We start from the raw sequence: 57671 nt of genomic DNA on the forward strand, positions 1-57671 counted from the left end.
GTGGGACCCCGTACCGCCAGCGCGGCCTTGTGGACAGGCGACGGATACCCGGCGTTGGCCGCGAAACCGAAGTCTGCATGGCCGATACCCAGTTCGGCCATCATTTTGTCGCGCTGAACCTTGGCGATCACCGAGGCAGCCGCGACGGCGATGCAGGACCGGTCGCCCTTGATCACCGTACGCACCCGCCAGGGCGAGCCGAGGTAGTCGTGCTTGCCGTCGAGAATGACCGCGTCGGGTCGCACCGGAAGCGCCTCCAAGGCCCGGACGGCGGCCAGCCGCAGCGCGGCCGTCATGCCCAGGTCGTCGATCTCCTCCGGAGAGGCGTGACCCAGGGCGTACGACGTCACCCACTTCAGCAGTTCCTCGGCGAGCGTCTCGCGTCGCTTGATCGTCAAGAGCTTGGAGTCGGTGAGCCCCTCGGGCGGTCGGCGCAATCCGGTGACCGCCGCACAGACGGTGACGGGCCCGGCCCACGCTCCGCGCCCCACCTCGTCGACACCGGCAATGATCTTCGCTCCGGTCGTGGCGCGCAGGGAGCGCTCGACGGTGTGAGTAGGTGGTTCGTACGGCATGGCGCCCTTAGCCTACGCCGCCCCCGCCCCCGCGCGACACCCAGGCTTCCCGAGGAAGCCTCAGCCCGGCCGCGGACCCCGATCAGCCCCCTCGCCGACACAGCAGCGGCATCATCAACTGGTCGACCATCTCCTCAAGGTCACGCTCGCTCCATTCGCTCCCGCACATCTTCGAGCGGTACATCATCATGGCCGGAATCGCGTCGAAGACATAGCCGTTGGCCGCGTCGGGCCGCACCTCACCCCGGCGAATTCCCCGCTCCACAACCTCCTGCAGCAGCTTGACCGTGGGCTCCACGACGCCTTCGACGATCACACCATGGAAGCGTTCGGCCTGAGTGGTGTCGCATTCGTGAATCACTGAGCGCAATGCGGACCCAGGGCGCGAGAACATCGCCTCACGCGTCCGGCGGCACAGCCCCAGCAGATCCTCACGCACGCCGCCCAGGTCGGGCGCCTCCTCGAAGCGCGGCAGTCCGGCCTGGAGGGCGTCCGCGACCAGGTCCTCCTTGGAGGGCCAGCGGCGGTAGACGGCCGCCTTGCCGGTCTGGGCGCCCGCGGCGACACCCTCCATGGTGAGGCCGCTCCAGCCGACCGTACTGAGCTGTTCCAGCGCGGCATCAAGGATCGCACGCTCCAGCACGGCACCACGCCGACGCGGGGTGGCCGTCCGGGCAGGAGCGGCCGTCCAGCGCGAAGTGACCATCTGTGTTTCTCCGTTGAGCCTGAGGGGTGAGGGTTCGAGAAGCGGAAGCGGACGGGCGGAGCGCACTACGGCAGCGCCATCGGTGAACGCTTGCGTTCACTAAGGGGGACTCACTACCGTGGACGCGACAGTGAACGCGAGCGTCCACTAAGGCACTTGTGGGGGACCCATAGTGACAACCTCTCCGTTGATCCAGGATCAGAAGCCGGGAGCCGCCCGCCGGGAGGGGAGCCCCGGCATCGCGCTCACCGTCATCGCGGCCTGCCAACTCATGGTGGTACTCGACGCGACGATTGTGAACATCGCGCTCCCGCACATTCAAGACGCCCTCAAGTTCAGCACCACGGACCTGACATGGGTGGTCAGCGCCTACACGCTGACCTTCGGCGGCCTGCTGCTCCTGGGCGGCCGGGCCGGCGACATCCTCGGCCGCCGCCGTGTGTTCATGACCGGGATTCTCGTCTTCACGCTCGCCTCGCTGCTCGGCGGACTCGCCCAGGAGCCCTGGCAACTGCTGGCGGCCCGCGCTCTCCAGGGCGCCGGTGGCGCGATCGCGTCGCCCACCTCGCTGGCGCTCATCACCACGACGTTCCCCGAAGGACCCGCACGCAACCGGGCGTTCGGCGTCTTCGCCGCGGTCTCCGCCGGTGGCGGCGCCATCGGTCTTCTCGCGGGCGGCATGCTCACCGAGTGGCTGGACTGGCGGTGGGTGCTCTTCGTCAACGTGCCCATCGGTGTGCTGATCGCCTTCCTCACGCCGATGTACATCAGTGAGTCCGAGCGTCACCCGGGGCGGTTCGACATCGCGGGCGCGCTCACCTCCACGGCCGGCATGGCCTCGCTGGTCTACGGCTTCATCCGCGCGGCGGAGGAGGGCTGGCGCGACGGCCTGACCATCGGCTCCTTCGCGGCGGCGGTGGTCCTGTTGCTGGCGTTCGGCTTCGTCGAGAGGCGGGCCGGGGACCCCATCACTCCGCTGAGGATGTTCACCGACCGCAACCGCTCGGGCACCTACGTGATCATGCTGAGTCTCGCCGCGGCGATGTTCGGGATGTTCTTCTTCATCGTGCTGTTCGTGCAGAACGTGCTGCGGTACACACCGATCGAGGCCGGCCTGGCCTTCCTTCCGGTGACCGCCGCGATCATCACGGGCGCCGGCCTGTCCCAGCGGTTCCTGCCGGTGCTCGGGCCCAAGCCGTTCATGGTGGTCGGCTCGACGATCGTCACGCTCGGCCTGGCCTGGCAGACCCTCATCACCCCCGACAGCTCCTACGTCGGCGGGGTCCTCGGCCCGATGCTGCTGTTCGGCTTCGGCATGGGCCTGAACTTCGTGACGCTCACTCTGACCGCCGTCTCCGGGGTCGCCCCGCACGAGGCGGGCGCGGCATCCGGCCTGCTCAACACCACACAGCAGGTGGGCGGCGCCCTCGGCCTGTCGATCCTCACCACGGTCTTCGGCACGGCCAGCCGTGCCGAGGCGGAGAAACAGGTGCAGCTCTTCATGGCGCAGGCCACGGCCGAGCAGAAGGCCGAATTCGCCAGGACCCAGGAGCTGCCCGCCCCCTGGAGCCACGAAGTGCTGGCCCACGGCATCTCGACGGCGTTCGTCCCGGCCATCGCCATGGCCGTACTCGCCCTGGTCACCGCCACCTTGGTGATCAGGGTCCGCAAGAGCGACCTGGACGCCCTCTCCGGCACGGCCGGCACGGCCGCCGGGGGCTGACGGCCGCGCGTCTCCCAGAGGGCCGAGGGGGCGTCCGTCCACGGGAACGCGGCGTTCACCGTCGTCTCGTCGGGTACCACTGTGGGTCGGCAGGCCGCGACACGTGCACCGTCGGCCTGGCGGCCCCGGCTGCTCGCAGGCCCGACCGCTCGATGACTCCTCAGCGGTACAGCGTCTCCGACCCCAGCGCACCGCATGCCGGCCCGCTCGCCCCCTGCGACACCGGTCGCTCGTCCAGGATGCGCCGGGCCTCGGCCTCTCCCCAGCTCGTGGCATACCAAGGCGTGTGGTCGCGGTCTTCCAGGTCGGCGTCGATGTCCCACAGCGCACACGAGCGCATGGGCTCCTTCAACCGGTCCAGTGCGGGCGCGGCGTCGGCGGAGAGCCCCTTCGCGTATTCGAGGTCGAAACGGCCCGTGGTCTCGTACCGCTCGACATTGCGCTCCGCGATCACTCGGTCCGGCGACACGAGACCGAACGCGAGCACTCCGGCGACCGCGCTGACCGCGACGGCACGCGGGAGCCAGCGGGCGCCCCACACCCCGGCAGCCATGATGAGCACGATGACCAGGCCGAGCCAGAGCTCGACGGACAGCACCGAGATCCTCAGCCGCGTCAGCCCATAGGCCTCCACATACATGTCCATACGTCGCACAGCGGATGCCACAACAACGAGCGCCAGCGCGCCCAGGCTTCCCAGCACTCCCCGGACCAGCGTCCGGTCACTCGATCGAGCGCGCGGGGCCCAGCGCAGGGCGACGACGATGACCAGCAGGGTGAGCAGCGTGACCATGAGCAGTTGCCCGAAGCCCTGGCGCGCGTACTGGGCGTATGTCTGGCCGGTCTCCTTCAGGACGGCGTCATAGCCGCCGAAGAGTACGGCGAGCTGGACGGCGTTGAAGACGGCGAAGAGCGCGACGAGCCCGATCAGCGGGAGCGCCCACTCGACGCGTCCGCGGGCGCGCCCCGCAGGCACCCGGACCCGGTCCCACAGGACGGGCGCGGCGGCCGTGCGGGCCGCCGCGAGGGTCCCGAACAGGCCCACCGCGAAGAGCAGGAGCCGCCAGGGCCCGTCGGAGACGGAGATGTCGGGGACCAGCGCGCCGAGCAGGTCCCCGAAGGCCGCGTCGGCTCCGGCGAACAGCGCCCCGAAGACCAGGAGCAGTACCGCGGCAACGACCGACGCCCGCAGCAGCGGTCCCAGGCGGCCCCGGTCGCCGCCCATCCGCTCGCGCACACCCTGCCAGGCCCAGACCGGACCGGTGACCAGTGAGGTGAACACACCGATCGGGCCGAGCAGGACGGCGGGCCAGGTACGGCCACCGTGCAGTGCGAGCGAGCCCGCCGCGAGCGCGGTGACGACGGCGAGGAATGTGGGCCACTCGGCGGCGCGCAACGCCGGCACGGTCAGCAGGGCGAGCCCGCCGACGCCCCAGACGAGCGCCCACGGGCGGGGGCGCCGACCGGCTCGCCGTCCGGCGAAGTACACGGCGAGTGTGGCGGGCACGGCGACGACGAGGATGTTGACGGCCAGTGCCTCGCCCAGCAACAGCATGCCGAGGAGGCCAGTGGCAAGGGCGGCACACAGGGTCGCGGTACGGATCGGCGCGGGTTCGTCAGGGACGAAGTCGGCCGACCGGGGTGGTGCGAGAGGCAGCCCGCCCGATATCGGTCCGGGCCCGCCGACCTTGCGTTCCGGTACGACGTCCGCGGGAGCCGGCGCCCCGGAACGGCCATCGCCGGTCGAAGCGTGCGACCTGGGCGCTTGGCCGTCGGGCTCTGACGCGGCTGGTGTTGACGGTGTGTCGGACATGGGACCCCCTCCCCGGCCGGCCCGCACCGCCCGCCGTACGCAGCGCGCGCAGCTGCGCCAGAGGGCTCGTGGCCGGTATCTCGTCGCCGCGTCTCGTCATGATCGACAGCGGCGTGGCGGACAGGCTATGCCGCGGGAGAGCGCCCACGACGGCCGAGGAGCGCGACTGTGGCACTCCCGTGACAGTCGAGGTGGTTGTGACAGGTGGAGCCCGGGAAGCGTGTTTGCCTTCCGGCGGGCTACTCCACGTGCATCCAGTCCGGCAGCGCCTCGGTCTGCTCCACCCATGCCTCCGGAGGCGCCCCGGCCTTCCCGGCGGCGACCACTCCCCCGACGATGGCGCAGGTCGTGTCGACGTCGCCGCCCACCTGGGCCGTCGTCCAGAAGCCCTGTTCGTAGTCGCCGAGGGCGCGTGCCGCCGACCAGAGAGCGAACGGCACGGTGTCGTGCGCCGTGGTACGCCGTCCGCAGCCCAGTACGGCGGCGACGGTGTCCGCGTCGGCGTAGTCGAGCATGTCCCGGGCGCGCCGCAGTCCCGCACCGACGGCGCTCTTCGGGACGAGCGCGATGACGCCGTCGAGCAGTGCCCCGGCGCTCGGCGGTCCGGCCGGGTCGGCCACGAGAGCGGCGGCCCCGGCGACGGCCATGGCGCCGACGACGGCCTCACGGTGCTGGTGCGTGGGGTAGGCCGAGATTTCCGCCTGGTGGGAGGCCTGCTCGGGATCGTCCGCGTACCATGCGCCCAGTGGGGCGATTCGCATGGCGGCGCCGTTGCCCCAGGAGCCCTGGCCGTTGAAGAGCGCGGAGGCCAGCTCGCGCCAGTCGCCGCCTTCGCGGACCAGGCGCAGCAGGCGGTTGACGGCGGGGCCGTAGCCCCGGTCGAAGTCGTGGTGCAGGGCGAAGGAGCGGGCGAGTTCGTCCTGGTCGATCCGTTGGTGGGCCGCCAGGACGGCCACGACGGAACAGGCCATCTCGGTGTCGTCGGTCCACTGCCAGGGGCCGGGCGGGGTCTCATGGCGCTTGAGCAGCGGGTGGTTCACGGGCACGAAGTACTGCGAGCCCAGCGCGTCCCCCACCGCGAGTCCGCGCAGGCTGGCCAGGGCACGCTCCAGGCGGCCGTCGGGAGAGAAGTCAGCGGTCATCGCCCGGCCACTCTATCCGGTGGCCCCGTACGATTCCGGCTCGCGCCAGCGGTCGAACGGCCGGTCGATCGTGTACTTGCCGTCTTTCCCGAGAACGAGCATCCGCATCTCCGCGTTCCCCGGGTTCGACAGCGACTCGAACTCCGCGACCGTCCAGTGGAACCAGCGCATGCAGAACAGCCTCATCGCGAGCCCATGGGTGACGAGCAGGACGTTCGGCGGATGGTCGGGGTCCTCGAAACTGCGGAAGAGGCTCTCCAGGAAGCCGCCGACCCGGTCGTACACGTCGGCACCGGACTCGCCCTGCACGAAGCGGTAGAAAAAGTGCCCGTACGCGTCCCGATAGGCCTTCTGGAGTCGTACCTCCTCGGGATCCTGCCAGTTACCCCAGTCCTGCTCACGCAGTCGGGGTTCCTCGCGTACGCGCACCAGTCCGGGGTCCAGATGGAACGCCTGGAACGTCTCGTGGGTGCGGCGGTACGGGGAGACGTAGACGCTGACACGCTCGCGGCCGAGGACGTCACGGATCCGTTTGCCGGTCTCCTCAGCCTGCCGCCAGCCGCGGTCGGTGAGCGCGAGTGCGTGGTCGGGCTCGCGCTCGTACACGGTGTCATCAACATTGCCCGTTGACTCACCGTGCCGGACAAGGATGATGCGCCGTGGTCGTGCCATGCCAAGACCCTAAAGGCGACGGCGACGGATCGAGCACTCGTCCGGCTGGCATACGGCGTAGATCACATGCGTCCACCACGCCGACCGGCAGAGTTGGGAATCCAAACTAGCCAAAGTTCGGATCTCAAACTGTCCAGCTCGGTTCCAGCTCCACGATGTCGCCCGCGAGGGCGGCGACGTCGGCCTCGATCTGGGCCCGCAGGGCGAGGCGCTCGACGCGCTCGACGCGGTACTTGCCGTGCTCGGCGGCCGACTGCCACATGGAAAGGATCACGAACTCATGGCCCGGCGCCTCGCCGAACAGCCCTCGCAGCATGCCCGGGGACCCGGCCATCGCGGGGTTCCAGACCTTCTCCTGCATCAGCGCGAAATGCTCGGCCCGCTCTTCGTGGACACGACAGTGCGCCACCCGCACCAGATCGGCGTCCGCGAAGCGCGGCTCGAAACCGGTCTTCACGTCGAACCGATGATCGAAGAGCTTGACCTGCTTGTTCTTGTGAGTGCCCGACTGTGAGGCGGCGAGCCTGTCGTGGGAGCGCGCCATGAAGGAGTCGTAGAAAGCCCGGCTCTCCCAGAAGGAGAAGATGTGCGCCACTCCGGGCCGTGCCCTGCTCCAGCCCCCACCCTGTCCACGGAATCCCGGCTCCCCCAGAAGCCCCGCCCACTTTCGCTGCCCCCGTTCGAAACCGCGGCGGTCCACCACGGTGCAGCGAATCCACTTGACCAGCACCGCGCCATGGTAAGGCCACGGAGCGTGGCGCCGGTCACCCTGCGGCCGGTTGCACCCGGGCGAACGCGCCCGCGCACATGCAAGGATGGGCAACTGGCCTGGACCACCAGGCAGTTCGACCCGCAAGCACAGGAGAACGGGGAGGAGAGTTCTGTTGAACGGCCTCAACAAGGGCATCCGCAAGGTCGAGGTGTCGGTGAAGTGGGACCCGAGCCCCGCCGGCCAACCGCCCGCGGATCTCGACATCGTCGCGGCGACCTACCCTGCGGCCGATCCGAGCGGCGCTCCCGCCTATGTCGTGCACTTCGACAGCCGCTCGCCCGACGGCACCATCACCCTCAACCGCGACAGCAAGACCGGGCAGGGCTTCGGCTGGGACGAGGTCATGACGGTCGAACTGAACCGCCTCGACAGCCGGTACGGGCGGGTCGTGATCGGTGTCGCCATACAGCAGGGCACCGGTCCGAAGACCTTCGGCGACGTCCAGAAGCCCGCCCTGCGCATCCGAGAGGGCTACACCGTCCTGGCGGAGGACGACTTCGGTGGCGTTCCCGGCTCCACGGCCGCCGCCGTCGCCGAGTTCGTCCGCGACGACACCGGCGAGTGGACCTTCCACCCGGGCCTCCGCGGCTACGACGAGGACCCGGCGACCTTCGCACGCGCCATGGGCCGCCCCGCACAGTCCTGACGGCCCAAACACATATGCCGAGGGCGGTGGAGCGAGACTTCGCTCCACCGCCCTCACCTGCTGATTCGCGCCCAGGAGGCGCTCAGATCAGCTGCATCCGCTCGTCGAGCCGCAGCCCTCGCAGATGTAGCAGGAGCCGGCCCGCTGCATCTTCGTACCGCAGGAGAAGCACAGCGGGGCGTCGGCGTGGATGCCCAGCTGCATCTCCACCAGTTCGGCGCTGGTGTGGGCCTGCTTCGGGGCGGGCACGGCCACCTCGGCTCCGGCCTTCGGGGTTGCGACGGCCTTCAGGTCCGTGTGCCTCGGGGCCGACTGCGCCAGACCCTCCACGTCGACGTCCTCCTCGGTGGGCTCGTACGAGCCGGTCTCCAGGTGGCGCTGACGCTCCTCGGCGGAGTGGATGCCGAGCGCGGACCGTGTCTCGAAGGGCAGGAAGTCGAGCGCTAGACGGCGGAAGATGTAGTCGACAATCGACTGCGCCATCCGCACGTCCGGATCGTCCGTCATGCCGGCCGGCTCGAAGCGCATATTGGTGAACTTCGAGACGTACGTCTCCAGCGGAACGCCGTACTGGAGGCCGACGGAGACCGCGATGGAGAAGGCGTCCATCATGCCCGCGAGGGTCGAACCCTGCTTCGACATCTTCAGGAAGACCTCGCCGAGACCGTCGTCCGGGTAGGAGTTGGCCGTCATGTAGCCCTCGGCGCCACCGACCGTGAAGGAGGTCGTGATGCCGGGACGGCCCTTGGGCAGGCGCTTACGGACCGGGCGGTACTCGACGACCTTCTCGACCGCGGTCCGGATCGTCTCCTCGGCCTTCTCGGTGATCTCCGCCTGCTGCGAATCCTTGGTCTTCGCGGAGAGCGGCTGGCCGACCTTGCAGTTGTCGCGGTAGATCGCGAGCGCCTTGACACCGAGCTTCCAGGCCTCGAAGTAGATCTCCTCGACCTCCTCGACGGTCGCCGTCTCCGGCATGTTGACCGTCTTGGAGATGGCGCCGGAGATCCAGGGCTGGATAGCGGCCATCATGCGGACGTGGCCCATCGGGGAGATGGCGCGCTCGCCCATGGCACAGTCGAAGACCTCGTAGTGCTCCGGCTTGAGGCTCGGGGCGTCGATCACATTGCCGTTCTCGGCGATGTGGGCGACGATCGCCTCGATCTGCTCCTCCTGGTAGCCCAGGCGGCGCAGGGCCTGCGGGACCGTGCCGTTGACGATCTGCATCGAACCGCCGCCGACCAGCTTCTTGAACTTGACCAGCGCGAGGTCGGGCTCGACACCGGTGGTGTCGCAGGACATGGCGAGACCGATGGTGCCGGTCGGGGCGAGCACGGACGCCTGCGAGTTGCGGAAGCCGTTCTTCTCGCCGACGCGGAGCACGTCCTGCCAGGCCTCGGTGGCGGCGGCCCAGACCGGGGTGTCCAGGTCGTCCACGCGCACGGCCGTGCCGTTGGCGTCGGAGTGCTGCTTCATCACGCGGTTGTGGGCGTCGGCGTTGCGGGCGTAGCCGTCGTACGGGCCGACGACCGCGGCCAGCTCGGCGGAGCGCTTGTACGCCGTGCCGGTCATCAGGGAGGTGATGGCGCCGGCGAGGGAGCGACCACCGTCGGAGTCGTAGGCGTGGCCGGTCGCCATCAGCAGGGCGCCGAGGTTGGCGTAGCCGATGCCGAGCTGGCGGAAGGCACGGGTGTTCTCGCCGATCTTCCGGGTCGGGAAGTCGGCGAAGCAGATGGAGATGTCCATCGCGGTGATGACGAGCTCGACGACCTTGGCGAAGCGCTCGACCTCGAAGGACTGGTTGCCCAAGCCGTCGTCCTTGAGGAACTTCATCAGGTTCAGCGAGGCGAGGTTGCAGGACGTGTTGTCCAGGTGCATGTACTCGCTGCACGGGTTGGACGCGGTGATGCGGCCGGACTCGGGGCAGGTGTGCCAGTTGTTGATCACACCGTCGTACTGGATGCCCGGGTCGGCGCAGGCCCACGCGGCCTCGGCGAGCTTGCGGAACAGCGCCTTGGCGTCGACCTTCTCGATGATCTCGCCGCTCATGCGGGCGCGCAGGCCGAACTCGGTGCCGTTCTCGACGGCCGTCATGAACTCGTCGTTCACGCGGACGCTGTTGTTGGCGTTCTGGTACTGGACGGACGTGATGTCGTCGCCGCCCAGGTCCATGTCGAAGCCCGCGTCACGCAGGGCGCGGATCTTCTCCTCTTCCTTCACCTTGGTGGCGATGAAGTCCTCGACGTCCGGGTGGTCCACGTCGAGGACGACCATCTTGGCGGCGCGGCGGGTGGCACCGCCCGACTTGATCGTTCCCGCGGAGGCGTCGGCGCCGCGCATGAAGGAGACCGGACCGGAGGCGTTGCCGCCGGAGGAGAGCAGTTCCTTGGACGAACGGATGCGGGAGAGATTCAAGCCGGCGCCGGAGCCGCCCTTGAAGATCATGCCCTCTTCCTTGTACCAGTCGAGGATCGACTCCATGGAGTCGTCGACGGCCAGGATGAAGCAGGCGGAGACCTGCTGGGGCTGCGGTGTGCCCACGTTGAACCAGACGGGGCTGTTGAAGCTGAAGATCTGATGCAGGAGGGCGTACGCCAGTTCGTGCTCGAAGATCTCGGCGTCGGCGGGCGAGGCGAAGTACCTGTGGTCTTCACCGGCCTTCCGGTACGTCTTCACGATGCGGTCGATGAGCTGCTTCAGGCTCACCTCACGCTGCGGGGTGCCGACGGCACCACGGAAGTACTTGCTGGTGACGATGTTGACCGCGTTCACCGACCAGAAGTCGGGGAACTCGACGCCGCGCTGCTCGAAGTTGACCGAGCCGTCGCGCCAGTTCGTCATGACGACGTCACGGCTCTCCCAGGCCACCTCGTCGTACGGGTGCACGCCGGGGGTGGTGTGGATGCGCTCGATACGCAGACCCTTGCTCGCCTTGGTGCCCTTGGCGCGGGAACTCCGTGCCGGACCGCTCGCCGTCTCTGTCATGCCGCCTCCCTGTACGGGCGAAAACGCCCTGAAGTGCCACGCTTGTTCCCGTGACACGGTCTTCTGTCTTGTGCCGCAACCGGCTGACACAGCCGCTCGCGGCAGGCCTGAAATCGCCGCTGCCCGTCCGGGCCTGCTCGTCCGGCGGCGCGGCCCGCCGGTCAGTCGGCGGCGCTGGCGGGCACGGGGGCCTGGACAGCCCCTCCGGACCCGCGGTCGTTCCCCATGCGCTCCTCGACCGCGCTCTCGACGTCCTCGTCGTTCGCGTCGGGGCGCTTCCCCTGCTCTTCCCTGAGTTCCGCGATGGCGGCCTCGAAGTCCTCCAGCGAGTCGAACGCCTGGTAGACCGAGGCGAACCGCAAGTAGGCGACGAGGTCGAGTTCCCGTAGCGGGCCGAGTATGGCCAGGCCCACGTCATGGGTGGTCAGTTCGGCACTTCCGGTCGCGCGCACCGCCTCCTCGACCCGTTGGCCGAGCTGGGCGAGCGCGTCCTCGGTGACAGGCCGTCCCTGGCATGCCTTGCGGACACCGTTGATGACCTTCGTACGACTGAAGGGTTCGGTCACGCCGGACCTCTTGACCACCATCAGCGAGCACGTCTCCACCGTCGTGAAACGACGGGAGCAGTCCGGACACTGACGGCGCCTGCGGATCGACGTGCCGTCGTCCGTCGTACGACTGTCGACGACGCGGCTGTCGGGGTGCCGGCAGAAGGGACAGTGCATAACTCCAACCCTCCTCACAGCACGATTCAGTAGCCCCACGGACCACTCGGGCCCCGCGGAAGCAGCCCCAAGCATAGGGGATGACCATGAGCCCGAGGACCCGGGGGACCACAACTTCTGGGCTGTTGTCGCAATCCAAGCACTAGATGTAGGGCCTGGCAGGTAAATCCACCCACGACGCGCGTGTCGCGCACGTATCGGCGCGCCGGTCGGCAACACCGTCGCGGAGCGCAGCCGCGCCGTCGCGGAACGGACGGGAACAGGGCCCGGCGCGTCACAGGGAAAGGGGGCGGTACCGGGATACCGGGGCGCCGGGTGGCAGACTGGGCCATGCGGCGACAGCGGCCCACAAGACCCTCGCCCCGGCGGTGAAGAGTACAGCAATCAGCACCTTTGTCCGCCGGGCCCACGAGCCCCTACACCCAGACACATGGTCACGTCAGACAATCCACGGTTTTTCACTCGAACGTGTGTTTGGCGCAACCTTTCGAAAGCAACTACCGTTGTGCTGCACGGGAGACCATCGAGAGGGGCCGACGTGACCACCACCGCTGACAGTGCCACCATCACTGCCCAGGACCGCTCCCAGAGCCGACTCGAGCCGGTGCATGCGATGAACGAAGCCACAAACCATGACGGGCCCAAGCGAGCCCTGCCCGGCCGACCTCCAGGCATCAGGGCGGACAGCTCCGGGCTCACCGACCGGCAGCGCCGGGTCATCGAGGTCATCAGGGACTCGGTACAGCGGCGTGGATACCCGCCGTCGATGCGGGAGATCGGCCAGGCGGTCGGCCTGTCCAGCACCTCATCCGTGGCACACCAGCTGATGGCACTGGAGCGCAAGGGCTTCCTGCGCCGTGACCCGCACCGCCCGCGTGCGTACGAGGTCCGCGGCTCCGACCAGTCCTCGGCACAGCCGACGGACACCGCGGGCAAGCCGGCCGCGTCGTACGTGCCACTCGTCGGTCGGATCGCGGCCGGTGGCCCGATCCTCGCCGAGGAGTCCGTCGAGGACGTGTTCCCGCTTCCCCGCCAGCTGGTCGGCGATGGTGAGCTCTTCGTCCTGAAGGTCGTCGGTGATTCCATGATCGAAGCCGCGATCTGCGACGGCGACTGGGTGACGGTCCGCCGCCAGCCCGTCGCCGAGAACGGCGACATCGTGGCCGCCATGCTGGACGGCGAGGCCACGGTCAAGCGTTTCAAGCGCGAGGACGGCCACGTCTGGCTGCTGCCGCACAACGCCGCCTATGAGCCCATCCCGGGTGACGACGCGACCATCCTCGGCAAGGTGGTGGCGGTCCTGCGCCGCGTCTGACACCCAGCGGTGGCGGTCACCCGTGTTCGCCCCGCCCCTGATCCGGGCCCCGGAATCCACTGCGCCGGTTCCGGGGCCCTGGGCTGTCCCGGGGTCCGATGAGCGATTCGGGCCCTGCTCGACGAAGGGCTGTTGGCCTGTCCCGATCCAGACAGGCCAACAGCCCTTCGTCATGCCTCTGCCTTCTCCGCCTCTTCGGTGTCCTTCGCCGCCTTGTCGATCGCGGCGAGCGACCTGCGGACCTGGTTACGGTCCGTCGTGTACCAGAAGTCCGGCAGTGACGCCTTGATATAGCTCCCGTACCGCGCGGTCGTCAGCCGCTGGTCCAGTACGGCGACCACGCCGCGGTCCCCCTGCGCGCGTACGAGACGGCCGGCGCCCTGGGCCATCAGCAGGGCCGCGTGGGTGGCGGCGACGGCCATGAAGCCGTTACCGCCCGCCTCCTCGACAGCCTTCTGGCGGGCGCTCATCAAGGGGTCGTCGGGGCGCGGGAACGGGATCTTGTCCATGACGACAAGCTGACAGCTGGGGCCGGGCACATCGACGCCCTGCCAGAGCGAGAGCGTGCCGAAGAGACAGGTCCTGGGATCGGCCGCGAATCCCTTGATCAGCTCGCCGAGCGTCTCCTCGCCCTGGAGCAGGATCGGGTACTCGGGGACACGGACGCGCAGCTCCTCCGCTGCCAGCTGGGCGGCCCGCATCGACGAGAACAGGCCGAGCGTCCGGCCACCCGCCGCCTGGATCAGCTCCATGAGCTCGTCCAGCATGTCGGCCCGGTCGCCGTCCCGCGCGGGTCGCGACAGGTGTTTGGCGACATAGAGGATGCCCTGTCTCGGGTAGTCGAACGGCGAGCCGACATCCACGCCCTTCCACTGCGGGTGGTCCTCCCCCTCGGCGCCCTCGGGCGCCAGTCCCAGGGACGCCCCTACGCCGTTGAAGTCGCCGCCCAGCTTCAGCGTGGCCGAGGTCAGGGTGACGGAACGGTCCGCGAAGAGCTTCTCCCTGAGGAGGCCCGAGACGGACATGGGGGCGACGCGCAGGGACGCGCCGAAACGGTCGTGCCGTTCGTACCAGACGACGTCCCACTCGGAGCCGTTCGTGATCCGCTCGGCCACGTCGTGCACCGTCTCCACGGCGGCGAGCGCCTGCTTCCGGACGGCGTCCTCGTCCTGGACGGACTTGTCGCGAGTGCTGCCGAGCGCGGAGATCACCGTACGGGCGGCATCGCGCAGCGCCATGAGGACGTACGCCAGATCCTCCGGAATCTCCTCCAGGCGACCCGGCAGGGCCAGCTCCATGAGCCGCTCGAAGCCCTCGGAGGCGGTCTGAAGCTGGTCGGCGGCCTTCTCGTTCACCAGCTTCGCCGCTCGCTTCACGGCGCGGTTGACCTGGCCCGGAGTGAGCTCGCCGGTCGCCACGCCGGTCACCCGGGAGACGAGTTCGTGGGCCTCGTCCACGATCAGCACCTCGTGCTGCGGGAGCACCGGTGCGCCCTCGATGGCGTCGATCGCGAGCAGCGCGTGATTGGTGACGACGACCTCGGAGAGCTTGGCCCGCTCCCGGGCCATCTCAGCGAAGCACTCGGCGCCGTACGCGCACTTGGAGGCGCCCAGGCACTCGCGGGACGAAACGGAGACCTGCGCCCAGGCACGGTCGGAGACGCCCGGAGTGAGGTCGTCCCGGTCGCCGGTCTCGGTCTCCTGCGACCAGTCCCGCAGCCGCAGCAGGTCCAGACCCAGCTTACTGGTGGGCGCGGCAGCCTCGAACTGGTCGAAGAGGCCCTCCTCGTCGTCCTGTGGTACGCCTTCGTTCAGGCGGTGCAGGCACACGTAGTTCGATCGGCCCTTGAGCATCGCGAACTCGGGGCGGCGGCGCAGCAGCGGTTGCAGCGCGTCGACCGTTCTCGGCAGGTCCCGCTGCACGAGCTGGCGCTGCAGCGCCAGGGTCGCCGTGGCCACGACGACCCGCTCCCCCTGGGCGAGCGCGGGCACCAGGTAACCGAGCGACTTTCCGGTGCCGGTGCCTGCCTGGACCAACAGATGGGAGCCGTCGTCGATCGCCTCCGCGACGGCTTCGGCCATGGTCACCTGGCCGGGGCGCTCAGTGCCGCCGACAGCGGTGACGGCGGCATGCAGGAGTTCGTGGAGTGAGGGCTTCGTCATAGCGCGACCACCCTACGGGTCACCACTGACAAACGGGTGGTCAAGGCGGAAGCGTGGGGCGTGCGGTGCGGGATCAAGACCAGGTTCTCTTCGACGTTCTCTTCTACGGGGCAGCCGGGGGCCAGGGAGGCGGGACAGGTGGACGGGTCGCGCTGCTGGTAGACCGGCCCTGCTGTCTCTCGACGGCCCGATCTGTTCTGCGGGGGCCGGGATTCCTGGGTCGGAAATCTGGCCGGCTCGACCGGGAACCGGATCGACGCGAGCGGTGTACCACAAATGACGGCGTCACAGCGGATCCACATCGCATCTACAACAGATCGCGCAGGAGGCGGTCTCTGACCATGAGGGCGGCCCGCTTGTCGGGCAGGTCGACCTCGGCGGAGAACCGGAAGCCGGCGCTCAGGAAAGCGGAGACGGAGGAGAAGTTGCGAAGGTCGGGTTCCGCGACAACACGGGCACATGAGGGACGTCTGTCGAGGATGAGATCGGCTGCGGCGCGGAGCAAGGTGGAGCCGAGACCGCGTCCCCGTTCGGCCACGGGACCGATGAGGATGTGGATACCCGTGTCGTGCGGGCGGGCGGGATAGTGGCGGGCGAGGGGATCGAGGTCCGCACGGTAGATCTCCCAGTAGCTCATCGGAGTGCCGTCCAGCAGCCCGAGACAGGGCACGCTGCGGCCGTCGCCGTCGAGCTGGGTCCGAAGGTGGTCCGCGGTCACGTCCTCGGGTCCGGCGAGCTTCCAGTAGGAGGCCACCGCGGCGTCGTTCATCCAGCGTGAGATCAGCCGGAGCTGCCGATCGAGGAGCACGGGGACGAGGTGCAGGGTGCCTGCCGGGGTGACGACCGGCCCCCAGCCGGCGAGGTGGTCGAGCAGTTCGCCACGGACCGGGGGCGCCTCCTGTCCCGTCTCGGTCCTGTCGCTGCACGGGTCTCCGTCCTCGGCCAAGAGCGCGAGGAAGTCGTCGGGCAGGCGCAGTTCGAGCGTGTCCTCGTTGCCCGGGGCCGAGGCAGTGCCGGTGTCGGTGCTCGCGTCGGTGGGAGGCATGGCGACGCTCCTCTCAGGAGAGCGGATGGGGCATGTTCCTCGGAGCTGGTGGAAGTCGGCGAAGGAAGACGGTTGGGCCGAACACGGATGTGGAGGCTTGATCAGCGTTGGAGGGGGTTGGCGACGGTGACGTAGACGGACTGGGTGTCCACGGGGCCGACGAGTTCGTCCAGGCCGTGCAGACGGGTCAGCAGGTTGGCCTTACAGCGCAGGGAGGGTGAGTCGAGCAGCCGGGCCGGCAGGGTCGAGTTCAGTCGGGCGGGGCCGGTGGCCACATCGGTGAGGAAGCGACGGAACGCGGCGAGCAGAAGTTCCTCGTCGGCGAGGCGCTGGGAGCCGAACGCGCCGATGAGGCCGAGCACGTTGTTGATGCCGAGGTAATAGGTGAACCGTTCGTCGGCGACCTCGTCGGACACGAACGTATCGCTGCGCTCGCCGATGCCGGGCAGCACGGCATCGAGGTCCGTGCGACGGGACTCGCGGAAGTAGTAGCCCTGGTTGTCGCGATACCGGCCGCCTGTGGGCCAACCGTCGGGGTCCAGCAGGACGAGGGTGTTCTGCTGGTGTGCTTCGAGGGCGATCCCGGCTTCGCCGTCCAGCCACAGCACAGGCCGTACGACCTGCTCCAGATAGCGCAGGAACCACTCGGCGGCTACGACGCCCCGGGGACGTCCGGTGCGCCCGGCGAGGTCGGTGACGACGTGGGAGAGCCGGGATCTCATGATGGGGCGTTCGTGCGGCTGACTGAGGTGGTCTGCCTGTCCCTGGACATGGGGGACGGCCTCGGCGACACGAGTCCCGCGACGCAGGACACGTCGTCCGTCGGGCCGAACGGGTTGTGCCGGATCAGCACGTCCAGGCCGGGCACGGGGGCGCCGTCCGGTGCGGTGACAGCCAGCCAGGCCGGGTCACGGACGATGTCGAAGCCGGGGTGGGCCGCCTGCCACTGCTGGGCCAGGCCGGTGCGCAGCAGACGGTGGACCTCGACACCGCGGTGCAGTTCCTTGCGGAGGTTCTCGCGACGGGAGTTGGTGATGCGCAAGCCCAGCGAGAGCTTCAGCATCGCGGGGGCGCCGGTGCGGTGGACGGTGCGGACGGAGGAGGTCGGGCGCCACGGGAAGCCGTGCGTACCGAGGTCCCGGAGCAGCCCGGCGTCGAGCAGAGCGGCGACGGCCGGCCGGTGTCGGACTTCCCGGACCTGCCAGGGGTGCAGGGGCAGGGCGGCATGGCCGTCGGGCAGCGGCAGGGCTGTGCCGGCCAGCCGTGCGGTGAGCCGTCTGGCGGGGATGACACGACCGCGCTCGGTCCATGCCGAGTCGGTCGAGAGGACGGAGGGTGCGATCGCCATCCAGTGCAGAGGGAAGGAGCCACGCAACTCGGGTGAGTAGAGCCGACCTTCGGTTTCGGAGAGTCCTTCCCGGCTCTTCGGGGTGGGGTGCAGCGGGTGGCCGAGAACAAGACCCTGCTCGGCTGCGAGGAAGCGGTCCGGATCGTCGGCGGGCTCGGCCCGGCGTTCAGCGATGAAGACGGCGACGCGTCGGGTCGAGTCGGCGACCCTGCCGACCAGGTCGAGTTGGTCGACTCGGTCGGCTCGGTCGGCTCGACCGCGCGGGTCGAGCCGGTCCGGCTGGGGCGTGGGGTCGGTCGCGAGGGTGGGCGCTGTCATGGGTCGGGAGTCGTGGGCGTGTGCCTTTTGTGGGGCTCGCGCGGTCGACTCCCTGGAGAGCAACGCCGCGAGTGTCATCGCGTCGACAGGGGGTGCGGCCGCGGGGATGCCGGAGAGGTACGGGAGGCCGAAGCGGTGCCAGCCGGTCGGGGACCAGTAGTGCACCGGGGTGAGGAGTGTGGTGCCGGTGGCGGGGAGGGGGATGTGGAGGGTGTCGTCGTGAGGGGAGGAGAGGTTGTGTTCGCGTACCCAGCAGCGGAGAAGGTTCTCGACGGCCGCCGCCTGGGCCACGGTGTGCGGGTCGGTGGCGTCCAGGAGGTCGGGGGCGAAGCCGGGCAAGTGCTCGGCGGCAGGGCCGGGTGGAGGCTCGGCGGTTGGGGTTCCGTCAGCTTGGCGGGGGAACGACTGGGCGCGCTCGCGCAGTGCGTCGGTCGGCTCGTGAGCGAGCGTGGCTCGGCCCGGGGCCGACGTGGCGGGGGGAGGAAGCTGCTCGGGCTGACCGGCCCACCGCTCGGTCCGGCCAGCACCCGGGGCCGCCGGGTCGGCCCTCGGAGCGGTCTGACAGGACGCTGGCTCGGGGCACAGGGCCTGTGGGGCGCGAGCCTCCGGCTCGTGATCGTGAGTGAGTGCCACGGGGGCGGGCGGCGGCTTCAAGGCGGTTCCTGGGGGTTGCTCGTGCGGGAGGGCAGTCGCGGGTTGGTGCGGCGTGGGGGCCGGCGCCGAAGGGATACGAGGCGGTGGCGGGGCGGGTCGGCGCTGGAGGCAGGCGGCTGGCCGGGGGGTGGGCGATGCTCGTTCCGGTGGGCTTCTCGGGTCGTCTGGGCGGTCAGTCGCCCTGCATGCGTCCAGGGTCTCCAGCCCTCATGGGCGCCGGGTGCGCCGAGCCCTGCGCTGTGGCGGTGGCCGCTACCGAGGCGATCGCGTCCGTCAGCCGGTCGAGTACGGCGTTCGCTTGTTCGTCGGTGATCGTGAGGGGCGGGAGGAGGCGTACGACGCCGGCGTGGCGGCCACCGAGTTCGACGATCAGGCCTCGGCGGAGACATTCGCGTTGGACCGCGGCGGCGAGGGAAGGGGCGGGTGGGCGTGGGCGGGTGCCGTCGGCGGGAGGGGGCGCGTCCGGGGCGGCCACTTCGATGCCGATCATGAGTCCTCGTCCCCGCACGTCGCCGACGCAGTCGAACTCCGTGGTGAGGCGGCTGAGTTGGGTGAGTATGCGGGCACCCAGGGTCTCGGCGCGGTCGGCGAGGCCGTTCTCGCGGACGTGGGCGAGGGTGGCGGTGCCGGCGGCCATGGCGAGCTGGTTGCCGCGGAAGGTGCCCGCGTGGGCGCCGGGCCGCCAGACGTCGAGGTCGTCGCGGTAGACGACGACGGCCAGCGGAAGGCTGCCGCCGATGGCCTTGGACAGGACCATCACATCGGGGACGACGCCACTGTGCTCGACCGCCCAGAAGCGGCCCGTACGGCCCACGCCCGTCTGGACCTCGTCGGCGATCAGCGGGATCGAGCGCGCGGCGGTGATCTCGCGCATGCGGCGCAGCCAGCCGTCCGGGGCGGGGATGACGCCGCCCTCGCCCTGGACGGGTTCGAGAATCATGCCGGCGGGCAGTGGTACGCCGGGCTTGGCGTCGTCGAGTACGGACTCCGTCCAGCGGGCGGCGAGTTCGGCGCCGCGGTCGCCGCCAACGCCGAAGGGGCAGCGGTAGTCCTGGGGATACGGCAGCCGGACCACCCGCACGTCACCGGCGCCCCCGAAGGCTTCGAGCGCCCCGGCGGTCATGCCGTGGTAGGCGCCGGTGAAAGCGAGCAAGCCGGTGCGTCCGGTCGCGGCCCGGACCAGTTTGAAGGCGGCCTCGACCGCGTCCGTCCCGGCGGGTCCGCAGAACTGGACGCGCGCGCGGTCCGCGAGTCCGGGCGGAAGGGTGCGGAACAGTTCGGTGGTGAAGGCGTCCCTGACGGGGGTGGCCAGGTCGAGGACGTGCAGCGGGGCGCCCGAGTCGAGCACCTTGCGGATCGCTTCGAGGACGACCGGGTGGTTGTGGCCGAGGGCGAGGGTGCCCGCGCCGGACAGACAGTCGAGGTAGCGGCGGCCGTCGGCGCCCTCGATGGTCAGCCCGCGGGCGCGTACGGGCACGATCGGCAGGGCGCGCGGGTAGGTGCGCGCCCCAGACTCGCGCGCGGCCTGCCGCCGTAGGATCCCCTCGTGCGCTGAGCGCGCCCCGTCGCGGTCCCGCCGTGTGCGCGGCTGTTCGTCCTCGTGTCCCGAAGGCGCTCGCTCGGGCTCGCGCCCCATTGACGCCACCGCAGACTCGGTCACCGCCACGACTGCACTTCCTCCCGCTGTCCGAAGGCGAGTTGGCAGGGGTCACCGAGCACCGGCGGGTCCCCGCACCTACCAACGACGCGATCCGCACGGGGAAGCGGGTGCGGCGAAGATCATTGCCGTGACGGAACCGTTGCCGATCCATCGGATGTCCCCCACAACGACCGCATAGTGTGTGGTGCCGTTCCGAAGGACGCGGCTCGGCGAATCCGTACCGAGCGGCACGTACGACCACTACGTACGTACAAGGAGGCGGTGGGCGCGCGGCGGAGCCGTGCGTGATCCGCTTCGGCAGCACAGAGTTCTCTTACGCCCCAGGGGGAGTTCAGACCATGCGACCACCCATACGACCGCTCTTCGCCGCTCGTCGTGGCAGGAGCGCGCGCCGTAGAACCTCCCCCGTTCTGGCTGCGGTCGGCCTCGCGACGGTTCTGTCGTTGACCGCCACCGCGTGCGGCTCGGGTGACACGACGGCGGACGCCGACGCGTCGGCGTCCGCGCAGGGCGGCGACAGCGCGGGCGACGGCAAGATCCGGATCCCGGACGACATCAAGGACAAGCTCAAGGAACACGGGATCGACCTCGACAAGTGGCGGGGCGGGGCCTGGAAGGAATGGGACAAGGACGACTGGCTGCGCGAAGCCGAGGACTACGTCAATCCGATCATCGAGGACCTGTGGGACCCGGACCGGATGCGGGACGCCGAGGAGCCGGAGAAGGAGGTCGACGAGAGCGACCTCACCGGTGACCGGGGGGTGACCGACCCGACGCCGCAGCCCGTCGACGCGGAGGTGGTGTCGGCGAAGTACCACGAGAACGTGCCCGAGGCGGGCAAGGTGTTCTTCGACGCGCCCGAGGGCACGATGGTCTGCTCGGCCACGGTGGTCCAGGACCCGGCCAACCCCGGCAAGTCCAACCTCGTGTGGACCGCCGGCCACTGTGTGCACGCAGGCAAGTCGGGCGGCTGGTACCGCAACATCGCCTTCGTGCCCTCGTACAACGACAGCGGTCTGTCGGCGTCGGAGCTGCAGACGGCCACGAAGGCGCAGGTCGCCCCGTACGGCGTCTGGTGGGGTGACTGGGCGCAGACCTCGGACCAGTGGATCGAGCAGGGCGGCCAGACGGGTGGTGACGGAGCGCCGTACGACTTCGCGGTGATCCATGTGACGCCGGAGGAGGGCAGCGGAGGCAGGTCGCTGGAAGAGATGGTCGGTTCGGCATTGCCGGTGGACTTCGACGCGCCCACCGTGCCACAGGTGGAGAGCATCACCGCGACCGGTTACCCGGCGGGGGCTCCGTATGACGGCGAGACGATGTACCAGTGCACGGACAAGCCGGGGCGGCTCTCGCTCGTCGAGGCCGACCCGACGATGTACCGCATCGGCTGCACCATGACCGGTGGTTCGTCCGGCGGCGGCTGGGTGGCGACCGGTTCGAACGGCGAGCCCGCGCTGGTGTCCAACACCTCCATCGGTCCGGTGAGCGCCGGCTGGCTGGCAGGTCCGCGGCTGGGCAAGGAGGCCGAGGGCGTGTACGGGGCGGTGAGCGACAAGTTCGCCCGGTGAGACCGGGCGGACGGTGACGACAGCGGACAGCGACGGTTCGGCGGCGACCGGTCAGGAGCCGCCGAGCCGGTCCGGGCGGGTGGCGCGTGGACATGCTTGCCGCGCGCTCTCCGCCAGGCCCCCAGCGCCCCTGCCGACGATGTACCGCATCGGGTGCACCATGACCGGTGGTCCGTCCGGCGGCGGTTGGTTCCGCATGGTCGGCACCGAGGCGCAGCTCGTCTCGAACACGTCGATCGGCCCGGCCGACAGCATCTGGCTCGCGGGACCGCAGTCGGGCGACGGGGCCAGGGAGCTGGCGATGAGTGTGTCGTACGGCGGTCAGTGAGCCGTTCACCCGGCCGACCTCCTCCGTCCGGCGCTCCAGCCGCGCAGATGGAGGCGAGAGCAGGCCTTGGGCGAGAGCGAGGTGGAGACCTCCCCGGTGACGAGATCGAGTAGCCGAGGGGGATCTCACCCCTCGGCTCTCACAGAACCGTGCGTAAAAGTCTCCCGTTACACGGCTCTTGTCGTTCTGATCTTCAGATCGTGCAGGCGTCGGTGGAGAGGCACCAGTGAGCGAACATCCGTGGGTACCGCTTGGCGATCTCCACCAGCTTCGCGTGGGCCCTCTTCGTGCCGTCGAGCCGCTTGTACTTCCGGCGGATCCAGCGCACCAGGTAGGCGTTGATGCGCATCAAGAAGGGCAACAACTCCCACGGCCGGAAACGGCCGTAGTAGTTGATCCAGCCCCGAACCGCAGGGTTGATCCTGCGGGCGAGGTCTACGAAGGAGATGTCGGTGCGGTAGTGCAGTTGCCAGGAACGCACCTCGCGACCGATCCGGGTCAGGGCCTGCCTGCTGACGGCCGGCTCGAACGACAGGAACCGTCTGCCGTGCCGAGTCCGGTTCTTCCTGGGCCGGAACGTGTACCCGAGGAACGTGAACGACGTGTGCTCGTAGGAGCCGCGTCGCTTGTCGTCCTTGCAGTAGACGATCCGGGTCTTGTCCGGGTGTAGCTGCAACCCGACTTCGACCAGCCTGTCCCTGAGCGCGGCCAGCACTTGGCGGGCCTGGCGCTCAGTGACGCAGTGCAGCACCGCGTCGTCCGCGTAGCGTTCGAACCAGATGGTCGGGAACTCCCGTGCCATCCAGGTGTCGAACGCGTAGTGCAGGAACAGGTTCGCCAGGACGGGAGACACCGGGGCCCCTTGCGGGGTCCCACGCTCCCGTTCCAGCAGGGAGCCGTCGGGCATGACGAGCGGGGCGGCAAGCCACCGTCGCACGTACAAGTTCACCCAACCGGCATCGGTGTGAGCCTCCACCGCCTTGAGCAGGTCCCAGGGCACACTGTCGAAGAACTTGGCGATGTCGAACTCCACCACCCAGTCCCGCTTCCAGTATCGCTCTCGGCACCTTTCCACCGAGTCCAAGGCAGACCGTCCGGGCCGGTATCCGTAGCTGTCCGGATGGAACGCAGGGTCCACCCGCCGCATCAGGTGCCGGGCCACAACGGTCTGGGCCACGCGGTCGGCGACAGCGGGAATGCCGAGCACTCTCGTGCCGCCTCCGTGTGGCTTGGGAATCTCCACCGCACGCACCGGAGGCGGGAAGTACGAGCCCGAGGACATCCGATTCCAGACCCTATAGAGGTTGTTCCTCAGGTCCTTCTCGAAGTCGTCGATGCTCTGCCCGTCCAAGCCGGGTGCGCCCTTATTGGCCTTGACTTCCTCCCAAGCCTCCTTGACTTCCCACTTCGAAATATCAAACGGCTTGATCTGAGACTTCAACTGGCCCATCGCACTCCTCCCGGGCTGCCGCCCGGTTGATGTGGTCAACTCAGTCACGAACGACCCGGCCCCTTCGCTCCACCCCCATTACAGAGGCTTCATCACTACTACGGGCCGGTCTGCCAGCAGGCACCGCGTCGGCACTCGACCCCTTGCGGTGTCCGCCGCTTGGGGCACTCCCTCTCCCCCGACGAACGTCGGGGCGTATCAGTGCCTGCCTTTCCCTGTTCCATGCGAGAGCCGCAGACCGGACTCACGTCGCCTCCATGCCGGACACCACCTGGCCAATAGACGGGCACCCGCCAGGCTCATCCCGGAGCTCTTGACACACCCCGGTTTCGGTGTCGTCTGGTTTCTTTACGACACGTCAGCAGCGATTCACTTGCGTTCGTCTTTCCGGTCCCCACCTGACGCCTCTTACGACGCCTTTTCCTCATCGCTCACCACGACAGTCTGCCGAGTAGCCGGGGGGCTTCTCACCCCCCGGCTCCCACAGATCCGTGCTTGATGGTCTCCCATCACACGGCTCTTGCCACCCTGATCACCAGGCCACGGATGCCACTGTGGTCCATCTCCAGTGCGCAAACATGCGGGGGTATCGGTCAGCGATCTCCCACATCTTCCGGAGAGCTTTCCGCAGCGCCGCGAGCTTCTTGTACTTCTGGCGGATCCACCGCACCAAGTAGGCATTGATGCGCATGAGGAGGGGCGTCAACGCCGACCGGTAGAACCGGCCGTAGTAGTTCATCCAGCCGCGCACGACCGGGTTGATCCGCCGTGCGAGTTCTACGAAGGAGAGGTCGGACCGGATATGAAGCCGCCAGCTGCGGACCTCAGCGCTGATCCTCTTCAGAGCTTCCTTGCTGATCGCCGGCTCGAATGACGTGGAACGCCGTCCGTGCTTGTTCCGGCTTTCGCGTGCGCGAAACGTGTACCCGAGGTAGGTGAACTCCGTCTGCCCAAAGGGCCGTCGGCGCTTACCGTCCCAGCAGTACACGATCTTGGTCTTGTCAGGATGCAGTCGCAGCCCGACCTCCTCCATCCTGTCCATCAGCGAGGCCAGCACATCGCGGGCCTGACGCTCCGACACGCAGTGCACAACCGCGTCGTCGGCATAGCGCTCGAACGTGATGCCCGGCCACGTACGGGCCAGCCACGTATCGAACGCGTAGTGCATGAACAGGTTCGCCAGCACGGGTGACACCGCTGAGCCCTGTGGGGTTCCTCGGTCTCGTACCTGCAAGGTGCCGTCGGGCAGTTGAAGCGGGGCTTGAAGCCATCGCTCCACATACAGAATCACCCAACGGGCATCGGTGTGCGCTTCCACGGCTTTGACGTGAGGTCCCACCGGACGCTGTCGAAGAACTTCTGGACATCGAGATCGATCACCCAGCCCCTCTTCCAACAGCGCTGACGGCAGCGTTCCACCGCATCGAGTGCCGACCGCCCAGGCCGGTAGCCGTAGGAATCTTCATGGAATACGGGATCGACCCGTTCCATGAGATGCCTCGCCACCACGGTCTGGGCGATTCTGTCGGCCACCGTGGGCACGCCCAAGATCCTCACGCCGCCCTCCGGCGACGACTTGGGGATCTCCACCGCACGCACCGGCGGAGGAAAGTACGTCCCTGAGGACATGCTGTTCCAGATCTTATAAAGGTTGCCCTTCAGATCCTTCTCGAAGTCCTCGATGGACCTACTGTCCACACCGGGTGCACCTCTATTCGCCTTAACTCCTTCGTACGCCTCCCAGACTTCCCGCTTCGAAATATCAAACGACTTCCCCGATGACTTCAACGCGTCCATGTAGTTCCTCCCGGGGAAAACCCCGGTTGTCTAGACAAACAACGTCACGAATGACCCGGCCCCTTCGCTCCGCTCCCATTACAGGAGCTTCATCACTACTACGAGCCGGTCCGCCAGCGTGCCCCGCATCGGTACTCGATCCCTTGCGGTGTCTGCCGCTTGGGAAACCTTCTCTCGCCCGCCATACGACGGGGCGGTATCGAGGCGCGCCTTCTCCTGTTCCATGCGAGAGCGGCAGACCGGGCTCACGTCGTCTACACGCCGGACACCACCTGGCCAGTAAGCGGATAGCCGCCAGGCTCATCCCGGAGTTAGCTAAAGACCCCGGTTTCGATGTCATCTGTCTGCTTAACGACGCTTCAGCAACGATTCGCTTGCGCTCGTCTTCCCGATCCCCACCTGACGTCTCTTACGACGCCTTTTCCTCAATCGCTCACCACGGCAGTCATTAGCCAGCGCAGCATGAGGCGGTTTGAAGTCTCTCTCCGCAGAGCGGCTCGAAGGGCCATACCTTCATCTCTCGCACAGCATCGATCCCGGAAACCGTCCTACAACCAGCTCCCTTTCACGTTCAGGACACAATCAGCTAACGCAGCATGAGGCGGTTTGAAGCCTCCCCCGCAGAGCGGCTTCGAAGGGCCATACCTTCATCTCTCGCACAGCATCACTTCCAGAAACTGCTCCTACAAACAACTTCCTTCCATGTTCAGGACACACGTCAAGGAGAAGGCCGCGTAGCGCGGGGGCGGGCGGGGGCTGTGCGGGCACAGCGGCCGGTGTCCCGCACCGACCGAAGGCCCGCCCCTCGGGCATCGGCGGAGGGGCGGGCCTTCGGGAGGTACGAGACACCACTCGGTGCCTGTGCGGTCAGGACGTCGCCGCAGGGACGTACGGTGCCAGGTCCGCCGCCAGCTCCTCGTGCACCCGGGCCTTGAGCACCGTGCCCTCCGGGGTGTGTTCCTCGGAGATCACCTCACCCTCGGTGTGGGCGCGGGCGACGAGCTTGCCGTGGGTGTACGGCACGAGCGCCTCGATCTCGACCGAGGGGCGCGGCAGCTCGCTGTCGATCAGGGCGAGCAGTTCCTCGATGCCCTGGCCGGAGCGGGCCGAGACCGCGATGGAGCGCTTCTCGATCCGCAGCAGCCGCTGGAGCGTCAGCGGGTCGGCCGCGTCCGCCTTGTTGATCACCACGATCTCGGGCACGTTGGTCGCGCCCACGTCACGGATGACCTCGCGCACGGCGGCCAGTTGCTCCTCCGGCGCGGGGTGCGAACCGTCGACCACGTGCAGGATCAGGTCGGAGTCGCCCACCTCCTCCATCGTGGAGCGGAACGCCTCGACGAGGTGGTGCGGCAGGTGGCGTACGAAGCCGACGGTGTCCGCCAGCGTGTACAACCGCCCGCTCGGGGTCTCGGCCCGGCGCACGGTCGGGTCGAGGGTCGCGAACAGCGCGTTCTCAACGAGGACCCCCGCGCCCGTGAGACGGTTGAGCAGCGAGGACTTGCCGGCGTTGGTGTAACCGGCGATGGCGACCGAAGGCACCTTGTTCCTGCGGCGCTCCTGGCGCTTGATCTCGCGGCCGGTCTTCATCTCCGCGATCTCCCGGCGCATCTTCGCCATCTTCTCGCGGATCCGACGCCGGTCCGTCTCGATCTTGGTCTCACCGGGGCCGCGGGTGGCGAGGCCGCCGCCCTTGCCGCCGCCCATCTGCCGGGACAGTGACTGACCCCAGCCGCGCAGCCGCGGCAGCATGTACTGCATCTGCGCGAGCGCGACCTGTGCCTTGCCCTCTCGGGACTTGGCGTGCTGGGCGAAGATGTCGAGGATCAGCGCCGTACGGTCGATGACCTTGACCTTGACGACGTCTTCGAGGTGGATGAGCTGGCCCGGGCTCAGCTCACCGTCGCAGATGACGGTGTCCGCGCCCGATTCGAGGACCATGTCCCGCAGCTCGACGGCCTTGCCGGAGCCGATGTAGGTGGCCGCGTCCGGCTTGTCGCGGCGCTGGATCACACCGTCGAGCACGAGCGCCCCCGCGGTCTCCGCGAGGGCGGCCAGCTCGGCGAGCGAGTTCTCCGCGTCGCCCACGGTTCCCGAGGTCCAGACACCGACGAGTACGACGCGTTCCAGGCGGAGCTGGCGGTACTCGACCTCGGTGACGTCCTCGAGTTCGGTGGAGAGGCCCGCGACGCGGCGCAGGGCCGCCCGGTCGGAGCGGTCGAACTGGTCGCCGTCACGCTCTCCGTCGATCTCGAAGCTCCAGGCGACGTCCTCTTCCATCAGGGCATCGGCCCGAAAACCTTCGGGGTTGTTCTGCGCGAAGGCGCGCTGCGCGGCCTGGGAAGGGGAAGAAGAGGAGGTCATTGGGTCCTTACGTTGATAGGGATACCGAAGGGGTGACGGATCGCGACCCGTCTCTGGCGACAACGCCCGGGACAGCCGGGAGATTCCCGGGCCCTCCCCGGCCGACTCTGAGCCCGCCCCTAGGGGATCGGGCCCGTCCACCGGTTGCGAAGTGAGCCGCGCCACCGTCTCGAAGATGGTCGCACGGCACGCCCCGTCTCGTCACCGGTTTAATTCCCGTCCCCACCGGCGCCACACCCGGGTGGATTCCGGCTACCGCTTCGCAGACGCCTCCACCGGGGCCGACTTCCAGTCCGGGTGCCCCGGCATCGGCGGTGTCTTCACCTCGTACAGCCAGGCGTGGAAGAACCCGCCGAGATCGCGTCCGGCGATCCGGGAGGCGAGTTCCTGGAAGTCGGCGGTCGAGGCTACGCCGTCGCGGTGGATGTGCACCCAGGCGCGTTGCAGTCGCGCGAAGGCGGGGCCGCCGATCTCCTCGCGCAGCGCGTAGAGGACGAGCGCGGCGCCGTCGTAGACGTTCGCCCGGAAGATGCCGATCTTCCGGCCGTCCTCGGGCTTCTTCGGTGTCCCCGGCGGCCCTCCGGCGGCGCGCCAGCGGTCGGAGGCTCCGTAGGCGGCCTTCATGCGTGCCTCCAGGGGCCGGCCGGCGGTCTCCTCCGCGTAGAGGGCCTCGTACCAGGTGGCGTGTCCTTCGTTCAGCCACAGGTCGGACCAGGTGCGGGGGCTGACGCTGTTGCCGAACCACTGGTGGGCCAGCTCATGGACCATGATCGACTCGACGTACCACGTGGGGTACTCGGGCCGGACGAACAGGTCTCTCTCGAAGAGGGAGAGGGTCTGCGTCTCCAGCTCGAAGCCGGTCCGCGCTTCGGCGATCAGCAAGCCGTACGTCTCGAAGGGGTACCGGCCGACCTTCTCTTCCATCCACTCGATCTGGGCGGGGGTCTTCTTGAGCCATGGTTCGAGCTTGTCGCGGTCCTTCGCCGGGACCACGTCGCGGACGGGCAGGCCGTTCGGGCCGGCGCGGTGCAGGACGGCGGAGCGGCCGATGGAGATCTGGGCCAGCTCGGTGGCCATGGGGTGCTCGGAACGGTACGTCCAGGTGGTGGCCCCGGGGGCGCGGTCCGTCCCGGTGGCGAGACCGTTGGAGACGGCCGTGTAACCGTCGGGCACGGTGACGCGGACGGTGAACATCGCCTTGTCGGAGGGGTGGTCGTTGCAGGGGAAGACCAGGTGCGCCGCGTCCGCCTGGTTGGCCATCGCGAGCCCGTCGGCGGTCTGCAGCCAGCCGCCCTCCCTGTCGCCGGTGTACACGGGGTCGCTGGTGTGCCGCACGGTGACGCGCGTCCGGCTGCCCTCGGGGAGCGGCGTCCGGGGTGTGATCACCAGGTCCTCGCCCGCCTTCGTGAAGGCGGCGGGCTCCCCGTCGACCTCGACGGAACGCACCTTCCCGTGCGTGAAGTCGAGGTTGAGGCGTTCCAGACGGGAGGTCGTGCGCGCGTCGATCGTGGTGACGGCCGTGAGCGGCTCGCGGTTGCCGCCGGAATAGGTGAAGGCGAGGTCGTACGACCCGACGTCGTACCCCGGGTTGCCGAGGTGCGGGAAGAGCCGGTCGCCGACACCGAGCGGTACGGCGGGTGAGGGGACGCTCGCGGCGATCAGGCAGACGGAGACGGCGCAGGCGAGCAGCGCCGCCTGGACGCGGCGGCTCCTGGGGCGTGGGGTGAGCGGCATGGACCACCGTTACCAGCGCGCTTGCGCTCCGCGGTGACGGCGCGCAGCGGCCCCACCCGAACGAGCGGGCCGCCGTCCGCCGAGCCGTCTCCGCCCGCCGAGTCCGGTCCGCGGCCGGCCTCCGGGTCACTGCGCGGTCGCCGCCTGGTGCTGGGCCCGCCCCACGTCGTACACACCCGGCACGTTCCGCATGGCCCGCATGAGGACCGGGAGGTGGGCCGCGTCCGGGAGTTGCAGCGTGTAGGTGTGCCGGACGCGCTGCTGGGTCGGCGGTTCGACGGTGGCGGAGACGATGGCGACGCCCTCCTGGGCGATGGCCTCGGTGAGGTCGGCGAGGAGGTGGGGCCGCTGGAAGGATTCGGCGACCAGCGTGACCCGGAACTCGGTGGTGCTCCCCCAGCTCACATCGATCTCCGGGCGCCCGAGGCCGTTCATTCGCTGCACGGCGGCGCATTCGACGCGGTGCACGGTCACCACTCTCCCGCGGACGGCGAACCCGGTGACCTCGTCGGGCGGTACGGGTGTACAGCAGCCGGCGAGCCGTACGTTCGCCTCGGGCCGGCCGACGACGACCACGGCGTTCGCCGCGCCGGAGGTGACGGCGGGTTCGTCGAGGGCGGGGCGGAGCGCCGGTGTCCTGTCCTTGCGGTCTCCGTCGCGCTCCTCGGGCCCGTCGGCGGCTGGCGAGGGGTGGGTCGCGAGCCGGCGCTGGATGGCGATGCGCGCGGCCGGCGTGTGGGCGTGCTCCAGCCACTCCCTGGAGGGCTCGGAGGCCGGGTCCTGGCCCATGAGGAGCTGAACGGTGTCGCCGTCCTTCAGGACCGTGCTGAGCGTCGCCAGGCGGCCGTTGACGCGGGCGCCGATGCAGGCGTGTGCGTCCTCGCCGTACTGCGCGTACGCGGCGTCCACGCAACTGGCGCCCTCGGGCAGCCCCAACGTGCCGCCGTCGGGCCGGAAGACGGTGATCTCGCGGTCCTGGGCGAGGTCCTCGCGCAGGGTCGACCAGAACATGTCCGCGTCCGGTGCCGCCTCCTGCCAGTCGAGGAGCCGGGAGAGCCAGCCGGGGCGGGTGGGGTCGATGCGCTCGCCCTCACCGTCGGGCCGCCGACCCTCGGCCTGCTCCTCCGCGGGAGGAGCGTAGGGATTGCCCAGTGCGACGACCCCGGCCTCGGCGACCTTGTGCATCTGGTGGGTGCGGATGAGGACTTCGGCGACCTGGCCGTCGCCGCGGGCGACGGCCGTGTGCAGCGACTGGTACAGGTTGAACTTCGGTACGGCGATGAAGTCCTTGAACTCAGAGACCACGGGGGTGAGGCAGGTGTGCAGTTCGCCGAGGACCGCGTAGCAGTCGGCGTCCTCGTTGACGAGGACGAGGAGCCGTCCGAAGTCGGAGCCGCGCAGTTGTCCGCGCTTCCGCGAGACCCGGTGCAGGGAGACGAAGTGGCGCGGCCTTATGAGCACTTCGGCCTGGATGCCGGCCTCCCGCAGGACTGCGCGCACCTCTTCGGAGATCTCGGCGAGCGGGTCGTTGTCCTGTGCGGCGTTGTCGGCGATGAGCCGGCGTGTGTGCGTGTACTCCTCGGGGTGGAGGATCGCGAAGACCAGGTCCTCCAGCTCGGTCTTGAGGGCCTGGACGCCGAGCCGTTCGGCGAGCGGGATCAGCACGTCCCGGGTGACGTTGGCGATGCGTTCCTGCTTCTCCCGGCGCATCACGCCGAGGGTGCGCATGTTGTGCAGCCGGTCGGCGAGTTTGATCGACATCACGCGGACGTCGTTGCCGGTCGCGACGAGCATCTTGCGGAAGGTCTCGGGCTCGGCGGCGGCTCCGTAGTCGACCTTCTCCAACTTGGTGACGCCGTCGACGAGATAGCGCACCTCCTCGCCGAACTGCTCGCGCACCTGGTCGAGCGTCACGTCCGTGTCCTCGACGGTGTCGTGGAGCAGGGAGGCCGTCAAGGTCGTTGTCTCCGCGCCGAGTTCGGCGAGGATCAGGGTCACGGCGAGCGGGTGTGTGATGTACGGTTCGCCGCTCTTGCGCATCTGACCGCGGTGCGAGGACTCGGCGAGGACGTACGCCCGGCGCAACGGCTCCAGGTCGGCGTCGGGATGGTGGGCGCGGTGCGCCTCGGCGACATGGCCGATCGCGTCGGGCAACCGGTCGCGGGTCGTCGGGCCCAGCAGTGCGGCGCGGCCCAGACGGCGCAGGTCGATACGAGGTCGGCCCTTCCTGCGGTGCGCTGTGGGCGGCGCAGGGGCGGGCGATACGGCGGGGTTCGTGGCCTCCGCGCTCATGGGCACCTCCGGCTGCGTGGACCGGCGGACGGGTGCCCCATGGCGTCGGCGGCTCAGGGGACCGTGTCGTTCCCCCGTCCGTGCCGGTGCTTGATGCTACCGAGCCCACCACGCCCGTCCGACCGCCTCTCGCCGAGCGTGAAACGGATCACCCATTCGAGCGAAGGCTCCGGCGTTTACGGTTTCGAGCCACCCACTCGGGGCGCACCAGGGATTCGCGCGTCCGAACGCCCGGTGAGCTTGGAAGCAGGGCACGTCCGCGCTCCGGACGGCACCATGCCACACCCCGCCTCATCTCAACGTGCAGCGATTTCCAGCCACTTGGCGTCGATCTCGCCCTCGGCCACGATCACCGCGGGGCCGGTCATCTCGATCTCGCCGTCCGGCCGTTCGGCGATCACGAGGGTGCCGCCGGGCACATCGACGGCGTACGTCGCCGGGGCGCCCGTCACGGCCGGGTCGGCGCCGTCCCGGCGGGCGGCGGCCACGGCGACGGCGCATGCGCCCGTGCCGCAGGAGCGGGTCTCGCCGGAGCCGCGTTCATGGACGCGCATCGCGACGTGCCGGGGGCCCCGGACGACGACGAACTCGACGTTGACCCCGTCCGGGTACGCGGAGGCGGGGCTGAAGAGCGGCGCCGCGTACAGGGTCCCGGCGTCGTCGAGATCGTCCACGAAGGCGACCGCGTGCGGGTTGCCCATGTTCACGTTCCGCGCGGGCCAGCTGCGCTCCCCCACGCTCACCGTGACATCCCCTTCGGAGAACCGCGCGCTGCCCATGCCGACCGTGACGTCACCGTCCTTGTCGATGTGGACGCTCTTCACGCCCGCACGCGTGGCAATGGCGACATCACCCCCGCTGACATGTCCGGCGTGCTGGAGATAGCGGGCGAACACCCGGACGCCGTTGCCGCACATCTCGGCGATCGACCCGTCGCCGTTGCGGTAGTCCATGAACCACTCCGCCTCGGCCGCCATCTCCTCGGCCTCGGGGTGCGCGGCGGACCGTACGACGTGCAGGACGCCGTCGGCCCCGATGCCCGCGCGCCGGTCGCACAGGGCGGCGACGGCGGCCGGGGAGAGGTCGATGACGTTCTCGGGGTCGGGGAGGATCACGAAGTCGTTCTCGGTCCCGTGACCCTTGAGGAAGGCGATCCGCGTGCTCATTCCTCGATCGTACGGGCTGGGTACGACAGCATGTCCGGACCGGGCCTCAGCGCAGCCGGGCCACCCGCCACACGGCCAGGAAGGCCACCGCGGCGAGCACCAGGGCGTACGCCAGCACGAGCCGCCAGTCCGGACGGCGGCCGGAGCCGCGCTGGGGCAGGCCGGGCCATGTGTGACCCACGCGGCGGGCTGCCATCATGCCCCAGCCGGCCGCGGTGGAGCAGATCAGCAGACCGAGCATGGCGACCACGGCGCCACCGTCCCCGAACTCGAAGGCGAGCGGGAAGGCGAACATCAGGGAGCCGACGGCGGCGAGGCCCACGATGGGCGCGAGCTGCCACAGCCGCAGCCTGCGCTGCGGGCGCAGCTCGACCTCGACCTCCGGCCCGGACATCTCGTCCGGTTCCGGTCCGTCGTCACTCACACCGCCGGAAGGCTGGTCCTCGGGACCGTCGGGGCTCAGCGGGTCACCGTCGGAATCCAGTGCGTACCCCTCGGTAACCAGCTGTTCCGTGTCCTCCGCGGTGTCGTGCTCCGCGCCTTGTGCGGTGTCGCGAGGGCCGGCCTCCATCGCCACGCGCCCTCCCAACTCGGACTCCACTTGGTCGATCGAAGCTCGATGATGGCACGCCCCCGGAGGCCGGGATGGCCGCCGGGGCGACCCGATGCAATGACGTGATCAGGCTGTGACCGGTCGTTCGATCAACGTCAGGGCGAGCCGCGGGAGTTCCGTCAGGTCGGCGAGCCCTCCCTTGAACCAATGCACCCGCGGGTCGCGTCTGAACCATGAATCCTGACGGCGCGCGAAGCGCTTGGTGGCACGGACCGTCTCGGCACGCGCCTCGTCCATGGTGCACTGCCCGGCGAGCGCGGCGAGGACCTGCTGGTAGCCGAGCGCACGCGACGCCGTACGCCCCTCGCGCAATCCCTGCGCCGTAAGCGAGCGCACTTCGTCGACGAGTCCGGCGTCCCACATGCGGTCGACACGGCGGGTGATGCGCTCGTCGAGTTCGGGGCGTGCCACGTCGACGCCGATCTGGACGGTGTCGTAGACCGAGTCATGGCCCGGCAGGTTCGCCGTGAACGGCTTCCCGGTGATCTCGATCACTTCGAGGGCGCGGACGACACGGCGGCCGTTGCTGGGCAGGATGGCGTGCGCGGCCTCGGGGTCGGCGGCGGCGAGCCGGGCATGGAGCGCTCCGGAGCCGCGCAGCGTCAGCTCCTCCTCCAGGCGGGCGCGAACGTCGGGGTCGGTGCCGGGGAACTCCAGGTTGTCGACGGCTCCGCGAACGTACAGTCCTGAGCCGCCCACCAGGATCGGCCAGCGACCCTCGGCGAGCAGGGCGTCGATGCGCGCACGGGCGAGCCGCTGGTACTCGGCGACGCTGGCGGTGGCCGTGACGTCCCAGATGTCCAGGAGATGGTGCGGGACTCCGTCGCGCTCGCAGGGGGTCAGCTTGGCGGTGCCGATGTCCATCCCCCGGTAGAGCTGCATGGAATCGGCGTTGACGACCTCGCCGCCGAGGCACTGGGCCAGAAAGACACCCAGATCGGACTTTCCGGCCGCGGTCGGTCCGACGACGGCGATGACCCGCGGAGGGGGAACTGCGCTACTCACCGCCCCAGTCTCGCAAATGCCGAAGCCTCTTCTCGAACGAGCTCCGTGACGCGAGGGGGCCCAGGTCGTTGCGTGTTGCGAGTCCGAAGCGCCGGTTTCGAGTACCGGCGGCCCGGGTGACGCAATGGGACGCTCCGGGAGAGCGCGGGAATTAGACCGCATGATTAGCATTGAGGTTGATATGGGCGTTTTTTCACTGTTTCGTCGCAAGGTGAAGGCCGCGGAAGAGGCCACCGTGACGGCATCCGCGCCGACCGCCGAGACCGAGACGGAGGAGTCGGAGGAAGCGAAGGGATCGACTGAAGCTGCCCAGTCCGAGACCGAGACCAAGGCCGCGACGGAGGACAAGTCGCCGGAGCCCTCGGTGGAGGGCGCCGACGAGGCGGACGACGTGGAGATCCCCAAGCAGCAGACCGCCGACCAGGCCGCCGACAACGAGGCCAGTGAGGGCGCCCGCAAGTAACTGACCCGCGCGGGAAGGTGAACCATGGGTCTGCTGGATAATGTGAAATCCAAACTCTCCCCGGCCAAGGACAAGGTCTCGCACCTCGCACAGAAGCACGAGGACAAGATCCAGCACGGTCTCGACAAGGCCGCGCACACGGTCGACAGGAAGACCAAGGGCAAGTACAGCGACAGGATCCAGTCGGGCACGGGCAAGGCGAGGCACGCCATGGACCGACTCGCGCACAAGGGCGAGGACGGCGGCCACACACCCCCGCCTCCGGGCGGCGGCCACACACCCCCGTCTCCGGGCGGCGGCCACACACCCCCGTCTCCGGGCGGCGGCACCACGCCGCCGCCTCCGGCTTCCTGAACACCTGCACATCGGCGGACGGCCGCGGAGGCACAACGGGCTCCCGGCCGTCCGCCGTGTCCGTGTCCTGGGACGTCTTCTACGACCAGGCCGCCACGACGTAGCCCACGCCGTACGGCGCCTCGTCGTACAGGAGCCTCCCGTCCAGGCCGGCGTCCTCGGCGGCGCCGGCCAGGACCTGCCAGGGGGTGCGGCCGGAGGCCTTCAGCTCGCCTGCGAGCCCGGTGTCCAGCGCCTTCAGGGCCGCGACGTCCGCGGTGGCGAGGGCACACACGATCTCCGCGTCGAAGTCGGCCGCGCGGTCGTCCAGGTACCCCGGGGCCTTCACCGTCCGGCATGCGCTGGCGTCGCCCATCACCAGCAGGGCCAGCCGCTCGGCCGCCCCGGCGATGTCCCGTCCGACATGGATACACCGCTCGAGGGCGAGTGGTTCCGCCACGCCCAGCGCTTCCATGGGCACGTCGGCCCAGTCGCCATGGTCGAGGAGCCAGGCGGCGACGGCGAGGGAAGCGGGCAGCTCGGCCACCAGGTCCGCCGCGTCTGTCGTGCCGCCGCGTCCGAGGCGGACGTCGAGGTCCACGCCGAAGCCCCGGAACGAACCGCGCGAGCCCTCCGGGTACCGCCCGTCCTGCCCGGCGGGGCCCACGACCACCAGCCGGTCGGGCCGGGCGGCGGCGAGCACCCGGAGCGCGTCCGCACACGCTTCCCGTGCCGACTCCAGCTCGGGCGCGGCCCCCGCGGCGAGCTCGGGGACGAGCAGCGGAGGGCAGGGGCAGACGGCGGCGGCTACAAGCATGATCCGCAGGGTAGCTCTTGCCGCCACCGGTGACAGTCGCGCCCTTCACGGCGTGCGGGGAACCGCGCGAACAACCCCCACGCACCCGCGGCCCGCGAACCACGGCAGCGACCGAGCTGGACCCGGTATCCGGGCCGGAGTCCGGTCAGTGGCCGCCACAGCCGCCGGTCGCCGCCACCGGCAGCGGCTCCGGGACGCCGATCTTCGGCAGGCCGAGCAGGACGCCCGCCGGCTTGTCCGCCGGGGTCGCGTTGCGCTTCTCCCAGGCGTCGCCCGCGCGCGTGCGGACGACGTCGAGGACCGTGCCCTCCGCGAGGAGGTGGTGCGGGGCGGCGTAGGTGATCGCGACGGTCACGACGTCACCGGGGCGGACTTCCCGGTCGGGCTTGGTGAAGTGCACGAGGCGGTTGTCGGGGGCGCGGCCGGAGAGGCGGTGGGTGGCGCCGTCCTTGCGGCCCTCGCCCGCGGCGACCATGAGCTCCAGGGTGCGGCCGACCTGCTTCTTGTTCTCCTCCCAGGAGATCTCCTCCTGAAGGGCGACGAGCCGCTCGTAGCGCTTCTGGACGACCTCCTTGGGGATCTGGTTCTCCATGGTGGCCGCTGGCGTGCCGGGACGCTTGGAGTACTGGAAGGTGAACGCCTGTGTGAAGCGGGCCTCGCGCACCACGTGCATCGTCTGCTCGAAGTCCTCCTCGGTCTCGCCGGGGAAGCCCACGATGATGTCGGTGGTGATGGCCGCGTGCGGGATGGAGGCGCGGACCTTCTCGATGATCCCCAGGTAGCGCTCCTGACGGTACGAGCGGCGCATGGCCTTGAGGATCGTGTCCGATCCGGACTGGAGCGGCATGTGCAACTGCGGCATCACGTTCGGTGTCTCCGCCATGGCCGCGATCACGTCGTCGGTGAAGTCGCGGGGGTGCGGGGAGGTGAAGCGGACCCGCTCCAGACCGTCGATCTTCCCGCAGGCCCGCAGCAGCTTGCTGAACGCCTCGCGGTCGCCGATGTCGCTGCCGTACGCGTTCACGTTCTGGCCGAGCAGGGTGATCTCGGAGACGCCCTCGGCGACCAGGGCCTCGATCTCGGCGAGGATATCGCCGGTGCGGCGGTCCTTCTCCTTGCCGCGCAGGGCCGGGACGATGCAGAAGGTGCAGGTGTTGTTGCAGCCGACGGAGATGGAGACCCAGGCCGCGTAGGCGCTCTCGCGGCGGGTCGGCAGCGTGGAGGGGAAGGCCTCCAGGGACTCGGCGATCTCGACCTGGGCCTCGTCCCGGACGCGGGCGCGCTCCAGCAGGACGGGCAGCTTGCCGATGTTGTGCGTGCCGAAGACGACGTCCACCCAGGGCGCCTTCTTGACGATGGTGTCCCGGTCCTTCTGTGCCAGACAGCCGCCGACGGCGATCTGCATGCCCGGGCGGGCGGTCTTCATCGGGGCGAGCCGGCCAAGATTGCCGTAGAGGCGGTTGTCGGCGTTCTCGCGTACGGCGCAGGTGTTGAAGACGACGACATCGGCGTCGCCCTCACCGGCGCCCTCAGGCGCGCGCACATAGCCGGCCTCCTCCAGGAGACCGGACAGCCGCTCGGAGTCGTGGACGTTCATTTGACATCCATAAGTCCGGACTTCGTAACTCTTGGATCCTTGGACGTCCACTGCCGGGCTCCGGTCGCTGCTGCTGGTCATGGGTCTAGGGTAGGCGTTCCCGGAAGGAGCTCGGCCCGGCGTTCCCCCGGCACCCGCCCTGCCTCACGGGCTTCCTCACGGTGACGTCGAACTCGATCAGCTCGGGGGCGTTGTCGAAACTCCGCGCCGCGTTCCGGGTCGCCGACCAGCCGTTGCGTCCGGGCCCGGACGATGTGCCCCTTGTCGGTCACGGCGCAGGGCCCACTCAGTGGGGCGGCGCTCCGCACGTCGCCGAGCATGAGCGTCCTCAGCAGGCGCCGCGGGACGAGAGGTCCGGCCCGGCGGCCTCCGTCCTGTCATCGTCTCCGTCGGCAAGAAGGGGGATGAAGGCCATGAGAGGACATGGAGGCACCCCCCGGAAATCACTCCCTACCGTGGTGATCCCGACGCCGGTCGACCTGATCCCGCCGGCCTCGCTCAGGCCGTCGAGCCGGTCCAAGGCCCTGCGCGCGCGTGACCGCAACCGAGGGGCCGGCGCCTCACCCGGTCCCGGGTTCGGAGTGCTTCTCCGGGACGGCGACGCCGAGAACGACTGGACTCGCTGACTTCGAGCGCTGGTCGCGCCGGCGCAAGAGGGTCCGCATGAGGTCCTGCCCGTCCGGCGACCGGCCCGGTGCGTCAGCCGCTCCAGCCCTGCTGTCGCAGCACCGCCGACACGTCGGGCGCCCGGTAGTGGTCGCCCTTGAGTACCTTGCCGTCGGGCCGGCGGGCGACCCGGCCGTCGGGGCCCAGCTTGGTCATGTTGGAGCGGTGGATCTCGGCGATCACGGCGTCCAGGTCGATGCCGTGGACGAGAGCGGTGCCGTACGCCACGTACACGACGTCGGCCAGTTCGTGGGCCAGCCGGTCGAGCGGGCCGTAGACCGCCACCTCGGCGACCTCGGCGGCCTCCTCGGCCAGCAGTTCTCCGCGGTGGGCGGCCAGCTCGGGTGAGACCTCGGTGGGCGTGGTGCGGGCGTCGAGGTCGAGGGCCCGGTGGAACTCGCGGACCAAGCGGGCGGGAGAGGAGCTCATCCGCCGACCCTACCGACCCACCACCGGCACCTCGGCAGGCCCGTCCGTTCCTACGCCCCTGTCGTCCCAACTCCGTTCACTCCAAGGTCTTCTGATGCCGCATCAGTAGCAGGGGGGCGCTGCCGAAGGCTCTGACGCGACTCCGTACTCTCCTTTGAGTCTTCAAGTACCCCCCTGAACGATTGAGGACCGACAATGAGTGTTCCCCCCACCTCCCCCGCCCACCGGGCCAAGACCCGCGTGGCCCGTCGCAGCCTGATCGGCGCCGCCGGCGCGGTCGCGGCCGGTGCCGTGATCACGCCGACCGTGATGGCCACGACCAACGACTCCAAGACCGCGGACACCGGCTCGGAGGACGCCAAGGCCGGTACCACCACCGAGACCTTCCCGAAGACCCGCAGCGAGGCCGCCACCGGCGAGGCCGCCGTCGCTACGGCCTTTCCCATCGGCTACCTGGGGGTCCGCTGGGGCGGCACCGACGAGACCACCGGCGGCGCCGTCCGGCTGCGGGACACCGACGGCGGCCAGGGCGCCTGGCGGTCGCTCGGTGACGGCGGCTGCTCGGTGGCCAACGGCGGCTGCGTACTGCTCGTGGCCGACCAGGCCGCCGGCTACGAACTGAAGGCACCCGACGGGGCCACCGGACTGCGCTCCCTGGCGCTCGACACCCAGCACGGCCCCGGCCGGAAGGTCCCCGTGCCGTCCGACCCGACCCGCGTCCGCGGTGTCCGGTACCTCTCCCGGGCGGCCTGGGGCGCCGACGAGTCGCTACGGTTCAAAGCGGACGGCTCGGAGAACTCGCCGACCGCGTTCTACCCGTTCCAGACCATCACCGTGCACCACACGGCCATGGCCAACGACGACCCGGACCCGGCCGCCACCGTCCGTGCGATCTACCAGTTGCACGCCGTCACCAACGACTGGGGCGACATCGGCTACCACTTCCTCATCGACGAGGAGGGCCGCATCTACGAGGGCCGCTACTCCGGTGACGACGGCCTGCCCGCGCACGACGCCGAGGGCAAGGTGGTGACCGGCTTCCACGTCGGCGGCTTCAACTCCGGGAACCTCGGCATCGCACTGCTGGGCACCTTCACCGAGCGGGGCCCGAAGGAGGCGGCCCGCCAGGCCCTCACCCGGCTGGTGAAGGTGCTCGTGCGACACCACGGCGTCGACCCGCAGGCCCGCGTGACGTACACGAACCCGGTCAACGGCACGCAGAAGGAGGTCGCGGAGATCAGCGGTCACCGGGACTGGATGGCCACCGAGTGCCCGGGCGAGGTCATGTACCAGGAGCTGGACCGCCTCCGCACGGCCGTGGCCGGGCGCTGACCCCGGCTCCGTCTCGCGGCTGCCGGGCCCGTCGAGCGCGGGCCCGGCAGCGGGTGTGACCACCGCCGGGCGCGGTCCCGCCACGGAGGCCGCCCCGATGTCACGAGCCGGCACCGGATGGGTCCGACCCTGGTCGCCCGCCGGGTGACCTGGCAGGATCTCGCGCATGGTCCAGGCACTCCCCCGCATCGGCAGGCGGCACGCACTCCTGGGCTCGATGGCTTCGCTGGTGGTCCTCGGGCTGCTGGCGTGGTGGCTGTGGCCGCGCGAGGAGTCGCCGAGCGGGGCGATCACCCTCACCACGGGAGCCGAACGGGGCGTCTACCAGGAGTACGGCAACCGGCTGCGCAACGCGATCTCCGGCGACATGCCGGGCCTGCGGGTCCAGCTGATGCCCAGCAACGGGTCCCAGACGAACGTCCGCCGTGTGGCCACCGGGAAGGCCGACTTCGCCATCGCCCAGGCCGACGCCGTGCAGACGTACATCGACGAGGGTCGGCCCGGCGCCGACAAGCTGTGCGGCGTCGCACGGCTGTACGACGACTACATCCAGCTGGTCGTCCCCGCCGACTCGACCGTCCAGAGCGTCTCGGAACTGAAGGGCAAGCGGGTCGCCGTCGGACCCGAGGGCTCCGGCGTACGGCTGATAGCGGAACGTCTGCTGGCGGCGGACGGCCTGGACATCGACAAGGACATCGACGCGCGGCGGGACACCATCGGGACGAGCCCCGACGAACTCCGCACCGGCGAGATAGACGCCTTCTTCTGGTCGGGCGGACTGCCCACGAAGGGCCTGAGCGACCTCGCGGTCAAGGAGAAGTACGAGTTCCGGTTCGTCCCGATCCGCAGCGACCTGGTGACGAAACTGCACGACCAGGGCGGGGTCTTCAGCCACTACCGGACGTCCGTGATGCCTGCCGACGCCTACCCGACCATTCTGACGAACCCCGTGCCCACCCTTACCGTGGCGAACCTGCTCATCACCCGCGAGGACGTGGACCCCCGGCTCACCGAGTGGCTGACCCGCGTCGTCCTCAAGAGCCGGGACAACATCGGCCAGCACGTCCACGCGGCCCAGGTGGTGGACCTGCGCACCGCCATCTACACGGACCCGCTGCCGCTGCACGAGGGCGCGGGGGCGTACTACCGGTCGGTGAAGCCGTAACCGGCCGTTTCCCGCGGCGGGGGCCCGGCCCCGCTAGGCCCCCCGTGAGCCCCTGTGCCCCGCCCGGCCTCGCACAGACCGGCAAACGCGTCTCAGGCCGGCGGACGCGTCCTCGGCACCGACACCGTCACCCGCAGCCCGTGCGGCTTGTGGTGGGCGTACGAGATGGAACCGCCGCCCGCCACGATCAGCGCCCGGGAGATGGAGAGCCCGAGGCCCGAGCCCTTGATGTTCTGGTGCGCTGTGCTGCGCCAGAAGCGGTCGCCGACGCGCTCCAGTTCCTCGTCGCTGAGGCCTGGCCCGCCGTCGGTGACCACCACCGTGCAGGCTTCGCCGTTCGAGGCGACCCGGACCTCGACGGTCTCCCCGGCGGGCGTGAACTTCAGCGCGTTGTCGATCACCGCGTCCAGGGCGCTGGACAGGGCGACGGGGTCGGCCCAGGCGGTGGTGGCCGGGCAGGTGCCGACCAGTCGTACGCCCTTGTCGTCGGCGAGCGGCGACCAGGAGGCGACCCGCTCGGCGGCCAGCTCGCCCACGTCGGTGAGCCGCAGATCGGCCTCGGCGTGCTCGGCGAGTGCCAGGTCGAGCAGGTCGTCGAGGACACGGGCGAGGCGCTTCCCCTCGGTGCGGACGGAGGCGATCTCCTCGTTGTCCTCGGGCAGTTCGAGGGCGAGCAGCTCGATGCGCAGCAGCAACGCGGCCAGCGGGTTGCGCAGTTGGTGCGAGGCATCGGCGACGAAGGCGCGCTGCTGCTCCAGGACGTCCTCGACGTTGTCGGCCATCTCGTTGAACGACCCGGCCAGGCGCCTCAGTTCCGGCGGTCCGCCGGCCACCGCGACCCGCGACTTCAGGCGTCCGGAGGCGATGGCGTGGGTGGTGACGTCGAGGACCCGTACGGGCTTGAGGACCCACCCCGTCAGACGCAGCGCGGCGCCGACGGCGAGGAGCATCGCGGCGATCTCGCCCGCGCCGATGATCAGCCAGCCGCGCAGGATCTTCGAGCGCATCTGATCCGTGGGCGAGTCGGTGACTACGGCGGCGACGACGTCACCGTCGTGGATGACCGGGGATGCCACGACCAGACGGCCGTCCTGCCAGGGCCACACCTGCTTCGGGTCGTGCGGGCGGCGCCCCAGCAGCGCCTCGTCGAAGGCGGCGAGGCCCTCTCCCTCGGTGGGCACACCCCACTCGTAGGGGGCGTTGGCCATGGGGGCCCGGCCGTCCTCGCGGTAGAAGACGCCGGCCTTGATGCCGTACACGTTGTAATACTGGTCCAGCTCCCGCTGCAGGGTCTCGCGGCGGCCGTCCGTGGTGTCGACCCGGGATCCGCTGGGGCGTTCGGTGACGAACTGGGCGAGGGCCGCGAAGCGCGCCGTGTCGTCGATGCGGTCGACGACCACCTCCTGTTGCCGCGCCGCCGCGAGGCTCACCGCCAGTGGGATGCCGAGTGCCAGCAGCACGGCGGCCATCAGGACGATGAGCAGCGGAAGAAGACGAGTGCGCACGCGGGCACGCTACGGCGTCGGGGAGACCAACCGGTAGCCGACCCCGCGCACCGTCTCGATCAGGGCGGGCATCCGCAGCTTGGACCGCAGGGAGGCGACATGCACCTCGAGGGTGCGCCCGGTCCCTTCCCAACTGGTCCGCCACACCTCGCTGATGATCTGTTCCCGGCGGAACACCACCCCGGGCCGCTGGGCCAGCAGCGCGAGCAGATCGAACTCCTTGCGGGTCAGCTGGACGACCGATCCGTCCACGCTGACCTGGCGGGTGGGCAGCTCGATGAGCACGGACCCGAGGCGCAGCCCGGTGTCGCCGGGCGCCGCGGCCCCGTCGGGGGCCCGACGGCGGGCGACGGCGTGGATCCGGGCGAGCAGCTCGCCGGTGTCGTACGGCTTGACCACGTAGTCGTCGGCGCCGAGGTTGAGGCCGTGGATCCGGGAACGTACGTCGGCGCGGGCCGTCACCATGATCACCGGGGTGCTGGTGCGCTTGCGGATCTTGCCGCAGACCTCGTATCCGTCCTGGTCGGGCAGGCCGAGATCGAGCAGGACGACCCCGAAGCCGTTCCCCTCCGGGACGAGCGCCTGGAGCGCCTCCTCGCCGCTGCGGGCGTGCGTGACGGCGAAGCCGTGCCGGGCCAGGACCGCGGACAGGGCAGCGGCGACGTGGTTGTCGTCCTCGACGAGGAGCAGCCTCATTCCGGCCCCTTCCGGTTCGGTGCGCATCACGTTTCGGTCATGTGTACGTCTCGGCTGGCACACATTACGCGGACGCGCACCTCGGGCACGCGCGCGTGGACCCCTTCGCAGTGACACTGATGAGTGAGGACGCCGTCAAGGCCGTACGGGTTCCGCGGGGGTTCCGTTACCCAGCCGAAACGCCCCGCCGAGCCCCGCTACGGGCAGTGCCCGCCCAGCTACCAGATCGTTATGCTCAAACTTCCCTCAGATGTAATGACGCTGGTCGTCGGGGGTCACTACTGTCCTCCGAAACCGAGGAGGACGGAGCCAGAAAGCGATGACCGAAGTTTCGGTGGTCAAGGACGCGGTGCCCGCGGCCGACGACCTGGTCGTCCTGAAGAGCGTCAACAAGCACTTCGGCGCGTTGCACGTGCTCCAGGACATCGATCTGACGATCACCAGGGGCGAGGTCGTCGTGGTGATCGGACCCTCCGGGTCCGGTAAGTCCACTCTGTGCCGCACCATCAACCGGCTGGAGTCGATCGACTCCGGCGACATCCTGATCGACGGCAGGCCGCTGCCCGCCGAGGGCAAGGCGCTCGCCCGGCTGCGCGCCGACGTCGGCATGGTGTTCCAGTCGTTCAATCTCTTCGCGCACAAGACCGTGCTCGAGAACGTGATGCTGGGGCAACTCAAGGTCCGCAGGGCCGACAAGAAGAAGGCCGAGGAGAAGGCCCGGAGCCTGCTGGACCGGGTCGGTGTGAGCACCCAGGCGGACAAGTACCCCGCGCAGCTCTCGGGCGGTCAGCAGCAGCGTGTCGCGATCGCGCGGGCACTGGCCATGGACCCCAAGGTCATGCTCTTCGACGAGCCGACCTCGGCACTCGACCCCGAGATGATCAACGAGGTCCTGGAAGTCATGCAGCAGCTCGCCCGGGAGGGCATGACCATGGTCGTGGTCACCCACGAGATGGGCTTCGCCCGTTCTGCCGCCAACAGGGTGGTGTTCATGGCGGACGGCCGCATCGTCGAAGAGGCGGTGCCGGACCAGTTCTTCAGCAACCCCCGCAGCGACCGGGCCAAGGACTTCCTGTCGAAGATCCTGCACCACTGACGGCCCTGCCGAACCCCGCTTTCGGCACCGGCACCCACCCCGTGACGGTCCGCATCTCTTCACCAGTCAAAGGATGTTCACCATGAAGCTTCGCAAGGTCTCCGCCGCAGCGGCCACGGCCCTCGTCCTCGCCCTCACGGCCACCGCTTGCGGCGGTGACGACAGCAGCGGCAACGAGAGCGGGTCGGACTCGGGCTCCAGCGAGAAGATCACGATCGGCATCAAGTTCGACCAGCCGGGCATCGGCCAGAAGACCGCCGACGGCGACTACGCGGGCTTCGATGTCGACGTCGCGACGTACGTCGCCAAGGAGCTCGGCTACGACGAGAACCAGATCGAGTGGCGAGAAGCCAAGAGCGCCGACCGCGAGACGATGCTCGAGCGCGGTGACGTGGACTTCATCGCCGCCTCGTACTCGATCAACGACGAGCGCGAGAAGAAGGTCGACTTCGCCGGCCCGTACCTCCTCGCCCACCAGGACATCCTGATCCGTGCCGACGACAACTCGATCACGAAGCCGGAGGACCTGAACGAGAAGAACCTCTGCTCGGTCGCCGGCTCGACATCGGCGCAGAACGTCAAGGACAAGATCGCCCCGAAGGCCAACCTGCAGACGTACGGCGGCTACTCGGAGTGCCTGACCGGCCTGGAGAACGAGGCCGTCGACGCGCTGACCACCGACGACTCCATCCTCGCCGGGTACGCGGCGCAGGAGCAGTTCAAGGGCAAGTTCAAGCTCGCCGGCTTCAAGATGAGCAACGAGAACTACGGGATCGGCGTCAAGGAGGGCAGCGACCTCAAGGCCAAGATCAACAGTGCCCTGGAGAAGATGGTGTCCGACAACTCCTGGGACGAGGCCGTGAAGGCCAACTTCGGTCCGGCGAACTACAAGAACGAGCCCGCGCCGAAGATCGGCAACATCGTCAAGTGAGGCAGGGCGACAGGGTAGGCGCGCCGCTCTCCGTGGCGGCGTGCCGCGCCCTGCCCATACGCGGAAGCGCGGGAGACAGTGTTCGACTTTCTTGAGGACTACGACCTGCTAGGGGCCTTCTGGACGACGGTGCAGCTCACCGTCTACTCAGCCATCGGCTCCCTGGTCTGGGGCACTCTGCTGGCCGCCATGCGGGTCAGCCCCGTCCCCCTGATGCGCGGATTCGGCACCACCTATGTGAACGTGGTGCGGAACATCCCGCTGACGATCATCATCGTCTTCACCTCGCTGGGCCTCTACTCGACGCTGGGCATCGCCCTCGGCGCCGAGAGGTTCGAGGGCACGGGCATCAACTTCCGGCTCGCCGTACTCGGTCTGACCGCCTACACCGCGGCGTTCGTCTGCGAGGCACTGCGCTCCGGCATCAACACCGTGCCGGTCGGCCAGGCAGAGGCGGCCCGTGCCATCGGGCTGAACTTCACCCAGGTGCTGACCCTGGTGATCCTTCCCCAGGCGTTCCGCTCCGTCGTCGGGCCGCTGGCGAACGTGCTGATCGCCCTGACCAAGAACACCACGGTCGCGGCGGCGATCGGCGTGGCCGAGGCGGCGTTCCTGATGAAGGAGATGATCGAGAACGAGGCCCAGCTCCTCCTCATCTCCGCCATTTTCGCGTTCGGGTTCTGCTGCCTCACCCTCCCGACCGGTCTGATCCTCGGCTGGGTGAGCAAGAAGGTGGCGGTGAAGCGATGAGTCAGGTCCTGTACGACGTACCCGGGCCCCGGGCCAGGCGTCGGAACGCCCTCCTCTCGGCACTGTTCGTGGTCGCCCTCGCCGCCGCTCTGTGGTGGGTGTACGTCAAGCTCGACGAGAAGAACCAGCTCGACTGGGCGAAGTGGTCGCCCTTCTTCACGGACTCCCGGACGTGGACCACGTACATCCTGCCGGGCCTGGAGAACACCCTCATCGCGGCGGCCCTCGCCATGGTGCTGGCTCTGCCGCTCGGTGCGCTCTTCGGTATCTCGCGGCTCTCCGACCACCAGTGGGTGCGGTGGCCGTCCGGCGCCGTGGTGGAGTTCTTCCGAGCGATCCCCGTACTGATCCTGATGATCTTCGCCAACCAGGTGTACTCCGAGTACACGAACATCAGCCCGGACGACCGTCCGCTGTACGCGGTCGTCACCGGCCTGGTGCTGTACAACGCCTCGGTTCTCGCGGAGATCGTGCGGGCCGGCATCCTGTCCCTGCCGAAGGGGCAGTCGGAAGCCGCGATGGCGATCGGTCTGCGCAAGAACCAGACGATGCGGTTCGTCCTGCTGCCGCAGTCGGTCACGGCGATGCTGCCCGCGATCGTCAGCCAACTGGTCGTCATCGTGAAGGACACCGCGCTCGGTGGCGCGCTGCTCAACTTCGACGAATTGCTGGCGGCGGTTCGCCCGATGAGCTCGTTCTACGGCGCGAACACCATCGCCAGCTTCACCGTGGTGGCCGTGATCTTCGTGGCTCTCAACTTCGCACTCACCACCTTCGCGAGCTGGCTGGAAAGCAGACTGCGGCGTGGCAAGAAGTCGACCGGAGCGGTGCTTCCCGCGGCGGCGGTCGGGGGCACCACGGCGACCGGTGGGGAGGGCGGCGGTATCCCCGGTCTCGGCACCTACCCCAAGAAGACCGATACCTGACGAATGATCAGGTGGCATCCGCCCAGGGTGTCCCCGGAATCAGTCCCAAGGAGGGCAGTGGCATGATCGCCACTGCCCTCCGTCGCTTGACGCAGGCACCGGCAATGGGTTGCATACGTTCTGTGATCGTGCACCCTGCTCCGACTTCCTGTTCACCCACGTCCGCCGGGACGTCACGTCGGGCAGGGAGCGCCGCGCCGTGGACCCGGTGATCATCGTCGGAGCAGGGCCCGTGGGGCTCACGCTCGCCCTTGCGCTGGCGCGCCAGGAGGTGCCGTCCGTGGTCCTCGACGAAGGGCCGGGGAAGGACGAGCAGCGGCTCGCGCGGACGGTCGTGCTGCAGGACGACACGGCCGCGCTGCTGGAACGGCTGTCCGGGGCCCCGCTCGCGGAGGCCGGATACCGCTGGGCCGGATGGCGGTCGATGCGGCGCAAGCAGGTGATGCGTCAGGTCTATTTCGGGGAAGGGGACTTCGACGAGCCGGACTCCACGGACAGCGCGCGGAACGCCCGCAGCGGCTCCGAGCCCGTCGTCGAGGGCTCCGTGGACCTCCCCCGCTCCACATCGCCCAGCACGTCCTGACCGCCGCCCTGCGTGACACCATCGGCGGCGAACGGCTCGTCAAAATCGCCGTGGAGAGCCGGCTCGACGCCGTCGAGCAGGAGACCTCCGGCGTCACCGCCCACACCCGCGGCCCCAAGAGCACCTGGTGGCGGGGCAGTTACCTCGTGGGCTGCGACGGCCCCCGCTCGACGGTCCGCAAACTCCAGGACATCCGCTTCCCCGGCCGTACGGCGGTGGAACGGCACGCCGTTGCGGCACTCCGCGCGGAGCTCCCCTGGCCCGGCGAAGCACTGCTGCACCGGACGCCGCCGTGGCGCACCTCGGGCCCGTCCGGCGGGGAGATCACCGCACGGCCGCTCGACGAGCGCGTGTGGCGCCTGGACTGGCTCCTGCCGCCGGGCAAGGACCTGGTGACACCGGAACTCCTCGTGACCCGTGTCCGGGAGACCCTCGCGGGCTGGACGGGCGGCTCCACACCGCCGTACGACCTGTTGGACACCGGCGTCCACACCGTGCACCACCGGCTCGCCCGGCGGTGGCGGGTCGGCCGGGTCTTCCTCGCCGGGGACGCCGCGCATCTGCTCGGGGCGCTCGGCACCCAGGGCCTCGACGAAGGCCTGCGCGACGCCGACAACCTCGCCTGGAAGCTGGCTCTGGCCTGGCACCACGGGCCCCACGAGGCGCTGCTCGACAGCTACCAGGCGGAGCGGCGCGCGGGCGTCGCCGCCCGGCTGCGCGCCGCCGACCAGGTGCTGCCCGTGCTGCGCGGCGTCAAAGGACTGCGGTCGTACGTCCCCGGCTCGGCCCGGAGCCATGAAGCGCTGCTCGCGGACGGCCACCTGGGGCGCGGGGCGCTGGGTGCGCCCGGGGCGTACTCCGACTCACCGCTCATGCCTCCGCGCACCGTCGCGGAGGCTCCGGTCGACACACTGCCGGGTGCCCAGGTCACCGATGTGCGGGTGACCGCCGAGGACGGCTCCATCGTGCCCCTGCGGGAACGGCTCGGTCGCGGGGCGCTGCTGGTGGTGCTGGTCGCGCCGGGTACCGGAGTGTGGGAGCGCAAGCACTGGGTGAGCGCCGGGCTGATGCCCCGGCTCGCAGCCGCTGTCACCGCCCTGCCGCACTCCGCCGAGTTGTTGGTCGCCGAGACCTATCCGGGCGCAGCCGCCCATACCGTGCTCCTGGTGCGCCCCGACGGCCACCTCGTCACCGCCCTGAGCGGGGTGCGCCCGGCCGATCTGTACGCGGCGGCGGAGGCGGCGCTGGGCGGGGCCGGGCAGCAGCCCGAGACGACCGGGGCGACCGCGAGTTCGCACTGAGTCACCCGTACTCTCCGGACCTGCCGTCACCTTGTGTGCGCATGGTGCCGGCCAGTTGCTCCCTCCGCGCTGTCGTGGTGCACCCCGGCCCGTGCCGACACCTCTACGCGCCTGTGGCGCAAGGGTCCACATGCACCTCGTCCGCTATGCGGGCCGCATGTGTCGCCGTCCTTCTGACGAGACTGGCGATAAGCGCGCGGCTCGAGGGGCCCAAGGGTTGGGCCCATGGTCCGGGCGGCTGGTGACCGCCGTCCGGAGGCCGCGGTTCGGCGATCGTCGAGCCCTGGGGACACCGTCGCGGCACCGGCCACGGCCGCCTTGCCTCAGTACCCCTCGTCTTCCAGCCCCTCTGTCTCCTCCCCCTCGTCCTCCAGCGCCTGCCGGACCACACGGAGGGCCATGCCCTCGGGGTAGCCCTTGCGGGCGAGCATGCCCGCGAGGCGGCGGAGGCGTTTGTCGCGGTCGAGGCCTCGGGTGGAGCGCAGCTTGCGGGCGACGAGCTCGCGCGCTGTGGACTCCTCCTGCTCGGAGTCGAGCTGGGCGACGGCCTCGTCGATCAGCGCCGAGTCGACGCCTTTGGTGCGCAGCTCCCGGGCGAGGGCTCGGCGGGCCAGACCCCGGCCGTGGTGCCGGGACTCCACCCAGGCGTCCGCGAACGCGCTGTCGTTGATCAGCCCGGCCTCCTCGAACCGTGACAGCACCTCGCCCGCCACGTCCTCGGGGATCTCGCGTTTGTGCAGGGCGTCCGCGAGCTGCTTGCGGGTGCGCGGGGTCCCGGTGAGCAGGCGCAGGCAGATCGCGCGCGCCCGCTCAACCGGGTCCCCTGGGAACTCCCCTTTCCCGGCCCTCGACGAGAGAGAGGAACCCCCGTCCTGGGTGCCCCGGTCATTCGGGCCGTCGCCCGATTCCCCGAAGCCACGCCGCCGGCCGCCGCGTGCGTCACCGCCCGCACCGGAGCGCGAGCCATCCTCCCGCCGACCGGCGTCACCGTCACCGCCGTACGGTTCGCCGTCGTAGAACTCACCGTCGTGGGGCCCGTCCGTGCCGTAGCACGGCGTGTCGTCGTACGGGCCGAACCCGTGCCCGTCTGTACCCCCGGCGGTACCCCCGCGCCCCCGGCTCTCGGGGGCACTGGGGTATGCGTACTCGCCCCAGTCCGTTCTGCGTGTCACGGACTAGCTCTTCGCCGCCGTGGCCTTGGTCTTTGCGGCCTTGGCAGCCGAGGCTGGCACTGTCTTCGCTGCGTCGTCCGCGGCCGGGTCCGAGACCGCCGTGTCCGCGCCCGGCTCGGTGGTGGGCTCCTCGGGACGAACGCCGACGCCCAGTTTCTCCTTGATCTTCTTCTCGATCTCGTTGGCGAGGTCGGGGTTGTCCTTCAGGAAGTTACGGGCGTTCTCCTTGCCCTGGCCGAGCTGGTCGCCCTCGTACGTGTACCAGGCGCCGGCCTTGCGGACGAAGCCGTGCTCCACACCCATGTCGATCAAGCCGCCCTCGCGGCTGATGCCCTGGCCGTAGAGGATGTCGAACTCGGCCTGCTTGAAGGGCGGCGCGACCTTGTTCTTGACGACCTTGACGCGGGTTCGGTTGCCGACCGCGTCGGTGCCGTCTTTCAGTGTCTCGATGCGGCGGATGTCGAGTCGCACCGAAGCGTAGAACTTCAGCGCGCGGCCACCTGTCGTGGTCTCCGGGCTGTTGTGGACCATGACGCCGTCAACGAAGTAGTTGTGTGTGCCCTCGACCTCGATGTCGAACTTCTTCATGGAACGCGTCGGCGGCTTGACGTGGATGTCGAGGATCTCCGAGGCGACCAGGCGCTGTGTCTCCTCGATGAACTCCGGCTCGACACCGAATCGGCCGCGGAAGCGCGGAAGCAGCTTGTACTCCATGGACGGGTGCACGAAGGGAGCCACCATCTCCTGGAAGCGCGCCGATGAGTCAGTGCTGAACTGCAGCACCGCCCTCTGCCGTTCGCCTGCGAGCCTACGGCTCACGTCAAGACCGTGCGTGTCTCGCAGGTACTCAACGACGCGCTCCCGTGAGCCTTCGCTCATGGCCTCGACGCAGATCTCGATCCGGCCTGAACCGCCTTCCGTACGCTCCTGGAGCCCCTGGGAACGCACCGTGAAGCAGCCGTCGTCCATGTACCAGATGGCCAGGGCCAGCGGAGTCATCGCTTTGAGATGCTCCCAGGTGATGTGCTTCTTGTCTCCGCCGAAGTAGACGACTTCCCTCAGCTCGTCCAGCTCTGGCAGCGGAGAGAAGTCCGCGAAGACCGCGCCCTTCTCATTCTGTGTCCGCGAGCATCCGATGTTTCCGAGCAGCGAGACCTTCCAGCCCAGGTACTCGGCCTGCTTGGCCCCGTGACCCATACGGAAGCGGACTCCGGTACGACCCTTCCGGTTCGGAGAAAGGTTGCCGTCGCCCATCAGTGCCCCGAGGACGACCTGCTCCTGCTGTCCGCTCAGTGCCTTCTTCTCGCTGATGAGCACACGGTCACCGGCGATCAGCTCACCTGCCTCACGCCAGCCTCCCGGCGTACGGATCAAGTGGTTCTCCGTCGCGGCGAACTGAGCCTTGCCGTTCTTCCCGGACTTGGCCACGGTGAACTGCAGGAATCGCTCGGCGTTCCCGTTGTCGAACCAGTTGGTGATGCGTCGAGGGACGATCTTGTCGGTATCCGGGTCGTAGGAGAGGATCTCCACATCCATCCGCTGGTTGACGATCTTGCCGATCTTCTCCTGCGTGCCGTCGGCGAGTGTGACCCGAGTCGAGTAGTTGAAGCACCCGAACATCACGCCGATCTTCTCGCGGAGCTGGTTGATGAAGATGGCGGTGGTCTTGGACTGGTTGAGCGCGCTGGTGATCTTCCGCAGGGCCTGGCTCATCAGGCGGGCCTGCAGACCCACGTGGCTGTCGCCCATCTCGCCCTCGATCTCCGCGCGCGGGACGAGCGCGGCGACGGAGTCGATGACGATGAGGTCGAGGGCGCCGGAGCGGACCAGCATGTCCACGATCTCCAAGGCCTGCTCGCCGTTGTCCGGCTGGGAGAGGATCAGGTTGTCGATGTCGACGCCGAGCTTCTTCGCGTACTCGGGGTCGAGGGCGTGCTCCGCGTCCACGAAGGCCACCTGGCCGCCGGCCTTCTGCGCGTTCGCCACCGCGTGCAGGGTCAGGGTCGTCTTGCCGGAGGACTCCGGGCCGTACACCTCCACCACTCGGCCGCGCGGCAGGCCGCCGACGCCAAGGGCGACGTCGAGGGCGGTCGACCCGGTGGGGATGACCTCGATGGGCTCGTTCGGCCGCTCGCCCATGCGCATGACCGCGCCCTTGCCGAATTGTCGTTCAATCTGTGCGAGCGCGGCGTCGAGCGCCTTCTCGCGGTCGGTTCCTGCCATGGGTTCCACCCGATTTGCTTGAGTCGATCGCTTCACGTGAAAGACGCTAACGCCTGCCACTGACAATGGGCCCCGACGCCCGCCCGACCTGTGGATAACTCGGGCACTTCTCCACGAAAACCCTGTTGAAACTCCCGTCGAGAGCCTCGCCGGAGCCTCCATGAGAATGGATGTTCGATTTTAGTGTCAAGCGGACCACGCGGCAGTGGGACGACTTCCGGAAGGGTGCTTCAAGCACGGACGACGGCGACGATGGCTGTCGTACGGGGTGCCGTCCTCTTACGAGGCGCCGTCCTCGGGTCTCGCGCGCCGCTGGTCCAACTTCCGCTCCAGCCGCTTGCGCACGCGCCTGAGGACGTCGCCGCCGGTGCCGCCCCCTCCCATGCCGCCTGCGCCCGTCTGTGCAGGGGGGCGAAGAGGTTACGCGTGCCGCGTCTGCGGTGTCCGTGCACCCGGGGGTCGTCCGTGACGTCGTACCGCTTCACGTACGCCCCGAGGAAGGCCTGCAGGGTGGCGATGGCGGGGATGGCGATGAGCGCGCCGACGGCCCCGAGGAGTGCGGTGCCCGCGATGACCGATCCGAAGGCGACGGCCGGGTGGATGTCCACCGTCTTGGCGGTCAGCTTGGGCTGCAGCAGGTAGTTCTCGAACTGCTGGTAGATGACTACGAAGACGAGGACCCACAGCGCGTACCAGGGGTTGACCGTGAAGGCGATCAGCATCGGCAGGGCACCCGCGAGATAGGTGCCGATGGTGGGGATGAACTGCGAGACCAGACCGACCCAGACCGCGAGCGCGGGCGCGTAGGGCACGTCCAGGTACTCCAGCAGGACGTAGTGCGCGACGCCGGAGACCAGCGCCATCAGGCTGCGTGAGTACAGATAGCCGCCGGTCTTGTCGACGGCGATCTCCCACGCGCGCAGTACCTCGGCCTGCTTGGCGGGCGGCAGTACGGAGCACAGCGCGCGCCGCAGCCGTGGGCCGTCGGCGGCGAAGAAGAACGAGAACAGCGCGATCGTCAGCAGTTGGAAGAGGCCGCCCAGGACCTGCGCTGAGACGTCGAGGACGCCCGTGGCGCTGTTCTGCACGTACTTCTGCAGCCAGTCGGAGCGGAGCAGCCCCTCCTGGATGTCGACGCGCTTGAGCTCGGTGTGGAAGGTGGCGTTGATCCAGCTGATGACGGAGTCGAGGTACGCCGGGAAGTCCTCGACCATCTTGATGATCTGTCCGGCGAGCATCGAGCCCAGCAGGGTGACGAAGCCTGCGGCCCCGATCAGCGTGATCAGGAAGACCAAAAGGGTGGCGAAGCCCCTGCGCAGGCCCTTCGAGGCCATCCAGCTCACCGCGGGCTCGATCGCGAGTGCGAGGAAGAACGCGATGAGGACGTTGGTCAGCAGGCCGATGAGCTGGTGGAACGCCCAGCTGCCCAGTTGGAAGACGGCGACGAGGGTGAGCGCCAGCACCATCGCGCGCGGCAGCCAGCGGGGCATGCGGTTGCTCGGCGCGGCGCCGGGGCCGGGACCGGCCTGGGAGCGGGGAGGCGGTGTCGTGCCGAACGGGGATGCCTGGGGCTCGAACCGCGCGGTCTCGTCTGTGGGGGCCACGGACCAAGTTTCGCCCACGCCACCGACAATCGGTCCCCGCCCCCGGATCTCCCGGTCCGACGACCAGCCCTCGCCCGGCGAATTCGGTGGCTTTCAGCGGTTTTCGGCTGGAACGCCCATGGTCGTGCACACCACGCGCCACACGTCCTTGGCCTCCCAGCCGGCGTCCAGCGCCTCGCGCACCGTGCGCCCGCCGAGGCCGGACATCACATGATCGCGCGCGAAGGTGTCGGCGTACCCCTCACCGAAGTGATCCGCCATCCGCTGCCAGAAGACCGTCAACCGCATGAGTCCAGTATCCCGCCCCAGGGGGTGGGCCCGGCCGGGACGGCTTGCCGACACCGCTTTCCGTCCTACGGTCTGACCCATGGCCGAAACCGGAGCATCCCCCCTCCCCTCATCGCCCCCGGCACACACCCCGCTCGCCCGCGCCGGGGAGTTCGTCTGGCTGACCGCGCGTGTGCTGGAGCAGCGCCGCTTCGCGTACCACTTCCTGAACGGGGGCGCCGACGCGGTGGAGACCGCTCTGGCCGCCTACCGCAACGCCGACGAGGGGTACGGCCACGCGCTCGAACCCGATCTTCGCGGTCCCGTCAGCCAGCCTCTGCACACCGGGCACGCGCTGCGTGTGCTGGACTCGATCGGGCGCTGCGGCGGACAGCGGGTGGAGCGCGTGTGCCGCTATCTGACCTCGGTGTCGACCCCCGACGGCGCCCTCCCCGCGGTGCACCCCGGCCAACGCGGTTATCCGGCGGCCCCGTTCGTGCCGATCGTCGACGACCCGCCCAGTGATCTGCTGGCGACCGGGCCCGTGGTGGGCCTGCTGCACCGCAACCAGGTGTGGCACGCGTGGCTGTTCCGGGCCACCGACTTCTGCTGGCAGGCGGTCGAGTCCCTGGAGAGGTCGCACCCCTATGAGGTCCACGCCGCCGTGGCGTTCCTGGAGTCCGTACCCGACCGCCCGCGCGCGCAGGCGACCGCCGACCGGCTCGGCCGCCTGGTGCGCGAGCACCGGCTCGCCACGCTGGATCCGGAGCGGCCGGCCGAGTACCCGGTGTCCGCCGGTTACGCGCCGGGAGAGCACCACTACCCGCACGACTTCGCCCCCACTCCGGAGTCGCTCGCGCGCGCGTGGTTCACCGACGAGGAGATGGCCCGCTCTCTCGACTTCCTGGCGAGCGAGCAGGCGGAGGACGGTGGTTGGCCGATCCGCTGGCGGCAGTGGGCTCCGAGCACCGCGACGGAGAGCCGACCGATCGTGACGATCGAGGCGCTGCGTACGCTGCGGGCGTACGGGCGGCCGATCGGCTGAGGTGCCGCACGCGCGTGTACCCCGACCATCGCGTCAGCCCGTCGTCGCCCGCACCCCGGCCGTCACGATCACCGCCGCGGCCACGACGAGCAGGATGGGGGCACGCAGGAGCAGCGCGACGGCGGCTGCGGCGAGCCCCGCCGCCCGGGCGTCCAGGACCAGGGCGTGTCCGTCGGCGAAGGTCCGCTGGGCCGTGAGGGCGGCGAGAAGGGCCACGGGGAACAGGGCGGCGAGGCGCTGAACGAGCGGCCGTTCCAGGACGCCTTCGGGGATTAGCAGGCCGAGGAGCTTGACGGCGTGGCAGCCGACGGCGGTGGCGGCGATCGCGATCCAGACGTTCATCGGCCCTCCTCCCGGCGCCCGCCCGGTCGGTCGGCGGCCCGTCGGCGCCGGGCAACTCCGCGTACCGCCAGTGCCTCGCCCGCTCCGCCGAACCCGCCATGCCCCATTCTGCGCCGTGCGGTGTTTGGGTGAGGGCCCGGCCTCCAGCGGCCTCGGAGCCGCCCGGCTGCGCCTCACCCGTCCCCTGCACCACGGCCGGAAGCGGCGGGCTCGCCCGAGCCGAGCCCGCACCCACACCACCCACCGAAGCCATTTCCACAGGTCCGGACCGTTGTCAGTGGGCGGGTGCAGGATGGGGGCATGGTCAGCTCCGCAGATCGAGCCCTCGACGGCTTCACCCCCGCGACCCGCGGCTGGTTCACGGGGGCCTTCTCCGCGCCCACCGCGGCTCAGGCCGGGGCGTGGCGGGCGATCGGCGAGGGATCGGACGTGCTGGTGGTCGCCCCGACCGGCTCCGGCAAGACACTGGCCGCGTTCCTCGCCGCACTGGACCAGCTGGCGTCGACACCGCCCCCGGCCGAACCGAGGAAGCGCTGCCGGGTGCTGTACGTGTCGCCGCTGAAGGCCCTCGCCGTGGACGTGGAGCGGAACCTGCGCAGCCCACTGACCGGTATCCGCCAGGAATCGGTGCGCCTGGGGCTGCCCGAGCCCGAGGTGAAGGTGGGCATCCGCTCGGGCGACACCCCGGCCGCCGAGCGTCGCGCCCTGGCCACGCGCCCGCCGGACATCCTGATCACCACCCCCGAGTCGCTGTTCCTGATGCTGACGTCGGCCACGCGCGACGCGCTCACGGGCGTGGAGACGGTGATCCTGGACGAGGTGCACGCGGTCGCGGGCACCAAGCGCGGCGCTCACCTGGCGCTCTCCCTGGAGCGGCTCGACGAGCTGTTGCCGAGGCCCGCCCGCCGTATCGGCCTGTCCGCCACCGTGCGTCCCGTGGACGAGGTCGCGCGGTACCTCTCCCCGCGCGGCCGGGTGGAGATCGTCCAGCCTCCGTCCGGCAAGGAGTTCGACCTCTCCGTCGTCGTGCCCGTGGAGGATTTGGGCGAGCTGGGCGGCTCCCCGGTCGCCGAGGGCGACGAGGGCGCGGAACGGCCGTCGATCTGGCCGCACGTCGAGGAGCGGATCGCCGACCTCGTCCAGGCCCACCGCTCCACGATCGTGTTCGCCAACTCCCGCCGCCTCGCGGAGCGGCTGTGCAACCGGCTCAACGAGATCGCGTACGAGCGGGCCACCGGCGAGCCTTTGGACGGGCACCACTCCCCGGCCGAGCTGATGGGCGGCTCGGGCGCGGCCCAGGGGGCGCCCCCGGTCCTCGCCCGAGCCCATCACGGCTCGGTCTCCAAGGAGCAGCGTGCTCTGGTCGAGGAGGACCTGAAGGCGGGCCGGCTGCCGGCCGTGGTCGCCACCTCCAGCCTCGAACTGGGCATCGACATGGGCGCGGTGGACCTGGTCGTCCAGGTGGAGTCGCCGCCCTCGGTCGCCTCCGGCCTGCAGCGCGTGGGCCGTGCGGGACACCAGGTGGGCGCGGTCTCCACGGGCGTGGTCTTCCCCAAGTACCGCGGCGACCTGGTCCAGTCGGCCGTGGTCACCGAGCGGATGCGCAGCGGCTCCATCGAGTCCCTGAGGATCCCCGGCAACCCCCTGGACGTGCTGGCGCAGCAGCTCGTGGCCATGACCTCGATGGACACCTGGCAGTTCGACGAACTCCTCGCCACCGTCCGCCGCGCCGCCCCCTTCGCCGCGCTCCCGGAATCCGCGTTCACGGCCGTCCTCGACATGCTCGCGGGCCGCTATCCGTCCGACGCCTTCGCGGAGCTGCGCCCGCGCGTGGTGTGGGACCGGGTCGC

At 69.6% G+C, this 57671-nt stretch carries 44 protein-coding genes and 5 pseudogenes (2 of these 49 running past the window's edge); 16 read left to right on the forward strand and 33 right to left on the reverse strand.

Annotated elements, in window-relative coordinates:
- Together WBG99_RS08350 and WBG99_RS08355 are read right to left on the reverse strand one after the other, a co-directional pair.
- Positions 1-575 carry the 5' portion of a ribonuclease HII gene (locus WBG99_RS08350; RefSeq protein ID WP_338895723.1) on the reverse strand. Its footprint begins 127 nt before the window's first position, so only the first 575 of its 702 coding nucleotides appear in the window; its start codon is at positions 573-575; the stop codon falls past the left edge of the window.
- An 82-nt stretch (positions 576-657) separates the two neighbouring features.
- Positions 658-1281, reverse strand: a complete 624-nt coding sequence (locus WBG99_RS08355) for a TetR/AcrR family transcriptional regulator (RefSeq protein ID WP_338895724.1) — start codon at positions 1279-1281, stop codon at positions 658-660.
- Positions 1282-1453: 172 nt separating this feature from the next.
- On the opposite strand from WBG99_RS08355, the gene WBG99_RS08360 reads away from it, so the two are divergent.
- Positions 1454-3004 (forward strand): MFS transporter, encoded by a 1551-nt coding sequence (locus WBG99_RS08360; RefSeq protein WP_338895725.1) that lies wholly within the window; start codon positions 1454-1456, stop codon positions 3002-3004.
- A gap of 160 nt (positions 3005-3164) precedes the next feature.
- Here the strand turns inward: WBG99_RS08360 and WBG99_RS08365 are convergent, their stop codons facing one another.
- The 4 genes from WBG99_RS08365 to WBG99_RS08380 form a co-directional block, all read right to left on the reverse strand.
- On the reverse strand, positions 3165-4661 hold the full coding sequence (locus tag WBG99_RS08365; protein WP_338900262.1) for a DUF4173 domain-containing protein: 1497 nt from the start codon (positions 4659-4661) through the stop codon (positions 3165-3167).
- Positions 4662-5056: 395 nt separating this feature from the next.
- The gene (locus tag WBG99_RS08370) at positions 5057-5959 is read right to left on the reverse strand and encodes an ADP-ribosylglycohydrolase family protein (protein ID WP_338895726.1); all 903 of its coding nucleotides are present in this window, start codon (positions 5957-5959) and stop codon (positions 5057-5059) included.
- 12 nt (positions 5960-5971) lie between these two features.
- Positions 5972-6631: a histidine phosphatase family protein gene (locus WBG99_RS08375; protein WP_338895727.1), complete on the reverse strand. Its 660-nt coding sequence runs from the start codon at positions 6629-6631 to the stop codon at positions 5972-5974.
- A 124-nt stretch (positions 6632-6755) separates the two neighbouring features.
- Complete coding sequence (locus tag WBG99_RS08380) at positions 6756-7361, reverse strand: YdbC family protein (RefSeq protein ID WP_338895728.1); 606 nt, start codon at positions 7359-7361, stop codon at positions 6756-6758.
- A gap of 154 nt (positions 7362-7515) precedes the next feature.
- On the opposite strand from WBG99_RS08380, the gene WBG99_RS08385 reads away from it, so the two are divergent.
- Positions 7516-8049 (forward strand): TerD family protein, encoded by a 534-nt coding sequence (locus WBG99_RS08385; RefSeq protein ID WP_338895729.1) that lies wholly within the window; start codon positions 7516-7518, stop codon positions 8047-8049.
- Positions 8050-8136: 87 nt separating this feature from the next.
- On the opposite strand, the gene WBG99_RS08390 is transcribed toward WBG99_RS08385, so the two are convergent.
- Together WBG99_RS08390 and nrdR are read right to left on the reverse strand one after the other, a co-directional pair.
- Positions 8137-11031: a vitamin B12-dependent ribonucleotide reductase gene (locus tag WBG99_RS08390; protein ID WP_338895730.1), complete on the reverse strand. Its 2895-nt coding sequence runs from the start codon at positions 11029-11031 to the stop codon at positions 8137-8139.
- Between the two features lie 161 nt (positions 11032-11192).
- Positions 11193-11756 (reverse strand): transcriptional regulator NrdR, encoded by a 564-nt coding sequence (nrdR, locus tag WBG99_RS08395; protein ID WP_338895731.1) that lies wholly within the window; start codon positions 11754-11756, stop codon positions 11193-11195.
- Between the two features lie 538 nt (positions 11757-12294).
- Between nrdR and lexA the strand changes: the two genes are divergently transcribed.
- Positions 12295-13071 (forward strand): transcriptional repressor LexA, encoded by a 777-nt coding sequence (gene lexA / locus WBG99_RS08400; protein ID WP_046914589.1) that lies wholly within the window; start codon positions 12295-12297, stop codon positions 13069-13071.
- Between the two features lie 170 nt (positions 13072-13241).
- On the opposite strand, the gene WBG99_RS08405 is transcribed toward lexA, so the two are convergent.
- The 4 genes and pseudogenes from WBG99_RS08405 to WBG99_RS08420 all read right to left on the reverse strand — a co-directional run bounded on the left by WBG99_RS08405 (position 13242) and on the right by WBG99_RS08420 (position 20264).
- Positions 13242-15233 carry an ATP-dependent DNA helicase gene (locus WBG99_RS08405; protein WP_338895732.1) on the reverse strand — a complete coding sequence of 664 codons (1992 nt, stop codon included), beginning with the start codon at positions 15231-15233 and terminating at the stop codon, positions 13242-13244.
- A 307-nt stretch (positions 15234-15540) separates the two neighbouring features.
- The gene (locus tag WBG99_RS08410; RefSeq protein WP_338895733.1) at positions 15541-16278 is read right to left on the reverse strand and encodes a GNAT family N-acetyltransferase; all 738 of its coding nucleotides are present in this window, start codon (positions 16276-16278) and stop codon (positions 15541-15543) included.
- A 101-nt stretch (positions 16279-16379) separates the two neighbouring features.
- A pseudogene (locus tag WBG99_RS08415) lies at positions 16380-18283 on the reverse strand (IucA/IucC family protein).
- Positions 18284-18770: 487 nt separating this feature from the next.
- On the reverse strand, positions 18771-20264 hold the full coding sequence (locus WBG99_RS08420) for a diaminobutyrate--2-oxoglutarate transaminase family protein (RefSeq protein ID WP_338895734.1): 1494 nt from the start codon (positions 20262-20264) through the stop codon (positions 18771-18773).
- Positions 20265-20596: 332 nt separating this feature from the next.
- Here WBG99_RS08420 and WBG99_RS08425 point away from each other — a divergent pair, with 332 nt between their 5' ends.
- Together WBG99_RS08425 and WBG99_RS08430 are read left to right on the forward strand one after the other, a co-directional pair.
- Positions 20597-21829, forward strand: coding sequence for a hypothetical protein (locus WBG99_RS08425; protein ID WP_338895735.1), 1233 nt, complete (start codon positions 20597-20599; stop codon positions 21827-21829).
- A gap of 130 nt (positions 21830-21959) precedes the next feature.
- Positions 21960-22157 (forward strand): annotated as a pseudogene (locus WBG99_RS08430) (hypothetical protein); the annotation flags it as partial.
- A 193-nt stretch (positions 22158-22350) separates the two neighbouring features.
- On the opposite strand, the gene ltrA reads toward WBG99_RS08430, so the two are convergent.
- From ltrA to miaA, 9 genes are all read right to left on the reverse strand, one after another.
- Positions 22351-23607, reverse strand: a complete 1257-nt coding sequence (gene ltrA / locus WBG99_RS08435) for a group II intron reverse transcriptase/maturase (protein ID WP_338895736.1) — start codon at positions 23605-23607, stop codon at positions 22351-22353.
- 532 nt (positions 23608-24139) lie between these two features.
- The gene (locus WBG99_RS08440; RefSeq protein ID WP_338895738.1) at positions 24140-24925 is read right to left on the reverse strand and encodes a reverse transcriptase domain-containing protein; all 786 of its coding nucleotides are present in this window, start codon (positions 24923-24925) and stop codon (positions 24140-24142) included.
- Positions 24895-25404: a reverse transcriptase domain-containing protein gene (locus WBG99_RS08445; RefSeq protein WP_338895739.1), complete on the reverse strand. Its 510-nt coding sequence runs from the start codon at positions 25402-25404 to the stop codon at positions 24895-24897. The genes WBG99_RS08440 and WBG99_RS08445 overlap by 31 nt, the downstream gene beginning before the upstream one ends.
- Positions 25405-26271: 867 nt before the next feature.
- Positions 26272-27768 carry a GTPase HflX gene (gene hflX / locus WBG99_RS08450; RefSeq protein ID WP_338895740.1) on the reverse strand — a complete coding sequence of 499 codons (1497 nt, stop codon included), beginning with the start codon at positions 27766-27768 and terminating at the stop codon, positions 26272-26274.
- A 252-nt stretch (positions 27769-28020) separates the two neighbouring features.
- Positions 28021-29502: a M1 family metallopeptidase gene (locus WBG99_RS08455; RefSeq protein ID WP_338895741.1), complete on the reverse strand. Its 1482-nt coding sequence runs from the start codon at positions 29500-29502 to the stop codon at positions 28021-28023.
- A gap of 126 nt (positions 29503-29628) precedes the next feature.
- A complete protein-coding gene (locus WBG99_RS08460; protein WP_338895742.1) occupies positions 29629-31794 on the reverse strand; it encodes an HD domain-containing protein in 2166 nt (721 codons plus the stop codon).
- A 296-nt stretch (positions 31795-32090) separates the two neighbouring features.
- Entirely contained in the window at positions 32091-32960 is an 870-nt protein-coding gene (dapF, locus tag WBG99_RS08465; RefSeq protein WP_338895743.1) for a diaminopimelate epimerase, read from the reverse strand.
- A gap of 46 nt (positions 32961-33006) precedes the next feature.
- Complete coding sequence (locus tag WBG99_RS08470; RefSeq protein WP_338895744.1) at positions 33007-33537, reverse strand: hypothetical protein; 531 nt, start codon at positions 33535-33537, stop codon at positions 33007-33009.
- Positions 33538-33639: 102 nt separating this feature from the next.
- Complete coding sequence (miaA, locus tag WBG99_RS08475; protein ID WP_338895745.1) at positions 33640-34578, reverse strand: tRNA (adenosine(37)-N6)-dimethylallyltransferase MiaA; 939 nt, start codon at positions 34576-34578, stop codon at positions 33640-33642.
- Between the two features lie 211 nt (positions 34579-34789).
- Between miaA and WBG99_RS08480 the strand changes: the two genes are divergently transcribed.
- Both WBG99_RS08480 and WBG99_RS08485 read left to right on the forward strand, forming a co-directional pair.
- Complete coding sequence (locus WBG99_RS08480; RefSeq protein ID WP_338895746.1) at positions 34790-35041, forward strand: hypothetical protein; 252 nt, start codon at positions 34790-34792, stop codon at positions 35039-35041.
- A gap of 24 nt (positions 35042-35065) precedes the next feature.
- Positions 35066-35395, forward strand: a complete 330-nt coding sequence (locus tag WBG99_RS08485; protein ID WP_338895747.1) for an antitoxin — start codon at positions 35066-35068, stop codon at positions 35393-35395.
- 79 nt (positions 35396-35474) lie between these two features.
- On the opposite strand, the gene WBG99_RS08490 is transcribed toward WBG99_RS08485, so the two are convergent.
- The 3 genes from WBG99_RS08490 to WBG99_RS08500 form a co-directional block, all read right to left on the reverse strand.
- Positions 35475-36191: a class III extradiol dioxygenase subunit B-like domain-containing protein gene (locus WBG99_RS08490; protein WP_338895748.1), complete on the reverse strand. Its 717-nt coding sequence runs from the start codon at positions 36189-36191 to the stop codon at positions 35475-35477.
- Between the two features lie 145 nt (positions 36192-36336).
- Positions 36337-37869: a tRNA (N6-isopentenyl adenosine(37)-C2)-methylthiotransferase MiaB gene (gene miaB / locus WBG99_RS08495; RefSeq protein ID WP_338895749.1), complete on the reverse strand. Its 1533-nt coding sequence runs from the start codon at positions 37867-37869 to the stop codon at positions 36337-36339.
- Between the two features lie 618 nt (positions 37870-38487).
- Positions 38488-38883, reverse strand: coding sequence for a MazG nucleotide pyrophosphohydrolase domain-containing protein (locus WBG99_RS08500; RefSeq protein ID WP_338895750.1), 396 nt, complete (start codon positions 38881-38883; stop codon positions 38488-38490).
- 195 nt (positions 38884-39078) lie between these two features.
- On the opposite strand from WBG99_RS08500, the gene WBG99_RS08505 reads away from it, so the two are divergent.
- Together WBG99_RS08505 and WBG99_RS08510 are read left to right on the forward strand one after the other, a co-directional pair.
- Positions 39079-40215: a peptidoglycan recognition family protein gene (locus tag WBG99_RS08505; protein ID WP_338895751.1), complete on the forward strand. Its 1137-nt coding sequence runs from the start codon at positions 39079-39081 to the stop codon at positions 40213-40215.
- Between the two features lie 166 nt (positions 40216-40381).
- The gene (locus WBG99_RS08510; protein ID WP_338895752.1) at positions 40382-41380 is read left to right on the forward strand and encodes a TAXI family TRAP transporter solute-binding subunit; all 999 of its coding nucleotides are present in this window, start codon (positions 40382-40384) and stop codon (positions 41378-41380) included.
- 92 nt (positions 41381-41472) lie between these two features.
- Here WBG99_RS08510 and WBG99_RS08515 read toward each other — a convergent pair whose 3' ends face one another.
- Together WBG99_RS08515 and WBG99_RS08520 are read right to left on the reverse strand one after the other, a co-directional pair.
- The gene (locus WBG99_RS08515) at positions 41473-42885 is read right to left on the reverse strand and encodes a HAMP domain-containing sensor histidine kinase (protein WP_338895753.1); all 1413 of its coding nucleotides are present in this window, start codon (positions 42883-42885) and stop codon (positions 41473-41475) included.
- Between the two features lie 9 nt (positions 42886-42894).
- The gene (locus WBG99_RS08520; RefSeq protein ID WP_338895754.1) at positions 42895-43581 is read right to left on the reverse strand and encodes a response regulator transcription factor; all 687 of its coding nucleotides are present in this window, start codon (positions 43579-43581) and stop codon (positions 42895-42897) included.
- A gap of 319 nt (positions 43582-43900) precedes the next feature.
- Between WBG99_RS08520 and WBG99_RS08525 the strand changes: the two genes are divergently transcribed.
- From WBG99_RS08525 to WBG99_RS08545, 5 genes and pseudogenes are all read left to right on the forward strand, one after another.
- Positions 43901-44677 (forward strand): amino acid ABC transporter ATP-binding protein, encoded by a 777-nt coding sequence (locus tag WBG99_RS08525; protein WP_338895755.1) that lies wholly within the window; start codon positions 43901-43903, stop codon positions 44675-44677.
- Between the two features lie 82 nt (positions 44678-44759).
- On the forward strand, positions 44760-45608 hold the full coding sequence (locus WBG99_RS08530) for a glutamate ABC transporter substrate-binding protein (protein WP_338895756.1): 849 nt from the start codon (positions 44760-44762) through the stop codon (positions 45606-45608).
- 78 nt (positions 45609-45686) lie between these two features.
- On the forward strand, positions 45687-46358 hold the full coding sequence (locus WBG99_RS08535) for an amino acid ABC transporter permease (protein ID WP_338895757.1): 672 nt from the start codon (positions 45687-45689) through the stop codon (positions 46356-46358).
- Complete coding sequence (locus WBG99_RS08540) at positions 46355-47284, forward strand: amino acid ABC transporter permease (RefSeq protein WP_338895758.1); 930 nt, start codon at positions 46355-46357, stop codon at positions 47282-47284. Before WBG99_RS08535 ends, WBG99_RS08540 begins: the two co-directional genes overlap by 4 nt.
- Positions 47285-47483: 199 nt before the next feature.
- A pseudogene (locus WBG99_RS08545) lies at positions 47484-49168 on the forward strand (FAD-dependent monooxygenase).
- Between the two features lie 323 nt (positions 49169-49491).
- Here WBG99_RS08545 and recX read toward each other — a convergent pair.
- The 6 genes and pseudogenes from recX to WBG99_RS08575 form a co-directional block, all read right to left on the reverse strand.
- Positions 49492-50340: a recombination regulator RecX gene (gene recX / locus WBG99_RS08550; protein WP_338895759.1), complete on the reverse strand. Its 849-nt coding sequence runs from the start codon at positions 50338-50340 to the stop codon at positions 49492-49494.
- A 3-nt stretch (positions 50341-50343) separates the two neighbouring features.
- Positions 50344-51081 carry a hypothetical protein gene (locus tag WBG99_RS08555; RefSeq protein WP_338900263.1) on the reverse strand — a complete coding sequence of 246 codons (738 nt, stop codon included), beginning with the start codon at positions 51079-51081 and terminating at the stop codon, positions 50344-50346.
- A gap of 18 nt (positions 51082-51099) precedes the next feature.
- Positions 51100-51960, reverse strand: a pseudogene (locus WBG99_RS08560) (recombinase RecA); the annotation flags it as partial.
- A pseudogene (gene recA / locus WBG99_RS08565) lies at positions 51952-52563 on the reverse strand (recombinase RecA); the annotation flags it as partial. The pseudogenes recA and WBG99_RS08560, both read right to left, overlap by 9 nt.
- Before the next feature lie 230 nt (positions 52564-52793).
- Complete coding sequence (locus WBG99_RS08570) at positions 52794-54167, reverse strand: AI-2E family transporter (RefSeq protein ID WP_338895760.1); 1374 nt, start codon at positions 54165-54167, stop codon at positions 52794-52796.
- Between the two features lie 93 nt (positions 54168-54260).
- Positions 54261-54455 (reverse strand): DUF3046 domain-containing protein, encoded by a 195-nt coding sequence (locus tag WBG99_RS08575; RefSeq protein WP_338895761.1) that lies wholly within the window; start codon positions 54453-54455, stop codon positions 54261-54263.
- 79 nt (positions 54456-54534) lie between these two features.
- Between WBG99_RS08575 and WBG99_RS08580 the strand changes: the two genes are divergently transcribed.
- Positions 54535-55479, forward strand: a complete 945-nt coding sequence (locus tag WBG99_RS08580; protein WP_338895762.1) for a hypothetical protein — start codon at positions 54535-54537, stop codon at positions 55477-55479.
- Between the two features lie 33 nt (positions 55480-55512).
- Here the strand turns inward: WBG99_RS08580 and WBG99_RS08585 are convergent, their stop codons facing one another.
- The gene (locus tag WBG99_RS08585) at positions 55513-55821 is read right to left on the reverse strand and encodes an AzlD domain-containing protein (protein WP_338895763.1); all 309 of its coding nucleotides are present in this window, start codon (positions 55819-55821) and stop codon (positions 55513-55515) included.
- Between the two features lie 300 nt (positions 55822-56121).
- On the opposite strand from WBG99_RS08585, the gene WBG99_RS08590 reads away from it, so the two are divergent.
- Positions 56122-57671: the beginning of an ATP-dependent helicase gene (locus WBG99_RS08590; protein WP_338895764.1), read on the forward strand. It continues 3373 nt past the right edge of the window; only the first 1550 of its 4923 coding nucleotides appear in the window; it begins with the start codon at positions 56122-56124; the stop codon falls past the right edge of the window.

Origin of the sequence: Streptomyces sp. TG1A-60, assembly GCF_037201975.1 — a bacterium.
In the GTDB taxonomy this organism is placed as follows: domain Bacteria; phylum Actinomycetota; class Actinomycetes; order Streptomycetales; family Streptomycetaceae; genus Streptomyces.

Bases quoted from the DNA above. Each gene is read 5' to 3' on its own strand.
- WBG99_RS08355 (WP_338895724.1), bottom strand. From the start codon at position 1,281: ATGGTCACTTCGCGCTGGACGGCCGCTCCTGCCCGGACGGCCACCCCG.
- WBG99_RS08370 (WP_338895726.1), bottom strand. From the start codon at position 5,959: ATGACCGCTGACTTCTCTCCCGACGGCCGCCTGGAGCGTGCCCTGGCC.
- WBG99_RS08375 (WP_338895727.1), bottom strand. From the start codon at position 6,631: ATGGCACGACCACGGCGCATCATCCTTGTCCGGCACGGTGAGTCAACG.
- WBG99_RS08390 (WP_338895730.1), bottom strand. From the start codon at position 11,031: ATGACAGAGACGGCGAGCGGTCCGGCACGGAGTTCCCGCGCCAAGGGC.
- nrdR (WP_338895731.1), bottom strand. From the start codon at position 11,756: ATGCACTGTCCCTTCTGCCGGCACCCCGACAGCCGCGTCGTCGACAGT.
- WBG99_RS08405 (WP_338895732.1), bottom strand. From the start codon at position 15,233: ATGACGAAGCCCTCACTCCACGAACTCCTGCATGCCGCCGTCACCGCT.
- WBG99_RS08410 (WP_338895733.1), bottom strand. From the start codon at position 16,278: ATGCCTCCCACCGACGCGAGCACCGACACCGGCACTGCCTCGGCCCCG.
- WBG99_RS08425 (WP_338895735.1), top strand. From the start codon at position 20,597: ATGCGACCACCCATACGACCGCTCTTCGCCGCTCGTCGTGGCAGGAGC.
- ltrA (WP_338895736.1), bottom strand. From the start codon at position 23,607: ATGGGCCAGTTGAAGTCTCAGATCAAGCCGTTTGATATTTCGAAGTGG.
- WBG99_RS08445 (WP_338895739.1), bottom strand. From the start codon at position 25,404: ATGGACGCGTTGAAGTCATCGGGGAAGTCGTTTGATATTTCGAAGCGG.
- hflX (WP_338895740.1), bottom strand. From the start codon at position 27,768: ATGACCTCCTCTTCTTCCCCTTCCCAGGCCGCGCAGCGCGCCTTCGCG.
- WBG99_RS08455 (WP_338895741.1), bottom strand. From the start codon at position 29,502: ATGCCGCTCACCCCACGCCCCAGGAGCCGCCGCGTCCAGGCGGCGCTG.
- WBG99_RS08460 (WP_338895742.1), bottom strand. From the start codon at position 31,794: ATGAGCGCGGAGGCCACGAACCCCGCCGTATCGCCCGCCCCTGCGCCG.
- dapF (WP_338895743.1), bottom strand. From the start codon at position 32,960: ATGAGCACGCGGATCGCCTTCCTCAAGGGTCACGGGACCGAGAACGAC.
- WBG99_RS08485 (WP_338895747.1), top strand. From the start codon at position 35,066: ATGGGTCTGCTGGATAATGTGAAATCCAAACTCTCCCCGGCCAAGGAC.
- WBG99_RS08490 (WP_338895748.1), bottom strand. From the start codon at position 36,191: ATGCTTGTAGCCGCCGCCGTCTGCCCCTGCCCTCCGCTGCTCGTCCCC.
- miaB (WP_338895749.1), bottom strand. From the start codon at position 37,869: ATGACCAGCAGCAGCGACCGGAGCCCGGCAGTGGACGTCCAAGGATCC.
- WBG99_RS08500 (WP_338895750.1), bottom strand. From the start codon at position 38,883: ATGAGCTCCTCTCCCGCCCGCTTGGTCCGCGAGTTCCACCGGGCCCTC.
- WBG99_RS08505 (WP_338895751.1), top strand. From the start codon at position 39,079: ATGAGTGTTCCCCCCACCTCCCCCGCCCACCGGGCCAAGACCCGCGTG.
- WBG99_RS08510 (WP_338895752.1), top strand. From the start codon at position 40,382: ATGGTCCAGGCACTCCCCCGCATCGGCAGGCGGCACGCACTCCTGGGC.
- WBG99_RS08520 (WP_338895754.1), bottom strand. From the start codon at position 43,581: ATGAGGCTGCTCCTCGTCGAGGACGACAACCACGTCGCCGCTGCCCTG.
- WBG99_RS08525 (WP_338895755.1), top strand. From the start codon at position 43,901: ATGACCGAAGTTTCGGTGGTCAAGGACGCGGTGCCCGCGGCCGACGAC.
- WBG99_RS08530 (WP_338895756.1), top strand. From the start codon at position 44,760: ATGAAGCTTCGCAAGGTCTCCGCCGCAGCGGCCACGGCCCTCGTCCTC.
- WBG99_RS08540 (WP_338895758.1), top strand. From the start codon at position 46,355: ATGAGTCAGGTCCTGTACGACGTACCCGGGCCCCGGGCCAGGCGTCGG.
- WBG99_RS08555 (WP_338900263.1), bottom strand. From the start codon at position 51,081: ATGGTGGCTCCCTTCGTGCACCCGTCCATGGAGTACAAGCTGCTTCCG.
- WBG99_RS08575 (WP_338895761.1), bottom strand. From the start codon at position 54,455: ATGCGGTTGACGGTCTTCTGGCAGCGGATGGCGGATCACTTCGGTGAG.
- WBG99_RS08580 (WP_338895762.1), top strand. From the start codon at position 54,535: ATGGCCGAAACCGGAGCATCCCCCCTCCCCTCATCGCCCCCGGCACAC.
- WBG99_RS08585 (WP_338895763.1), bottom strand. From the start codon at position 55,821: ATGAACGTCTGGATCGCGATCGCCGCCACCGCCGTCGGCTGCCACGCC.